This window comes from Vibrio sp. Hep-1b-8 (genome assembly GCF_006124995.1).
Lineage (GTDB): Bacteria > Pseudomonadota > Gammaproteobacteria > Enterobacterales > Vibrionaceae > Vibrio.
The window spans coordinates 1-57671 of record NZ_QEWN01000104.1; the positions used below are offsets into that span (position 1 = coordinate 1).

A 57671-nucleotide genomic window follows, 5' to 3' on the forward strand; every position below is an offset into this window, starting at 1 on the left:
GTACATCCTTGGTCATCATGAGTGGTTTAAACGTAATGGTATGTTTGTTAATGATATTCCTGCCGATGATACGATTGCTCGCATTATCTCTAAGATAGAACCAGAGCCCTTTCATACTTGCTTTATAAACTGGATGTCAGCAGTACATTCCCTTACTGAGGGGCAAGTCGTTGCGATTGATGGTAAAACACTTCGGGGCTCCTACAACCGAGATGACCGAGCTAGTACTATCCATATGATTAGCGCCTACGCTTCGTCCAATAAGCTCGTACTTGGACAGCTCAAAACAGAAGAAAAGAGCAACGAGATCACAGCAATACCTGAGCTCATCAAACTTCTTGATATCAAAGGCGCTCTAGTCACAATTGATGCGATGGCATGCCAAACGGAAATAGCCAAAACTATCATCGAACAAGATGCTAACTACTTACTTGCGGTTAAAAATAATCAAGGAAAGTTACGCAAAGCAATAGAGCAGGCTTTTGCAAAACAACGAGTATCAAAGCCCAAAAATATCAAAATCGAGCAGGGTCACGGCCGTATTGAAGTCCGTCAAAGCTATGTGTTAAGCAGTGAAACGCTCGAAGGTAACTTCTCTCGTTGGAAAGGATTAAAATCGGTCATTATGGTGGAAAACTTCCGTTACCATAAAGGCAAAGTAGCAGAGCTAGAGTATCGATACTACATCAGCTCAAAGCAATTGAGTGCGGAGCAAGCGGCAAGCGCAGTAAGGGAGCACTGGGGTATCGAGTCAATGCACTGGGTCTTAGATGTGACGATGGCTGAGGATGCCTGCCAAATCAATAAAGACCACGGAGCCGAAAACCTAGCTTGTCTGCGCCATATAGGGTTGAATATGTTGCGCACAGAGCCGACTAAACTCAGTATCGTTGGAAAACAGAAGCGTTGTATGATGAACACAGCGATGCTAGAGGCGGTCTTGAGTGAAGGCCTAAACGCGGTGGGTAAAAATCAAACACTCATGCGGTCGCTCTGCCGTAATCTATTTATGGGTTCAGCTTATTAATTATTATATTTGGCAAGTTCTGAAATATTGTTTTTTTGAATGAGTTCAATTTAATAAATGAAAGTACTTTTTGAGTTGCATTATAAATTTATTCAATAAATTTAATTTAATTTAATTTAATTTAATTTAATTTAATTTAATTTAATTAAGTTGGTGAGTCCATCACATTAAAGCCGAAAAAATAAAGAAAATCCCACAATAATTTCATTTGATTCTTGTTTGATATATTCGAATTTAAAATTAAAATAGCTGCAGCTAGGAGGCCAGAAATTATAACAGCATTACAAGATATTATTGTAAATCCAAAAAGGAAATATTAAATGAAAAAAAATGTTCTAATTAAAACTATTATTGCTAGCAGTTTGCTAATAGCTAGCGTTGGTTCTTACGCTGCCGATGGCACTATTACCTTCAATGGTCAAATCACGGCAGCTTCATGTACAGTCGGTAATGGTGGTGGTAGCACCGACCTCAACGTTACTATGCCAAGCGTTACTGCTTCAAGTATTGGTACTTCACCAGATGTTCTATCTGGTATGACGACATTTAGTATCGAATTAACAAACTGTCGAAGCCAAACAACTACAGCTGAAAAAATGCGAGTTACGTTCTCTGGGCAAGGCGATGAAAATAACCCATATGTCTTAAAGAATACAGCATCTTCAGGCGCGGCCACGAATGTTGGTATCCAACTACTTGAAGCAGACGCGGTTACCCGCATCGATATTAACGCTGGTAGTAACAAAGCTAGCGAAATAACTCTTCCGACCAGCTCCGAGAATCCAGAGTCTTACGTCCTTCATTTCAACGCAGCTTACGTCAATGTCGGTGGAGCAGTACCTACTGCGGGTGCCGTAACTGCAACAGCAAATTACACCATCGAATATAATTAGAATTTTTGTACTCACTGGAGTCAGTTCTGAATAGGAGCTGACTTCTTGATTTCCCTTGGTACAGCATGAAAAGTCATCAATTTATACTCGTTATCCCACTGTTGTTCTCGTATCAAGTGATCGGCTCGGAGTTTGACTTGAGCTTTCTGAATAGCGATATTTCAGGGAAAAAACTTGATACAAGCTGGTTTGAGCAGGCTATTGCACCCGGTGAGCACATGATTGACGTTGAGCTTAATGGGCTTACTACACAACGTATGCTTATCGACTTCAAGCAGTTTGATAACAGTGATGTTCAGCCTTGTCTATCTAAGAGTCAGCTACAAGACTTGAGTATCCGCGTGCCTGACATCGTCAAAAGCTGCTATACCGTTGCAGACATCAGTTCAATGGCAAATCAAGACTATGTTTCTGCCCGATCTTTGCTGTTACTCAGTGTGCCAGACATCCATATCGAAAAGAAATATGGGAAATTGAAAACCTCACCTTCTAAATGGGATCAAGGCGTTAATAGTGTAAAGCTAAATTATAATTCTTATATTAGTGGTACGAACACCTCATCCGATGTAAATGGATATCTTGGGATTCAAGCACTTACTACATTTGGTATGTGGCGTTTAAAAGGTGGAGGAAACCTATACAAAAATGGCAGCGTTTTTAACTCTAACTTGAGCGATTTCTTTGTCTACAAAGATGTCGACGCTATTACCTCTCGAGCACATTTCGGCGAAATACGCACCAGCGGGATTTCTGCCATTAACGGCTCACTACCGTTGGTTGGTCTTCGTCTCGCAAAAGCGACAAGTATGTACAAATCTGAATGGAATAACTATGTTCCTGTTTTAAAAGATATCGCCCTAAGTTCGGCCAAAGTTACCGTTCTTCAAAACGGATTGGTTCTGTACAGCAGAGTTGTGCCGCCAGGCGAGTTCGAAATTGATGATCTCGACGTATCGGGCACAGGCGCTGACTTAGAATTGGTCATAGAAGAAAGTAACGGGCAAATTCGACGCAGAATGATACCATTTACCAAGCTACCATCTTTGGTTCGCGAAGGTAATTTCAACTACTCTTTATCTGCAGGACAATATCGCAACTCAAACTCTGCTATTCAACCTGCGGTGCTTACTGGTGGCTTGGAATATGGACTTGGAGTTATTACACCTAAGTTTTCCTCTTTACTGTCCGAGCAATACTATTATGGTGAGTTAGGAATAGCTTATGATCTAGGCCAGTTTGGTGCGATGTCTTTTGAAGGCGGTGCCACTCGCTATTCTGGTTTTGATGATCAACAGCAGCAAAGTGGTTTTATTCTCAAAAGTTTGTATGCGAAACAGTTTTCTCACACAGCAACGAATTTGCAGTTAGTTGGTTATCAATATCGCTCCCCCGACTTTCTTAGCTTTGAAGAGCATATCTCTAGAGCAAATCAAGTATCCCCTGATAGAGCAGGGCTTGGTTTACGAAATCGATTTGAACTCTCATTGAATCAGCCGCTCAGCGAAGCAACACTGTATTTATCCTATAAACATGATACGTACCATAATTCATCGTTGAAAGGTACATCGCTCTACTCATCACTGCACTTTAACCTTGGACGTGTTTCCGTAGGTATGAACTACACGATAAGCGATACTGTTCTAGCCAACTATAGAGTACGTAGTGATAAAAGATTGGGTCTGTCTCTATCATTGCCATTTGGGAAGAGAAACGATTCTAGTGTTATGTTCTCATCCACCCATGAACAAAACACTGGTGCGTTTAACAATCAGCTTTCTTACAGTGGAACAACTGAAAATTACTATTACAACACGACCGTTAGCCAAATGCTGAATGATACAAATACGAGTAACGAGTCAGTTTCGGCTATGGTGAGAAACGAGACACCCTTTGGACATTTTTCTGCAAATATTGAGTCTAATGGAGAAACAACATCCGGAAGCTTAAGTGCCAATGGCGGACTCCTCATTTATGAGGGTGGCGTTGTTGCCACTCAGTACCTAGGGGAAACTGCTGCCATCGTTCAGGTGGATGATGCTGAAGAGCTGATTGTTAACCACAATCCGACACTAAGGACTAACAAGGATGGTGTTGTTGTTATTCCTTACGCAAATGATTATAGTTCCAACATAGTCTATATGAACGCTGAAGAAAACGCTGACGTTCAGCTCGTAGAGTTCAGCAAAAACTACGTTCCACGGCGAGGCTCTACAGTTTTAGTCAACTTAAAAGCTCGTGTAGGCAAACGCGTACTAGTGAAACTTAATACGGAAGAAAACTTATTTGGAGAGCCCGTTGTTTTACGAGACAACCCATCTGACGAGATGTCTTTTGTAGGTACTGACAATATTGTTTATCTATCAGGCATTAAACCTGGCCAATCCGCCACCTTCATTGTTGGTTCTGGTCATTGTGAATTTTCGATCAACATAAGTCCCGACTCTAAAAGTCTACAGGACATCGTAGAGAGAAGTTGTAATTAGGTACAAATATGTTATTTAGAATCTTATTAATTATTATTGTTAGTCTTTTACCAATTATTCAAGCGCATGCGGGAGTGCGCCCAATAAACACAAGGGAAATAATTACACCCTCAAAAGAACACCAAGTTGATATTATAAATGATTCTGGGGGGGAATATCTCGTTCAGTCTTGGATAGAAGATAGCGATGGAAACACTAGCGGCCTTCCGCTAGTGTTAACACCACCTATCTTCAAGCTAGGCGCTAACGAACAAGGTTTTGTCAGAATTCTACCAATCGAGAACAAACTGGCTAAAGACAGAGAGAGTATCTTTTTCCTTTCAGTACAAGAGATCCCAAGAAAATCTGAAACTGACCAAAACCAGTTAAACATTGCAGTAAGAACTCGAATTAAAGTCATTGTTCGTCCAGAACGGTTGGATTTACAAGGCTTACTTGATGCGGCTAAACAACTTTCTTGGAAAGTTATTAACGAGGATGGGGAAAGGTACTTTCAAGCAACAAACAATAGTCCTTATTACCTAAGCCTTGGCCACCTACAAGCAGTTAGTGGTAGCACATCAAAAATGCTTGATGACAGATTCAACATGACTCCGCCTTTCAGTCAGCAGAAGTATGCAGTGCCAAGAGGAATCAATGTAAAAAACATGTCTTTGGAGTTCGGCATTATTAACGACTATGGTGGTTTAAGTGAAATTCAAACTGTTAACTTTTAGTATTTGTATGACAATGTATTCGGGAGCTTGGTCAGCTCCCTATTCTGCAGATGACAACGCAAAGCGTAGCGACTATTTCGGTTTTTCAACAGGTTACCAACCAACACAAGACTACTTTTCTCCCAACGTTATTTATGGGTTAGATATTGGTCCATCATTGGTGATTGAATCTCAACTTGGTTATAACAGTAATACAAAGCTAGACAATAAAAACTTCCTAACACGACTCACTTTATATGGGCGCTCTTCATTTTCTTCTAACACTTCGCTACTGCACGGACCGTTTGTTCAGTATGAAGATGACATTAACCCATTTCGAGCAGGCTTTTCAAGTGTTGTCCAACATCGACTAGGAAGTGATGTCAAGCTGTTTGGTGGGCTTTCTGCCGTTGTCAAAAAAGAGTTTTCAGTAAGGGTCGTTCCAGAATTCAATTTAGGTATGACATGGGCGCTTCCTAGTTCAAAGACAACTCGTACTATTGCTTCAGAGCCTATGAGCTCCACAAGCCAAAAAGTTACTGAAGAAGTTGCTCAGCAGCCGACACTACCTCCTAAAGGACCAATTGTCGAAGCAGCACAACTGTTCAACGTAAACTCGAGTTATATTTCCAGTACGCAAGTACTAAAAGAAAGTATCCAATATCTTAACCAGCATCCTGATGTGCATGTTCGTATAATCAACAAGCACTCCAAAGGGGGATCTGTAGATTACAACAGATGGCTGGGACAGCGAAGAGTTGAAAGGCTACATGCTTTTTATAGTGGAAACGGAATTAATGCAGAAAGACTTGAGATCAACTCATCATTTGACGAGAGAGAAAATCTTGAGCAGCCACTGGTACAATTTTTATATTATACAAAATAATACTAATTATTCAAAAGCACACTCGGAGCATAAAATTGCTCACTTTGCTATCATACACTTACGTTAAGTTGAATAACATATTCAGCATAGCGACATGCTTATTATAAGCTAAAGGTTAATTTTATTATGAAATATGTCACTTTAACTTTGCTAGCGATATTCTCTACTTTTGTTCTGGGTGCTGCTCCAGTTGAACCCAAGCCAAATACTTGCTCTACAGGAAATCATGTATCTACCTTTATAGGTAAAGGTATACCTAATGGGAATGTAAATGCAGGTGATTCAATCGGTGAAATTTGGGAAACATTTGACTACAAATGTAATATAGCTTCAGGAGTTACTAAAAAATTTCATACAACTGAGATGATTTCTAGCTTCCAATCAGGAAACAGATTTTATTCAAACATTACCAATGTAGAACTTGTTACCCCCCTTCCCATTATGTCATGGGATGGTTCTAACTCATCAATCATACTCCATAGTATTACCAATAATACTCAAAGTCGTCAGACATTAGAAGGTACCGTAAGAGAGAAGATTTTTGTCGTAGAAAAAGTAGGAACTGTCAACAAAAACCCACAAGAAGGGTTTAATATAAGTACCAAAAGCCCAATTTCGATGAGAAGTACTATACAAGGTGGAATAACAACACTAAACAGAATAAATCTGATTCGCCCTACTACTACAATTTATGATTCGACTTGTAATCTTAGATATGATTCTATTCAGAATATTCCTGACCTTATGGCTGGTCAAGAGTTCAATCATAATTTTAATATCAACTTAGAATGCGCAAGTGCTCTGTCAATAAATGGTAACGTTGAGTGGACGTTCACCGTAAGTGGGCAACACACGCATACATTTGCTAACCTCGCTATTTTTGCCGGAGACAGTGCCGATCTGCCGACATTGACTATGGATTTAAATTACGTTGATAATAACACCATAACACCCATACAATTCGGTTTGGGCCAAAATATCAATCACGGTGGAGATGAACAAACAACAACTTTTATATTACCTCTCGAAGCTAATTTTGTTGTTCACTCTACTAGTAAAACAGGAAGATATAGTTTTAACCTCATCTTCGAGGTGGATTATAAATAAAGTCAGGTTGATTACCAAACCTCTCGATTGCGTTTATTTCAGTGTAACTGCTTCAGGTATACCGAGAACTTGCAAGGGTGAAAAAAACTATTTCTTTGCTCATGAACGTTTTTTCTCTTTTTGGCTGGCAAATTTTAATCTAGATGCGATTTTTGAATCGTGTGATGGTGAAATAGTAGTCCATTGATAACGGGGTAGATACCCTACATGCCAGTCGTCTATAGAACTCGAATAGTTTGCTTTAAAAAGCTGACATGTACTCAGTGGAAAAACAGAGTACATGTCAGTAACCAAATTAGAGGTAACGACTTTTTAAGTGCGCTTTAAAGTGTTCAGGATTTAACGTCTCACCAGTAGCGGAACTGACCAGTTCATTGGTCGTAAGTAAGCTACCTTTACTCCAGATGTTGTCATGTAACCATTTGAATATTGGTGATAAATCACCATCTCTAATAGCTTTGTCTACATCTACAGTATGCTTCATTGATGCCATAAACTGCGCTGCGTACATGGCTCCCAGTGTGTAGGATGGGAAGTAACCAAAGGCGCCATCTGTCCAGTGAATGTCCTGCATACAACCGTTCTTATAATTGTTCTCTGTTGAGAGACCAAGATACTGCTGCATCTTCTGATTCCATAGCTCAGGCACATCGGTATGTTTGATATTGCCGTTGATTAGGTCACGTTCAATTTCATATCGAAGAATTACGTGAGCAGGGTAGGTCAGTTCGTCAGCATCAACACGGATAAAGTCCTTTTTCACTCGCGTGTAAAGCTTATGGAAGTTCTCCTGAGTGAATAGCGAGGCATCATGGCCAAGGAAGTTTTTAGCGGCCAATTTCGACAAATGGGCGATAAAGGGTTCGCTTCGTCCAACCTGCATTTCAAAGAACAGAGATTGAGATTCATGAATACCCATTGAACGCGCTTCACCTGAAGGTAAACCAGCAAGCGCTTTTGGCAAACCTTGTTCATATCGAGCATGGCCAGTTTCATGAACAATTCCCATCAGTGATTGAACAAATTCACTTTGGTCATATCGAGTCGTAATGCGCACGTCGCTTGGAACACCACCACAGAATGGATGAACACTTTCATCAAGTCGACCATGGTTGAAGTCAAATTGCAGCAGTGACATCACTTCTAACCCCAACGCTTTCTGCTGATGGGGGTCAAAGCGTCCGTGCGGCTGGATGAACTGCTCCGTTGCCTGTTTATCGATGACTTGGTTGATTAGATCAGGTAGCCATGTTTTGACATCACTAAATAATTGGTCGAGAGAGGCGGAACTGGTGCCTGGTTCGTAGATATCTAGCATCGCATCGTAAGGAGAAAGACCGTTCGCCTCGGCGCGGATTTGAGCCTCTTCTTGAGACAGTTTTACGACTTCTGCCCAGTTTTTCTCAAAACCATTCCAATCGTTTTCACCTCTTTGGCTACGCCAAGCATGTTCACACTTTGAACCAGCTAATGACTTCGCTTGAACCAAGGCCTCCGGCAAGACGTTGGCTTGCTGCCACTGACGTTTAAGTTCACGTAAGGTAGCGGATTGCTGTGCATCTAATGCTTCATTTTCCGCTTCAGAGAACCACTCTTCGAGCTGTGGTTGAGTATGCAGGCCATGAATATGAACTGACAGCTCCGCCATGGCTTCAGAACGTGCTTGGTTACCCCCACTAGGCATCATTGCTGCCTGATCCCAGCCGCAGATAGCGGCTAAGTGGTTAAAATGAGAAATCTTTTTAGAATGTTGGACTAACTTATTGAATGCACTCATTGAAATGCCTTCCTTGACCTTGGAAATAGAACGTCAGTTTACCAACCATTAACAGTGATACCAAGCAGTGATCATGTCAGATGTTTTAGAGATCAATACTATTCTCTGGCAAATTAGGACGGAAATAGGTAGTTTGAAGACAAATAGTTAGGTGGATGGATCCTGTGTTTATTGAAAACTTTGAAGCGTTTGTCATCGCTATCACAATATTAACACTCACACCGGGTTTGGATACTGCTCTGGTTATCCGCAATACCTCGCGCGCGGGATTTGTGGATGGCTCGATAACCAGCGTTGGTATCTGTAGTGGTTTGTTTGTACACGCGTTATTTTCAGCGGTTGGGATCTCTGCGTTATTAGCTCAATCCGCGGAGTTGTTCGGCTTTATTAAAATGTTGGGTGCAGCATATTTAATATGGTTGGGGATCAGTAGTTTAAAGACGGTTCTGGGTAAACAGCAGGGTATGGAGTTTAAAGAGGGTAAGGATCACTCCCTCCGCATTCGTCGTTCACTGCGTGAAGGCTTTTTGTCCAATGTCCTTAACCCGAAAACGGCGGTTTTTTATCTGGCTTTTTTACCCCAGTTTATCGACCCACAAGGCTCACCATTGCTGCAATCACTATTCATGGCAAGCATCCACTTTGTCATCGCCATGTGCTGGCAATGTGGCTTAGCTGGGGCATTAACCAGTGCAAAAACGTTGTTAAAAAGTCCTTGTTTTATGAAGTGGATGGAAGGTACGACGGGGGCTGTGCTTATCCTATTAGGGGCAAAACTGATTGTTGAGGACACAACACTTTAGTTCTGTGATCACGTCTTCTATCGGCCAAGCCGGCTTGTAACAGCGTTTATGGGTTAATGCGTCAAAGACATCTGCAACAGCAATGATCCTTGCCTCTATGCTAATTTCATCGCCTGTTAACTAGGACGGTTCCTCTTATGGGTATAGGAAAGAAAGGAATCAAATACAAGTTGAGTTAGCGAGCACTGTATAGAGACAAGGATCTCGTCCAGATATTGACGAAGATTGAACTCTCTCAGTTCGACAGAGCTCTCAGAATAGGGTGAATTGGCATAAATCATAGGAGAAATGAGGTAGTGAGGCTTCAAGAGTAAAAGCATAGAACATCAGGCGAAAGTTTACGGGGCTGCCAATCTTTCTTGTCAATTTAGCAGTTACGGCAGTGGAATTCAGTGAGCGATGATAAAAAGGGCAAGCCGATTGGCGGCTTGCCCGATGTACAAAAGGTTAAACGACGTGTTGAGGCTTTTGAACGAGGTTGATTGCGGAGTCAAAGTAACGTTTGGTCTCTTCAATCACAACCTGACGCAGCGCGATCAGTCCGATCAAATTCGGAATCGCCATCAGGCCGTTGACGATGTCTGCGATTATCCAGATCATATCGAGTTGCAAGAATGCACCTGATGCCACTAAACAGACGAAAACAATCTTGTATGGCCATACTGCTTTGGTACCAAAGAGGTATACGACACAGCGCTCTCCGTAGTAGTTCCAGCCTAAAATGGTTGTGAAAGCGAAGAACATCAAGCCAATAGAAACCAGCATTGGGCCAAAAGTTTGTGAGTTCAGGCCGACGGCAAAAGCGTGTGTTGTCATCGCCGCACCAGCGAAGTCACTTTGCCATGCTCCCGTAAGAATCAACGCCAGACCTGTCATCGTACAGATGATGATTGTGTCGAAGAAGGTGCCTGTCATTGAGATAAGACCTTGCTTGACACAAGAGTCAGTTCTTGCCGCCGCTGCCGCCATGGGTGCACTACCAAGGCCGGACTCATTAGAGAACACACCACGAGCGATTCCAGATTGAATTGCCAGCATGATACTTGCGCCTAGGAAGCCTCCCGTTGCTGCCGTTGAAGTAAAGGCAGAAACGAGCACTAGTTCAATCGCATCAAGCAATTTATCTGCATTGGTGATAATCACACTTAAACAGGCAACAACGTAGAAAAGTGCCATCGCAGGGACGACTTTACCCGCGACGCTAGCGATAGATTTGATGCCGCCGATCGTCACAAATGCTACTAATAAAGTCAGTAGGCTCGCTGATATTTCGCGTGAAACGCCAAACGATAATTCACTTGCGTCAAGAATGGCATTGACTTGTGGGAAGGTGCCAATACCAAAACAGGCAACACCCAGTGCAAATACCGCGAACAAAACGGCCAGAGTTTTGGAACCAACGCCGTACTGTAAGTAGTACATTGGGCCACCAATCATCTGTCCCTTGTCGTCTGTTTGGCGGTATTTTACGGCGAGTAAACATTCTGCGTACTTGGTTGCCATACCAAACAGAGCCGCAAGCCACATCCAAAATAGCGCACCAGGTCCGCCAAGTTTGATTGCTGTCGCGACACCGACGATATTACCAGTGCCGATTGTTGCCGAAAGAGCTGTACACAAAGCAGCAAAACTAGAGACGTCGCCCTGTTTGCCAGAGTCACCTTTGCTAAAAACGAGTTTCAAAGCGGTTGGAAGGTGTCGAAACTGCAGTAAGCCGAGGCGAAAAGTGAAGTATATTCCAGTACCAACCAGCAAGATTAAAAGCGGTGGGCCCCAGACAAAATTGTCGATTGTTTTTAGTAAAGATTGCAGGTTATCCATGATTTCCCCTTAAGTGATAATGCTTATTTAAGGAGAAGAGGGAAAGCACAGAGATCAGGGATCTCTGATTAACTACAGGCAGAAAAGCGGTGTAGTAGGTTAGATCTTTCCACTCCTCTGTCCTTTTGCCTGAGAGTTTCACTTTACTTGCGTAAAGCTTGCTCCTTCGGCGACCGATTTAACGGTTCTCTCCAGAGGTTCCTCCAACTACAGTCCTCGCTACCTAAATAGCACCTGAAAGATTTACTTCTTCGGTAGGTTATTTTATGCAAATGTTAACATTTGGTAAATAACCGCTCTCCTGCAGTCTTCATCGGAACAATTGCTCAATTTAAGAGCAAAAGTTGGTCGATAGCACTGTTCGCTGTCGACGTGTGAACTTTATCATTATTTTGATGTAATTCAATAACAGAATTGCATGTTTTTGATCGATTTTATTATCGAGATAAGTGTGGTTTTTATTGATTTTATTGTGTCATATTGACTCTTGTTGGATGATGTCAATATGACTTTATTTCTGCCTTGTTAAAGGTAAGTTACGTGACACGCTGCTTAGCGCAGTACAATCTAGGAATGGAAGTGAGATAAGACCAATAAAAAAATAGCGCCGTTTAAGGCGCTATAATCGAGATTAGAAGTAGTTTGCGTCTACGAGTTTACTCACTTTCACCGCTTTCACTTCTTCACGTGCTTCTAACCATGCTAAAACTTGAGCTTGATGTTCTTCAGTCGCATCAGCATAGCGTTGGTTGCAGCATAGGAAACCTTCGAAGAGTTCTAAGCCGCCACCACCAAAGCAGAGACCTAGTCCATCGATGTAGTCGATGAAGTCATCAACAAATGCATCGTATCGATCAAAATCATTGATGTTTGTTTCGCAACTCAGTTCAAAACCTTTCATTGCAAACTCGCCTAGGAAAAGTTTCTTTTGAATACGGCGCTTTTTATTGTCTAGTTTGTATGGTTTCATCATTTTGGTCCCATGGTTTTATTACGGTTCTTTATACCTCATTCTAAGTGACACACCAAATAAAATGCTGATATACAAATAAAAGTGACGCCTTTTCATCCAGATTTGGTCACAACGTATTTAAAGTAACCAATTGAAATAATTTATTTAATACTGTGGGTGGCGAAAACAACCTGACTCTGACTATTTAGGCACAAAAAATGGTATAAAGTAATCAGTATAGGATCTGCCCAAGGAGAGGTTATGACAAGGTTACTTGCCATCGCGTTTTTGATTGTCATCGCGTTTGTACTGATCCGCTATCGTACGAGCGAGAAGTTGCAGAAGTACGTCGTAATAACGTTGGTTTCCAGCTTTATTATCTATACCGCAACAATCATGGTTACAGAACTAATTCGCTAGGCTTTAGGAGCAATAAGTGAACGAACAAAACGATATACAAGAGAATGATGACGTTGTTGTGATTGAGGAGAGAGACAAGCGTGCTCGCCTCTATATTGTCATCGCTGGTGCGTTAGGTCTTGCGTTAGGTGGTTTGGTGGGTTCGACACTCACGGCACAAAAGTGGGAATCGACTTACCAATCTCTTGAACAACAATATCAAACATTAGTGGCTGACAAACAACAAATGGCCACTCAAGTAGAGCAGAGAGTTGCCAAGGTTGATGATGAGGTTGAAGAGAAGCTGCAATTGGCGATGAATGCTCAGCAACAAGAGCATAAACTGGCTTTGGATGCGCTTCAGTCACAGGTCAACGAACTACAAACCGAAAATACGACCTTGAAAGAGCAGATTGCGCAGCAAAAACAGCAAATAACCACGGTGAATAGCCAGAATACTCAGCTCAACCGACAGGCCGATATGCAGGCAACAATGTTTGAGCGTTCACGTGAGTTGTTCCAGCAGGAACTGAAAGTCTCTCAGGAGCTAGAAGCCCTAGAGAAAGAACGTGAAGAACTTGCGCCCAAAATCGTTGAATTGAAAAAACAGTGTGATGTCTATTTGGAAGGCACCTCTTGGGACGCCAAATCAGATGCGTGTGATAAGCAAGACGAAGCACAATCAAGGTTGAGTCAAGTTGAACAAATGATTCGTGTTCATCAGATGGATTTAAAACAAATGAAGGCCTTATCGCAAGAGCTCGGTCTTTAGTCTGTTTCCGCCTTCGCCCTAAAAGCGCCTCTATCTTAGAGGCGTTTTTATTATCTGTCTCAGGATAGAGGCACTGATTTGGTAACGAGTAAAGCGATTTTCAGAAAATGCGCTACGTTTAAAGTAATTGCTTGGGAAATGAAGGCTCAGGATGCGGCTGTTTAAACTCAATGAAAGCGTGCAGGTTGTAAGCTATATCGCCTATATTGCTGCAGTGGGCGTCATGTCCCGTGCACTTTTATCTGATCCACATCCGTGGGAGATGCCGTTTTACCTATTTCCTGCATTACTTCTCTTTGCGTTATACACGCAAGTACTTGCATTCAAACACCTTTGTGCGTTTGCTGGTGTAGCGATATTTATTGCCGGAGGTTTAGTGCAGCACTTCGGTCTTGATGAGATCAAGGTATGCCTCTTTGCGCTTCCTTTATGCTATGTGGTGTTATTCCCCGGAACGTTATGGCCGATTGCTGTTTGTGCAGCGTTGATCAATGGCTACCTATATCAACTGTCACTCACTGAGTTTGATGCCTTTATCGATGTGTCGATTGAAATGATAGCGAGTAGTGTGTTCGCAACATTGATGACCTATTCATATATGAAGACCAAGCAGCAAGCCCTTGTCTTTAAAATAGAAAGTCAAACCGATTACCTCACAAAACTGCCGAATATCAATGCGTATCGGGAGGACATAAGCCGAATAAATGAGAGTAACGCCAAGAAATTTGGGCTGCTCCACATTGGGTTAGAAGGGTTTAAAAATGTCAATGACAGGCTTGGTTATCGCCATGGAGATGATCTTCTCGTCGCGTTTGCCAGGCATATGAAAGACTTGATCGGAGATGATGGTAAGGTTTACCGTTTTGGTGGTGACGAATTTCTCGTCGTTGTGGAGCAACAGGACATTGTAGAAAAGCTCAATGATCTGGTTGATAAACTGAGCCGCCATCAAAGAGTGATGTTCAATGTCGACAATACATCTCATCGGTTGTCTTACTGTATTGGCGTTGCGATGGCAGGAGATGCACTTGGCAGCACCGAAGTATGGGAAAAAAACGCAGATTTTGCATTGTATAAAGCACGCTCTGAAGGAGCGGGAGCGGTGTGCTGGTTTGATGATGAACTACTTGGCGAGACAATTAGGCAGCATCAGATTGAAACGGAGATTAAGTCGGCGTTATTAAGCGATCAATTTTTGTTGATGTACCAGCCCAAAGTGGAAATTGAAACCGCACGCATTGTTGGTGCTGAAGCGTTGTTGCGCTGGAACCATCCTCAGCTTGGGCCTATTTCCCCAGGTGAATTTATCCCTATTGCGGAAAAAACGATTCAGATCGTGCCTGTCGGCCAGTGGATAATCATAGAAGCATGCCGTCAAGCAAAACGTTACCATGATCAGGGGCTATCCATCTGTATTGCTGTCAATGTCTCAACGGTTCAGTTTGCTCATGCTGATCTGTTCGAAGTGGTATGCCACGCATTAAAAGAGACACAACTGCCATCGCATCTATTGCAGATGGAGATTACAGAGTCGACCTTAATGAGTGACCCAGAAAACATTACCGATATCTGTCGTCAGTTGAGAGCCATTGGCGTTTCGGTTGCGATTGATGATTTTGGTGTCGAATACTCTAGCCTTAAATATCTCAAACAGTTACCGACGGATGTGATCAAGATAGATAAATGTTTCGTCGATGATTGTGCCGTTAGCCACTCAGACCGAGTGCTTGTTCGAACCATCATTCAGATGGGACATAGTTTAGGCATTAAGCTGGTGGCTGAAGGGGTTGAGTATCAGGAGCAGCTTGATGTTTTACGTCAAGAAGGATGCGACCAATACCAAGGTTACTTGTTTTCTCAGCCACTGTCCTTTGAAGAGTTCGGTTCGATGATGAAACAAGAGGTACGCGAAGCGCGGCTGGTCAAATTAACCAGAGAATAAAAAAGCCGCGGTCGCGGCTTTTTTTACGGTTAGTGTGTAAGGTAGTGTTGAACAAACTCACTTACTTTGACCATATCGTCAACGGCGATAAACTCTTCTGTGGTATGTACTTTTGCCATACCTGTTGAGATATTTACGGTGGTTAATCCTTTCGCATTGAAGTTATTTGCATCACTACCACCCCCAGTTCCTTTGGTGTAAGGCTTAGCACCAATCGCCTCAAATGATGCTTTAACTGCTTCGATATGAGGGTGGTTATCAGCAATGACAAATGCGTTGTATGCGCGGGTTGAATCAATCTCTACTTGAGCACCATACTTATCGGCCGCTGCCTGAAACGTCTCAATCATATGCGATACTTGCTGGGAGAGTTTTTCATCATTTAGTGAGCGCGCTTCTGCGACCACTTTTAAAGAAGGCATAACGATGTTGGTCGCATTACCGCCTTGTACAATCCCGATATTAGCCGTTGTTTCGTGATCGATGCGCAGTAGCTTCATTTGAGTGATAGCATCTGCTGCGACTTGAATCGCGCTAATGCCTTCTTCTGGCGCCAAACCGGCGTGCGCAGGACGACCGATAAAGTTGGCGACGATTTTTTGCTGACCCGGAGCGGCATTGACTATGGTGCCAATCGGCCCCCCTGTATCGAGTACGATCGCTTTGTCTGACTGGATGTAAGACATGTCAAAGTGCTGAGAACCAAATAGTCCGCCTTCTTCATGAACAGTGAAAGCTATCTCGATGGTCTTGTGAGCTTGGTTAGCCGCTTGAATACAACGGACTGCTTCCATGATAGCTGCGATACCCGACTTGTCATCACCGCCAAGGATGGTATTCCCCTTAGAGCGGATAATGCCATTTTCGATGATAGGCTCAATACCAATTCCTGGGGTTACGGTATCCATGTGACAACTCAGTACGATGCTGTCGGCAAGTTCACCTTCCAAGCGAGCGTAGACGTTAAAGCCATTGGAGACATCTTGTGGGACAGCTAACTTATGTACGGTAAAGCCAAGCTCCCCGAGCTGCTCTGCTAGCGTTTCAGCAATTTGCTTTTCGTTGCGAGATTCACTGTCAATTTTGACAAGTTGAATAAAGTGTTCGACCAGACGTTCACGATTAATTTGAGTCATTGTTATACCTCGTTAGGAACAGAGGGGATTACCATATCTTGCTCAGCCGAGTCGCAAACTGCGCTACGTCAATCTATCGGTGACTCTGACAGGCTTTTTATCGTCAGGTATCTGTTGGGCTTATACATGTTCAGGTGATTATTTACTCGTTTTATCAAACACTAATGGCACGCACTCTTAGGTTCAGAACTCGATGTAGGCAAAGTTGAAAAATTCCTCATTCACGGTCGTTGATGCTTAAAATGTAAAATAAATGTTACTGCATGGTTTTATTTTAAGTTGTTGTTTTTAATCGTTAAAATAGGTTTTTAAATTCGCCGTTTACAGTTTTTGATTACATTTGCGTAACCTTGAAATTGCGCGTAAAGATTCATTTTTTGCTCGTGATAAGCCAAGTTATTGATAGATACATGGTAGTTACTAATACACGAGGGACATCAAATGAACGAAGCGTACAACCCATTAGGCACTGATGGTTTTGAGTTTGTCGAATACACAGCGGCAGATGAGAAGGGTATTCAAGACCTAAAGCAGTTGTTTAACTCACTTGGGTTTGCAGAAGTCGCAAAACACCGTTCTAAAGAGGCTTGGCTCTACCGTCAAGGTGACGTGAACTTTATCGTAAATGCTCAGCCACACAGTCAGGCTCATGCATTTGCTAAGGTACATGGTCCTTCAGTTTGTGGCATGGCCTTCCGAGTGAAAGACTCTTCAGTTGCGATGAGACAAGCACTAGACAATGGTGCGAACGAGTACATCACTGAGATAGGTCCAATGGAACTCAGTATTCCAGCGATCTATGGTATCGGTGAGAGTTTGCTTTACTTTGTTGATCGCTACCAAGATGGCAGTATTTACGAAGTCGATTTCCGCTTTTATGACGATGCCAAACAACGTTTAGAAAAGATGGATGTCGGCTTGTACGAGATTGACCACTTAACCCATAATGTTAAGCAAGGCAATATGGATCTGTGGTCTGGGTTTTACGAGCGTATCGGTAACTTCAGAGAAATCCGCTACTTCGATATCGAAGGCAAACTGACTGGCCTTGTCAGCCGTGCGATGACCGCGCCTTGTGGCAAGATCCGTATTCCAATCAATGAATCTTCTGACGACAAATCACAAATAGAAGAGTTTATCCGTGAATACAACGGTGAAGGTATTCAACATATCGCCCTAACGACGGATAACATCTATCAAACGGTACAGACACTTCGTGACCGTGGCATGGAGTTTATGCCGACACCTGACACCTACTATGAAAAGATCGATGGACGTGTGGAAGGTCACAGTGAAGACGTCGATAAGTTACGTGATCTGCAGATCCTTATCGATGGTGCGCCAATGAAGGATGGTATTTTACTTCAAATATTTACCCAGACGGTTATTGGTCCGGTGTTCTTTGAAATTATTCAGCGTAAAGGTAATGAGGGCTTTGGCGAAGGTAACTTCAAAGCCTTGTTTGAATCGATTGAAGAAGATCAAATTCGTCGTGGAGTACTAAACGATGCATAAATGGATAACATTCCCGCATCGGGAGGGAGTGTGCTCCAAGCAGGCACACGCTGACTTCCCGGAACAAGCGATTTATGAACGCGAAGCGGGGCGCAGTGGTTTCTTTGGCCCTGCCGCTCACTTCCATCACCAGCATGCCCCTACAGGTTGGAGTGATTGGCAGGGTGAGCTAAAACCTCGCGCGTTCAATTTCAACCAAGTGGAAGCCTCGATTCAGAACTCTCCATGGTCGGTACCTTACCTTCTGCATAACGCTAACTGTAAAGTTCGTATCTGGAAGCTCGATAGTGCGATGGAACACCTAGCACGCAACGCAGACGGCGATGAACTCTTATTCATTCATCAGGGCAAAGCCGATCTGTTTTGTGACTATGGACACCTTGAGGTGGTTGAAGGGGATTACGTGATGATCCCTCGCTCGACCACTTGGCGGCTTGAACCCCATGAGCCGATGTTCATCTTGATGATTGAAAACACGGATGCCGCTTATACCTTGCCGGAAAAAGGCATGGTTGGTAATCACGCTGTTTTTGACCCAGCAGTGCTCGACGTTCCGAAAATTGATCAGGCATTTAAAGATCAGTATTCAGAACAGTCGACACAAGTTTACATTAAACGTCATGAGCAGGTGAGCGTCGTCACTTATCCGTTTAATCCACTAGATGCGATTGGCTGGCATGGTGACCTTTCTGTGGTACGAGTTAACTGGCGTGATATCAGGCCACTTATGTCGCACCGTTATCATTTGCCGCCGTCAGCGCATACGACATTTGTGGGGCAAGGATTTGTTATTTGCACATTTGTGCCAAGGCCTATTGAAAGTGATCCTGGGGCGTTAAAGGTGCCGTTTTACCACAACAATGATGATTACGATGAAGTGCTGTTCTACCACGCAGGGGATTTCTTTAGTCGCGACAACATTGAGGCGGGAATGGTGACCTTTCATCCCGCTGGATTTGCTCACGGCCCTCATCCCAAGGCCTTTAAAGCAGGGCAGGAGGATAAGAAGAAATTCACCGATGAAGTGGCAGTGATGATCGATACCCGTCATGCACTCGAAATTAGTGAGCACGCACGTCAGGTTGAAAATGAGCAGTATATCGATAGCTGGAAAGAACAAAAATAAGGGCAAATAGAATGAAGTTAGCAAGCCTAAAAAATGGCAGCCGAGATGGCTTATTGGTTGTTGTGAACAAATCACTCACTCATTGTGTCGCGGTGCCAGAAATCGCACAGACAATGCAGCAAGCACTGGATGACTGGCAGCGTGTTGAGCCACAGTTAAATGAAATGTACACCGCATTGAATAACGGCGAATTGACCAACGAAATGGTTTTCTCGACTCTGCAGTGCGAATCACCGTTACCAAGAGCCTACCAGTGGGCAGATGGCTCAGCCTATGTCAATCATGTTGAATTGGTGCGTAAGGCGCGTGGCGCGGAAATGCCGCCAAGTTTCTGGACCGATCCTCTAATGTATCAGGGTGGGTCGGATGCCTTTATTGGCCCGTGTGATGATATTCCGGTCGTTGATGAAGCATGGGGCATCGATTTTGAAGGTGAGGTTGCCGTTATCACCGGTGATGTACCAATGGGAGTCAGTGTTGAAGAGGCTGCTCAGGCAATCAAACTTGTCATGCTCGTCAATGATGTTTCGTTACGCGGTTTGATTCCAAACGAGTTAGCAAAAGGATTTGGTTTCTTCCAATCTAAACCTTCGTCTGTTTTTTCTCCGGTTGCGGTCACACCTGATGAATTGGGCAGTGACTGGGATGGTGGCAAGGTCAATCTGCCACTATTAAGTTTTTACAACAATGAGCCGTTTGGATGCCCTAACGCCGGTATGGATATGACATTTGAGTTTCCACAGCTCATTGCGCATGCTGCTATGAGTCGTCCACTGTCTGCCGGTGCGATTATCGGTTCGGGGACGGTGTCAAACAAACAGGGGACAGAACATGGTACCGCCATTGCCGAAGGTGGTGTGGGTTACTCATGCATTGCAGAAGTGCGAATGATAGAGACGATTCGTGATGGTTCACCTTCTACTGGGTTCATGCAGTTTGGTGACCGGATCAAAATAGAAATGCTTGATAACGATGGGCACTCGATTTTTGGTGCAATTGACCAACAAGTGGTTAAGTATGGGTGATCGTATTTTATATGGTTACTGGCGCTCATCTGCGGCCTATCGAGCCCGAATTGCCCTCAATCTTAAGGGGCTCGACTATCAGCAGCGATCCATTCATTTGATTAAAAATGGTGGAGAACAGCACTCGACCGATTTTAAGCGTCTCAACCCCAATCAATTGGTACCCGTTTTGATCGATGGTGAGATGCGGCTTAATCAGTCCTTAGCGATTATCGACTATCTCGATGAGACCTATCCGGAAGTGTTGTTGACGCCAACTGACCGAGCATTACGTTATCAGGTTAAGGCGATGGCTCATGATATTGCGATTGATGTTCATCCGCTTAATAACTTGCGCGTTTTACAGTATCTTTCTCAAACACTCAACATCACGGACGAAGAGAAATCATCATGGTATGCCCATTGGATAATGAAAGGGTTTGATGCTCTAGAGCAGAGGCTAAAACTGACACGAGGGCGCTATTGTGTCGGAGACGATGTTAGCTTGGTTGATGTCTGTCTCGTTCCACAGGTTTACAATGCCAAGCGGTTTAAGGTTGATCTCTCCGCGTATCCGAACATTACTCAAGTGACGGCGTCACTTAATGAGCTTGCGGCGTTTGAACAAGCCGCTCCTGAGTCACAACCGGATGCAGGTTAGCCGCCAGTTACTGAGAGACTAAAAATACAAAAGCCACCGTCATTCGGTGGCTTATTTACATCGCTGGAGACACAATGCTGATTAGCGTAGAGCGCTAAGTTGTCGCTCTCTATGTTGTAACTCTTCAATGTTAAACTGACGAACATCAAAAGTCGCTAGGCCATTGCACTCTCTACATGAATGATGACATTTTCCGTCAACGTAATCATGTTTGGTTAGCATGTTTGGTTTCTTACACCAGTCGCACACGCCTTCAATAGTAAACATATACTCTCCCCACCTTAATTTTTTAGGTGCTATTTTCGCGCTGGAGTATGACACAAACTACGTGGCTTGGTTAAGCATTTGTTACGTGTATTGGGAAGGTGATCGATTGCGCAGCCTTGTGTTTTAAACGCTGAAAAGGTAAGTGAAATATTTATAAATTTAAATGTAACTATTTATTAACGCTTGAAAGAATTATTTTCAACGCTTGATTCAAACGCTTCATTTCTTCTTCACTGCCTTTGAGATCTGGGTGGTAGATTTTACACAGTTGCTTGTATCTTAATTTGATCTCTTTTTCGGCGGGTATCTTGCTTGGGTTAAAGCCAAAAAGGGCACATGCTAGCGTTAGGGGCTTCTCACTGTGACTCTCTGTGACTACCGGCTTGGTATTTTCTTGCTGCTTTTTGATATGGCGATACATGACCTCCATTTGTCGTTTTTGCTGCTTGAGAATATCTTCCTTGCGCTTGAGTTCTCGTTCAAGTTTGAGCTGTTGTCGTTGTGTGCCTGACTCGGTGGTATTGGCGGCTTTTTGGAGCGTTTGGTTCTTTCGCAGTAACCAGCCGACAAGAGTGAGACTCACCAGTAGCAATGCGGATAGAGCATATACCAGACTGTTTGCCGCCTGTTGGCTTTGCGATACAGACTTTGCTGTTGGACTCAATTCGATTTCTTGGTGATCAAATGCCACTTCAAGCTGATCAATAGCGGCGACTTGTTTCGCTCTTCGGGCATTAAATTGCTCTTCTAAAATACGAGCATAGGCGTTTTCTGCGTTGGGATCGTTCTTCGCCGCTTCGAGATACCAGATCTCAGCAAGGTCCAAATTATTGGGTGGCTGCTGCAAGTTTTCGTATAGCTCACCGATAAGACGAGGCGCTTGGGGATCTCCCTCAAACGCGGCTTTGTTTAACCAAAAAATCGCTTTTTCAACATCAGGGTTCGTTCCAATACCGTTGAGGTAAGCACGCCCTAGATAAATCGCCGAAGATGAGTTGCCACTTTCGGCCGCTTGCTGATACCAATAAAATGCCTCTGAGTCTGAGCGTTCGATACCATTGCCTTGGCTATACATCTCAGCCAGCTCAAGCTGAGCGTGGACATTGTTGTTTTGGGCACTTTTGATCAGCTCTTCTACCGTTTGGGCATAGCTAAAGGCGGATAACGCTAGCAGTAGAAGGGGAAGGATGCGCAAATTAACCTCTGGACATGATTGGCAAGCGGGCAGTATTTGCTAAGTATATCAATTACTCGGTAAAAATTGATAACAATTGAACATATTTGAGGTGATGGATATAAAATTGGCTTCCGGAGAAGCCAATAGAAATGGTCACGTTGAGAAATGCAGATTACTTAAGAGGTAGGATCTGGATTTCTACACGGCGGTTACAAGCTCGGCCTTCCACGGTGCTATTTGAACACAGAGGGTAGCGCTCACCATTACCACGTGCGACTGCACGACCTGCAGCAACACCTTGAGATACTAGGTAAGAGCGAACAGATTCAGCGCGGCGTTCAGATAGAACTTGGTTTGTGGTGTCACTACCTGTGCTGTCTGTATGGCCGTCAATGACTAAGCTTGTATCTGGGTATTCAACAAGAATTTGTGCAACGCCGCGTAGCGTGTTGTGGATGCTTGGGTCTAGTTGGTAAGAGCTCGACTGGAAGCCGATGCCGTTTTCAAGGCGAAGCAAAAGCTGGTTCTCACCAACACGTTCAACTTGAACACCAGAATTGAGAAGCTGTTTGCGTAGTGCGGCTTCTTGCTGGTCGAAGTAGTAGCCCACACCACCACCCACTGCTGCACCACCCGCAGCGCCAATGAGCGCATGTTTACGACGTTCTTTTGCATCATCGCCGGTCGCTAGACCAACTGCTGCGCCTGCGATGGCACCAATCAATGCCCCTTTGGTCGCAGAGTTAGTCTCTGATTCACCGGTAGTGGCATTTTGGCGTTGCGTTGCCTGACAGCCAGAAAGTGCGATTGCTACTGCTAGAGCAAGTGTGATTTTTTTCACGATAACATCTCCGTGTATCATTATATTTTAAGCCAGACCCATGTCCGGTTTTTGGATGACAGTGAATAAACCTGATGGCCTTTATTATGTCAATTTTATCTAGCTTATTTGACCAAAGATTAACGGTAGCTGAACGAAGATTGCACTATCTGAGCATTTTGGGCGCTTGTGCACCATCGATTGGGCGGTTTACAGAAACGGTGCGACCTTTCTTCAGACCAACTTCATAATCTTCAGTCAAGTTCTTCATCGCCTCTCTTAATTGCTGCTTAAACGTTTCGCGATCGATGTTTTTAAACTCTTTGTCGATGTAGTCGTCGATCTTCTTCGCTGATTCTTCATCTGGACTGATGATAGGCAGCTTTTCCAGAGCGCCTTCTACCCAGCCTGATAAGAATGAGTTGACACGGCGAGTAACTTCACCTGAAGGGGTACCAGAGCCAGCAAAACCATTACGGAAGCGGCCAGTTTGTTCGTTCATCTCTCGATAAATAATATCAAACGCGAAGGCTGCAAAGATAGCGCGGTCCGCTTCACCGATAAACTCTACACGTTTGAGGCCTTTATGGTTAAGTAGCACTGCTTCGACACCAAACTTAGTGTTGATGCCACGAATGATGCGTAACAAGTTTGAAGCGACACTGGCTGGTAGTAAGTGGGTCGATTGTGTTTTGCCCATTTTGATAAACTCGATATCGTCTTTATCGAGGCCATATTTGAGCATCAGACGATGAGCCATTTTGATCGCATTGGCTGCTTCGTTGACGTTGGCAGAGTTACCAAGCTCTAAACATTTGGCAATTTTTTTGAGGGCTTTTTGTTTATCCATCGACCGCTTTACGTTTCACTCATTTAGAAAAGTCGAACATTTTAACGTTTTCTGAGTAAAAACGGAAATACGTTGTAGTTATAAACGTTGTGGGGTGGGGGATGTGCAACCACGCCACCGGTATTCGGGGCGTGGTTGAGTTGGGTCAGAGTGACGTCGTGAAGTTAGATTCCTAGTTCATCGAGTAAGTCATTCGCATTGCTTGATTGATTAGAAGCCGCTTTGCTCTCTTGACTCGCTTTCATCTTAAGCTGTGTTTGTTCTAGGATCGTATCTGGACATTCATCCTCAGCGACGTCAAATTCCTCAAGCTGAATGAACTCAGTCTTGTCCATTGCTAGCTCTAAGTAAAAAATGTTGCCCTGCTCAGTTGAGAAGGTAACACGGCGTGCTTGTGGGCGATCGAGATTGGTATCGACAGACAAATTCACTTGCTTGTTTAAAGAGAGCATCTTTGGCTGGTTTTGAGTAATGTGTGTTTGCAGGTCTTTGCGTACTTGGTTGGTAAAGTGACCAACGAGTTGGTTCATCAATTCACCCAGAACATCTGCCACTTCATCTGAGGTATGCAGCACAGCAAGTTCTTCGTCGGGCATTCCCATGTTTCGCATATAGTTTGTGTAGACTTCGAGTGCCGCTTTTGCAGTGAAGTTAATCACGACTAACCCTGAGAACCCTCCGTCAAACAGTACAAAACAGCCAAAGTCAGGTTTAAGGCTGGTCTTGGTAATTTTCTGCACCATTGCAGAGTAGGTAACATTTGAGCTCGTTGCAGAAGTTAGAACACCTGAAACGGACTGACATAACTTTAATAGAATGTCTTCGGTGGTGACGATTTTATTTTTTTTCATGGATGATTCGCTCATAGAAACACTTTAAATTGGATCAATTATTTATAAGTGTGGGAAAAAAATGCGATAACTTCCATTCTGACACTGCATTTCTGTTTTGATCACTCTTTTAAATGTTGTAAAGTGACCTGATTCAAATAATAGTTTTTTACACTTTAGCGAACCCAGTGCTGATAGGATCGGCGTCGTAGGGGGCAGGAAGCAAATGTTACCAAGATTAGATTCTCAATCGGATGTGGATCCGATCGTACTCACCTTTCTCGAACAACTCAAAGCGAACGGTTTTAGTGGCGATATTGAAAGTCAGTATTCAAGTCGATTAGCCGTGTCTACCGATAACAGTGTTTATCAGCAGTTACCTCAGGCAGTTGTTCATCCTAAAACAACTCAAGACGTTGCGTTAATTGGTAAGTTAGCCATTCAGTCTCAATATGAACGAGTCACCTTTTCTCCGCGTGGTGGTGGTACAGGCACCAATGGTCAATCCTTGACGAAAGGGATTGTGGTGGATTTGTCTCGCCATATGAATAAGGTACTGGAGATTAACGAAGCGGAAGGCTGGGTTCGCGTACAAACAGGTGTTGTTAAAGACCAACTCAATGATGCTGTACGCCCTTATGGATACTTTTTCTCTCCAGACTTATCAACCAGTAACCGAGCTACACTAGGCGGTATGATTAACACCGATGCTTCAGGCCAGGGTTCTCTTAAATACGGCAAAACGTCTGATCATGTGTTGTCTGTGCAAGCCGTATTTGCAGACGGTTCATGTTTGGAGTCGGATCTGTCACATGGCATGCCTACAGAAGGTGAGTATGCTTATGAGGCTTACAACACGACGGAGCGAATTTGTCGTGAAAAACGCCAACAGATCGAGGAGAAGTTTCCACCACTCAACCGTTTTCTAACAGGTTATGACCTGAAAAATGCATTAGATACCGAGACGGATCAATTCAACTTTACACGAGTGTTATGTGGTGCAGAAGGTTCATTAGCCTTCATCACTGAAGCGAAGCTGAATTTAACGCCAATTCCTAAAGCACGCACTCTAGTTAACATCAAGTACAGCAGTTTTGATTCCGCGTTACGTAACGCACCGTTTATGGTGGAAGCCAAGGCGCTTTCGGTCGAAACGGTTGACTCGCGAGTTCTTAATCTGGCTAAACAAGATATTGTTTGGCATACCGTTAGTGATCTATTGACGGATGTTCCTGGCAAAGACATGCAGGGCATCAACATGGTTGAGTTCGCAGGGCAAGATGTTGAGGAAGTTGAGCAACAGGTGAAGGCCTTATGTCAACGACTCGATGACATGCTTGCGAATGAAGAAGCGGGCATTATTGGCTATCAAGTGTGTGATGATGTAGCGAGTATTGGCCGTATCTACAACATGCGTAAAAAAGCGGTTGGCCTACTTGGTGCGGCGAAAGGAAGAGCAAAACCAGTCGCCTTTGCTGAAGATACCTGTGTGCCACCAGAAAATCTTGCGGACTTTATCGGTGAGTTTCGCGAATTGCTCGATGCCAAGTCTATGAATTACGGCATGTTTGGTCACGTTGACGCTGGTGTGTTGCACGTTCGACCAGCGCTGGATTTGTGCGATCCGAAGCAAGAAGCATTGATGCATCAAGTCTCTGACGAAGTCGTCAAGCTGGTGGCTAAGTATGGTGGTTTGATGTGGGGGGAGCACGGTAAAGGCTATCGCTCTGAATACGGACCAGAATTCTTCGGCGAAGAATTGTTTGCTGAGCTGCGCCGTGTCAAAGCGGCTTGTGACCCACACAATAAGATGAACCCAGGCAAAATCTGTACGCCGATTGACAGCAATGAAGAGCTGGTTAAGGTGACGGATGTTAAGCGTGGTTACTTCGATCGCCAGATCGACGTAGAGGTACGAGATAGTTTCAAACAAGCGATGGAATGTAACGGGAACGGGTTATGCTTCAATTACGATACCTCATCGCCGATGTGTCCTTCTATGAAAGTGACCGCGGATCGTCGCCATTCACCTAAAGGTCGTGCGGGAATGGTGCGAGAGTGGTTGCGACAGCTAACAGAGCAAGGGGTTGATATTCTTGATCTCGAAAAGCAGACCCTAGAAGATAACTCAACCATCAAGACGATGATTGAAAGGGTGCGCAACACTCTCAATAAGCGTCATGAGTATGATTTCTCTCATGAAGTTTATGAAGCGATGAATGGATGTCTCGCGTGTAAAGCGTGTGCCAGTCAATGCCCAATCAAGGTTGATGTACCTAGCTTCCGCTCACGCTTCCTAAATATTTACTACTCTCGTTACCAGCGTCCAGTGAAGGATTACCTAGTTGCGAACATTGAAACCATGTTGCCCGTTTTGGCTAAAGCGCCAAAGCTGGTCAATGGCGCGCTGAAACAGCAGTGGGTTCAAGACCTAACCGCTAAATCAGTCGGCTATGTTGATTCGCCGCTCTTGTCTGTTCCTACTTTGGCTCAGCGCACATCGGCACTCAAAGCTTTTGACCTTCAACAACTTGCCGCGATGTCCAAAGAGGACAAAGCAAACCACGTTGTTATCGTTCAAGACCCATTTACCAGTTATTACGACGCGCAAGTGGTCGAAGATTTTGCTTCATTGGTCGCGAAACTTGGCAAGACACCAGTGCTATTGCCGTTTAAACCAAATGGTAAAGCACAGCACGTTAAAGGATTCCTTAAACGTTTTGCTAACAGTGCTGCTAATACTGCCGCCTTCTTGCAGCAAGTCGCAGATATTGGCGTTCCTCTGGTGGGCGTAGACCCTGCGTTAGTGCTTTGTTACCGCGATGAATATCAGGAAGTGTTGGGCGATAGACGCGGTGACTTCGAAGTACTAACCGTTCATGAGTGGTTAGAGCCTAAACTGGGTGAGTTTGAGCAACGTCCTGCTAGTGAAGAGCAACCTTGGTATCTATTTGCGCACTGTACTGAAAAAACCAAAATGCCAAACGCTGAAAAAGAGTGGGGGGCAATTTTCGCTCACTTTGGTGCTCGGTTAGACACCGTGCCGGTTGGCTGTTGTGGTATGGCAGGGACATTTGGTCATGAGGTCGACAAGCTGCAAATGTCGAAAGATATCTATGGCTTAAGTTGGAAACCCCGTTTGCAGGATTTGCCAAAAGATCGCTGTCTGATCACGGGTTACTCATGCCGCAGTCAGGTTAAGCGATTTGAACAGGTCAAAACGCAGCATCCTTTGCAAGCTCTGTTGCAGATTGTTTAAATCGAATAGCTCAGCGTCAAACGCTGAGCTATTTTTATTCTATACGATCCTATCTCTAGGGAGATTCCATGGACAAATTGGAACGTAAAATTCCACCTGTGGCATTGTTTGTACTGTTTATTGTCGCGAGTAACCAGTTGAGTCATGAATTTCTCACTTTTCAGGTAAACCTTCCCCTCGCTGGCTTGCTGTTTGCTCTCTGCTTTTTCGTGGCTGGGTTTGTTGGTTTAGCGGGAATTTACGAGTTTCGCCGCGCTCAGACAACTGTAAGCCCGATAAAGGTCGACGATGCATCGACGGTTGTGTACTCTGGTATTTATTCTTACACGCGTAACCCAATGTACTTAGGGTTGTTTGTACTGCTGTTTGGTTATGCATATTGGCAACAAAATCTGCTAGCGATTGTGTTTAGCTTCGGCTTTATTGTGTACATGAATCGCTTTCAAATCTTGCCCGAAGAGAGAGCGCTAGAAGCACTGTTTGGTTCACAGTATCTGGACTACAAGCAACGAGTAAGGCGTTGGATATAAAGGTTTGTTTGCCGTAAAAACGATAAAGCCCCTACTTATACAAGTAGGGGCTTTGTTTTTAACCCTTAGTCCTTAAGCAATACTTGGTAGAATCGCTTCTGGCATTAGGTGATTGTGAACCGCCATCATAAGCAGTGAGTTTGCCGCTTCAATATCTGGAGCGAAGTAGCGATCTTTATCGTAGAAGCTAACTTTCTCACGTAGGATCTGTTTCGCCTCCTCAATTCTCGCTGATGACTTGTTTGGTGCGCGGAAATCTAATCCTTGCGCAGCTGATAAGTATTCAACCGCTAAGATGCCACGTGTATTTTCGGCCATATCACGTAGGCGACGACCGGCAAAGGTTGCCATTGAAACATGGTCTTCCTGGTTGGCTGATGTCGGTAAGCTATCTACTGAAGCTGGGTGAGCTAAGGTCTTGTTTTCGCTTGCCAGAGCCGCAGAGGTTACCTGCGCAATCATAAAGCCAGAGTTAACACCGCCATTATCTACCAGGAATGGTGGTAGTTTACTCAAAGCGCTGTCGATGAGCAGCGCCATGCGACGCTCAGATAGGCTGCCGATCTCTGCAATCGCCAGAGCGAGGTTATCGGCTGCCATCGCGACAGGTTCTGCATGGAAGTTACCACCCGAGATAATGTCACCATCATCTGCGAATACCAACGGGTTATCCGATACAGAGTTCGCCTCAGTTTGAAGAATATCTGCTGAATTACGGATCTGCTGTAAACATGCGCCCATAACTTGTGGCTGACAACGTAATGAGTAGGGATCTTGTACCTTTTCGCAGCAAGTATGCGATTCACCTATCTCACTCGTGTTGTCAAGCAGATGGCGGTATGCCGTTGCTGCATCCATCTGGCCACGATGACCACGTACGCGGTGGATTCGTGGATCAAATGGACGACGACTTCCGAGTGCCGCTTCAACAGACATAGCCCCGCACACAGTGGCTGAGGCGAAAAGGTCTTCTGCCGCAAACAGACCTTCAAGAGCAAAGGCTGTTGATGCCTGGGTGCCGTTGAGCAGGGCAAGACCTTCTTTCGGTGCAAGAGTAATCGGCTCTAGACCTGCAATTTTCAATGCTTCGATACCAGAGATGATCTTGCCGTTGTGACGAGCTTGCCCTTCACCTAACAAGACGGTGCTCATGTGCGCAAGGGGAGCAAGGTCACCAGAAGCACCAACCGAGCCTTTTTGCGGTACACATGGATAGACTTGAGAGTTGACCAAATCAATCAATGCCTGAATGACTTTTAGGCGGATACCCGAGTAGCCACGTGAAAGGCTGTTGATCTTAAGAACCATCATCAAGCGAACGGCTTCGTCAGACATAAACTCACCGATGCCAGCGGCATGTGAAAGCACAATACTTTTTTGCAGTGTTTCCAAGTCTTCCGGAGCGATGCGTGTGTTCGCCAGTAGGCCAAAACCTGTATTGATACCGTAAACAGTGCGATCTTCCGCAATCACCTGTTCTACCACTTTGGTACTCTCGTCTATGGCAGGGATTGCCTCTGGGTCAAGAGTCAGATTGATTGGTGAACGGCTGATTTTACGTAGCACTGGTAGGCTAAGTTGTCCCGGCTTAAGCGTTAGATTCAACATCTTCATCATCCTTATTTAAGCTTCTTTAGTTCTTCGTTAAGCATTGGCAGATCCAGACCTTGGTCTGCAGCGCACTGTTTAGCGATCTCGTAACCCGCGTCTGCATGGCGCATTACGCCCGTTGCAGGGTCGTTGTGCAATACGCGTGCGATACGCTCTGATGCGTCCTGACTGCCGTCACAACAGATCACCATGCCTGAGTGTTGAGAGAAGCCCATACCAACCCCACCACCGTGATGAAGTGAAACCCAAGTGGCTCCCCCAGCAGTGTTTAGCAGAGCGTTAAGCAGTGGCCAATCCGACACCGCGTCTGAACCGTCCATCATGCCTTCTGTTTCACGGTTCGGACTCGCTACTGAACCAGAGTCTAGATGGTCGCGGCCAATGACGATAGGGGCTTTAAGTTCGCCATTCTTAACCATTTCATTGAATGCTTGCCCTAGACGCTCACGGTCTTTCAGACCCACCCAACAGATACGTGCCGGAAGACCCTGGAACTGAATACGCTCACGCGCCATATCCAGCCAGTTGTGTAGATGCGGATTGTCTGGGATCAGCTCTTTTACTTTCTGGTCTGTTTTGTAGATATCCTCTGGGTCTCCTGACAGAGCTGCCCAACGGAAAGGACCGATACCTTCACAGAACAACGGACGAATGTAAGCCGGAACGAAACCAGGGAAGTCGAAAGCGTTCTCAACACCTTTTTCCAATGCCATCTGACGAATGTTGTTGCCGTAGTCCAGTGTTGCCCCACCGCGTTCTTGAAGCGTCAACATCGCTTTAACTTGAATCGCCATTGATTCTTTAGCTGCATCAACAACGGCTGCTTCGTCTTTGAGACGCATTTCCGCTGCGTGCTCCATCGACCAGCCAATTGGCAGGTAACCATTCAGAGGGTCGTGCGCAGATGTTTGGTCAGTGACCACGTCAGGGGTAATGTTGCGCTCCACTAATTCAGGGAAGACGTCGGCAGCGTTGCCTAGCAGACCAACTGATACAGGTGTCTCTGATTCATAGATAATCGCCAAAGCTTCATCCAGACTTGTCGCTTTCTTATCAACGTAGCCAGTACGTAGACGGTAGTCGATACGTGACTCATCACATTCAACCGCAATCATTGAGAAGCCTGCCATAGTTGCTGCTAGAGGCTGAGCGCCACCCATGCCGCCAAGACCACCGGTCAGAACCCAGCGTCCTTTAGCGTTACCGTCAAAGTGTTTCTTCGCCACTGAAACGAAAGTCTCGTAAGTGCCCTGAACGATACCTTGTGATCCGATGTAGATCCAGCTGCCTGCTGTCATCTGACCGTACATCATCAGACCTTGCTTATCTAACTCGTTAAAGTGTTCCCAGTTAGCCCAGTGTGGCACCAGGTTTGAGTTGGCAATAAGTACGCGAGGTGCATTTTTATGAGTAGGGAACACACCAACAGGTTTGCCTGATTGCACGACCAGTGTTTGGTCGTCTTCCAGACGCTCCAGTACTTCAACAATCTTGTCGTAACACTCCCAGTTGCGCGCTGCGCGACCAATACCACCATACACGACCAAAGAATGCGGATGCTCAGCAACGTCAGGATCTAAGTTGTTCATCAGCATACGAAGCGGTGCTTCTGTTAGCCAAGATTTTGCTCTCAATGTCGTGCCGTGTGGCGCGCGAATGGTTCTGGACGTATCGAGACGCTTATCTTCTACTTGGCGTTCCGTCATGGTAAGACTCCTTGTGGTTCACGTTGTCCAGGCAAACAGGTGGCTAGGGCGCATAATGCACCTGCAGGCTAGCCTCCGCCTGATGGGTTATTATTTTTCGGAAAAAGCGTTTGCTATATCCCAACACAGTCGGGCGGCCAAACGTGCAGTCTGACTATCGATATCATAGGTCGGGTTGTATTCAGCAATATCCGCAATGACCAGTTTTTGCTTGTAATGCAGAATTCGTTCAATAAATGGTGCGAGCATATCGATACTGACTCCACGCGCTGCTGGCGCACTCACTCCAGGAGCCGTCGCCGCAGGGAAGACGTCCAGATCTATGGTCAGGTAGATGTAGTCACACTTATCGATAAAATGCTGTAACTGAGTTAGGTGATAGACGTGGTTCAAATGCGCGAGATCTTTATCCTCGACGTACCACACATCCAACTCATTTGCTCGATTAAATAGTGCTTCGGTGTTGCTCGCGCGGCTAACACCTAAGCATGCGTAATGAAACGGCCAATCGTGAGTCGCACAGTAACGCTGGATTTGATTAAACGGGGTTCCTGAACTCGGCTTAACTTCCGCGTGTTCACTCTCGAAAGCGCGAAGATCAAAGTGAGCGTCGAAGTTGATGATGCCGATTTTTGGTGGTTTGGCTGGGTTTAGAAATTCAAAGTACTTCGCCAGCCCCTGAAATGAAGCCCAAGCGACTTCGTGCCCCCCGCCTAAAGTGATCACAGGCGTTGATTTTAAAGCCGTGGCAATGATGTCAGCACATTGAGCCTGACTTTGCTCGAGTAAGTCGTCATCACAAATGACATTGCCTAAGTCGATTAAGGCACTCTGTTTGTGCCACGCCATATTTGCTAGGGCTCGACGAATGAGATCTGGAGCTTTACGTGCGCCAATACGCCCTTTGTTGCGAGCGACGCCAGCATCACTACAAAAGCCTAACAAGCTTACAGCATTGTGATACGGTTCGAGCTCATCAACTCTGAGCTGTTTAATCACATGATGAACACGCTTACCGAGTGCGCCATCTTCCGCATCGTGGCGGCCTTGCCAATGAAAATCTTGGTTGGTAACGACATGATTAGACATGATCTAACTCTCCGGCAACAAGACGCGCAGCCAATCTCGGAGCGCCTTGGAAATAGCTAAACTCGGCAGGATGTTCAACATCCCAGATCGCCAAATCCGCATCAAAACCTGGGGCAACTTGACCTCTGCTTTCACCGTAGCCCAGCGCTTGAGCAGCGTTCGCAGTGACGCCACGCAAGGTTTCTTCTGGTGTTAGGCCAAATAGTGTACAGCCCATATTCATCATCATAGTCAAATCTGCAAAAGGTGACGTACCTGGATTCAAATCCGTGGCAATCGCCATCGGCACGTTATGTTGACGAAGGAGCTCGATAGGCGGTAGTTGGGTCTCTTTTAGGAAGTAAAAAGCACCCGGCAGTAAGGTGGCGACCGTGTTTGATTGTGCCAGTGCGGCGACACCTTTCGAGTCGAGAAATTCAATGTGATCAGCAGACAGGCCGCCATACTTTGCAGTTAACTCTGTACCGCCAAGATTGGATAGCTGTTCGGTATGGCCTTTGATTTTTAGGCCATGTTCAATGGCTGTGACAAACACGCGTTCAGTCTGCTTTAGGTTGAACCCAATGGACTCACAAAATACGTCTACACTCGTCGCCAACTTTTCTTCGGCTACTTGAGGAATGATCTCTTGGCAGACGAACTCGATATAGTCGTCCGCACGTCCACTAAATTCAGGCGGCAAGGCATGTGCGGCAAGTAATGTGGTCGTAACACGAATTTTTCGGTGAGCTTCGAGAGCACGCGCAGCGCGCAACATTTTGATTTCATCTTCTATCGTCAATCCATAGCCTGACTTCACTTCGACAGACGTCACGCCGCTAGCAATCAGCCCGTCTAAACGGGGCAATGCCAGTTCCGTTAGTTGATCAACACTGGCTGCGCGGGTTGCACGCACAGTAGACAGAATACCGCCACCTTGTTGAGCGATTTCTTGGTATGGAACGCCTTTGAGGCGCTGTTCGAACTCGTCTGCACGGCTACCGGCAAAAACAAGATGAGTGTGACAGTCGATAAATCCCGGCGTGACCAGTTTCCCTTCACAATCAAATGTATTGATCTCAGAAGAGATAGCCGATTCGCTTAACGATAGGATTTGACCTTGTTTGATATGAATATTGCTCAGAGGCGAAATGGCATAGCCACGGCTCCCCTGAGTCATAGTGACTACTCTAGCGTTGGTTAAGATGATTTCATCAACAGAGGACTTCATAGTAATACTCATAATCAAATGTATATACAAATACTGATTCAAGTTTGCTAAATGATCAAGTGTAATGTTGCAAAAATGTGATCAGTCAAAAAGTATGAAATGCTCTAAGGAAGGAGAACTTTAGAGCTTAATTTGTATCTCGTGCCAGGATGATAGAGTAATGCAGTGCTGACGAGCTTTTCTTGGCTCCATGTTCTGCGGTTAAGCAGCAGACAAGGCTCATTAATCGCAAGGCGAAGCGCCGCACGCACGCTTTCGTCAGCAACGATAGCTTCAACCGTATGCTCTATTGCGCTGAGAGGACAGTTCTCTGATAAATATTGGTTGGGCGTGATCTGCGTAAAGTCTTGTACTAAATAGTTGGGAGCATAACTTGCGTTCACCCAGCGCAACTCCAGTTGTATGGGGGATTTATCTTCAAAGTGAATGATTTCACTGTAGAAAACGTCACTACCTAACATGACACCTAGCTTCATGGCGACCACATCATCGGCGGTTAATGCCAGTTGTTTAACCACTTTACTGCTGTATGCTCTACCACGCTGTTCAACTTCTTTAGCGATGTTACGAATATCGAGTAATGGTGATTCCGCTTTGTCGTCTGGGGCACAAACAAACGTACCGAGGCGAGGGCGTCTGACTAAACGTCCTTCTGATACAAGGTCTCGTATCGCTTTATTTACCGTCATACGACTGACGTCAAACTGTTTCGTCAGTTCAAGCTCGGTGGTAATACGATGACCGACAGGCCAATAACCTTGATCAATTTGCTCGACAATATACCGTTTGATCTGGAGATAAAGGGGAGAATTACTCATAATATTTAACTTTATAATTGACTATACAAATGGTTATACATTTGTGCCAAGATTGCAAGTATCGCTTGTTCGAACTCTGAAGAGCTAAAAATACCGTGTTTGGTATCGTTGTAATAAAGCGATGCTCCCACCGATAAACCGTGATGCTCTTGGGTAAACACCTGATACTGCAAATAACCAGTGATTGCATGACTGAGGGTTTCGCCGCGAAAATCTTCCAGTTCGACACCATACTCAGGCATGTTGATAACAAAGCGGTTGTTATTGACCTCTTCTCTACCGTTCTGTTCCAGTGAAAACCAGTCATGAAAAGCGATGGTTAGGCCGTCAAGGTGATTGTTCCCAGCATAATTCCATCGGTAATGTAGGTCGAGTTGCCAGAGAGGATTGAGTTGCCACTTAGCACCAAACGCGAGTTGATTTTGATAGTGATCGAGTTCGTAGCTTGCGGTAACGGCCCAAATACTGGAAATGGTACCGGAAGTGTAGATCTCGCTTTGATCGTCTTGCAGTGAGAAACCAGAGCGTAACTGAGGCGAAAGGCTGTTGGTATGAAATGGAGACTGGGTATAGCTTTGTAAAGGGCCATAGCCATCATGACTGTAGGAAAGAATGCTGGTAAACAGGCTGAAAACAAGAGTGAATTGCCAGACAGGAAACCGCATACTAAGCCTCCACCTATTATTGTTATGTTTATGATAACAATATAGTTTAAAACATGAGGCTTTGCTAAATAACGCAAAAAACTTGCCCCACACGGGACAAGTTTTTCGTTATTAAGCGGCTCTTAGATGAGTCGTGATGTAGGGTTGCCACGCATTTTGGTAGAGCTCTTTGGATTGGTGGCGCATGGTACGAATTTGTGCCTGTTCAATTTCGTTGATTTGGCGAGATTCAACAGCCGCTAATCGTTCTATCTTTTGGATTTGTTCGTAAAATTTATGTTCAGGACCATTCTTTACATCGGCGATAGCTTTAAGATGGAGTTGCACCTCTGCAATTAGGTTCGTTTTTGGTAGTTTGACTAAAAGGTTGAGGTCTCGGTAACCCGAAGCCGCGGGTTTCTTAAAACGGTTTTTCACCTTAACCACGGTCGTTTCACGATTCAGTACTTCATAAGCCGCCATAAGGCTTTCAATATCGTCTGCGACGATGGTTGCACGTGCGAGGTCGGTAATGCGCTGTGGCTGTCCATCAAGCTCATAGGCGATCTTCTCTTTTGCTCTTTGCGCAGATTTTACTCCCGCGAAATAAGATTCAGTGGACGTTAATAGAGCGGTGCTTTTAACTAGAGTTTCGAGTTCAGCCTGAGCTTGATGGGCTTTGCTGTAAAGCACGTCGAAATCAGAATAGGGTTGAAGTGGCGTTGCTGACATTGACTGAATGCCGTAAAGGCCACTCAGGTTATGTCTAAATGCCTTAGAACACACTTCGTTCTGGTTGGTAGAACGATTTTCCTCGTTAGCTGGTGCGGTTGGAATAGCGGCAAATGCTGGGGCACGGCTGAGCATTAAAAGCATCAGGGCCGTCGTTCGCAAAAATCGGCTCATTCACTCTCCTTAGATGTGTCGGCTTAGCTAAAAGGTGTCGAAAAAGATTCAATCACTAAGTCCACTCATCTCTACATAGTAATGGGGGTAGATTTCGCGTTTCCAATCGCTTGCTGAACCATAATGACAAAAGTTTGAACAGCATCTCATATCCTATGTCACTGTTTAGAGTACCTCGGTTTTTAAAAGGTTCAGCGCAACTATGTAACCAAGTATAAACAGACCATATGAACTTAATCTGAATGAACTTTTCAGCTAAGCGCATTTGGCTATACCACTTCTTGATGCTTTCAGATAGGCTATGCGCTAGTAAGTAAGCAATAGAGAATGACAATGAGAGATCCCGAGTTTTGGCATGGCAAATGGGCCGCAAATCAGATTGGTTTTCATCTTGAAGATGTGAACCCATTACTTATTGAGTATTGGCAGCACACGAAACCAAACCATGAGGATACGGTGCTAGTGCCTTTATGCGGAAAGTCCGAAGATTTGGTGTGGCTAGCGACGAAACATGCCGATGTGCAGGGCGTGGAGTTGAGCAATATTGCGGTGCGAGCTTTCTTCGCTGAACATTTCTATACGCCGATGGTAGTGCCTATCAACGGTCAGCACGAACTGTTCCTGTTTGATGAGTTGTCCATTTACACCGGAGACTTCTTTACTGCTCCCCTTAAGCCTGTCGATATCGTCTACGATCGTGCTTCACTGGTGGCGCTGCCAGAAGAGATGCGGGTGGAATATGTTGCAAGGATTAAGTCGCTGCTCAAACCTGGCGGCAGAATTTTACTGGTGAGTCTTGATTATCGACAGGATGAGATGGCTGGCCCTCCGTTCTCGGTGGCTGAACAGGAGATTCGTACGTTATTTTCTGAATTCAAAGTAACGCGACTCTACCGAGATGAAGCGGACGAAGAACACCCTAAGATTGCCAAGAAGGGGTTAACTCGTTTTGCCGAGGAAGTCTATTTAATCGAAAGTGAATAGATGAAAAAGGCTTGGTGCAACCAAGCCTTTTTCTGTTATGCGGTGTTAGTAAAGTATGTTTACTTTGCTCGCACTCTCTACGGCGTCTTTAATCGCAGTTTCAATATCTTCGCGACGAGTGATCGAGACACCAAGACGGCGACGGCCATCGATGTCTGGTTTGCCAAACAAACGAACTTGCGTTAAAGGCTGCGCTAAAGCATCCGCAACGCCTTCAAAACGAATGTTTGTCGATGTTCCTTGACCTAAGATCACCGCTGAAGCTGCTGGGCCATATTGAGTAATGGCAGATATTGGCAACCCTGTAAATGCACGAACATGTAGAGCAAACTCAGAGCTATCTTGTGACATAAGAGTCACTAAGCCGGTATCGTGTGGGCGAGGGGAGACCTCATTAAAGATCACTGTATCACCTTTGATAAACAGTTCGACACCAAAGATCCCAAAGCCACCAAGTGCGTTGACGACTTTACCCGCGGCATCTTGAGCGGCTTCAAGTGCGGCATCTGACATCACTTGGGGCTGCCAAGATTCACGGTAGTCTCCATCTTCCTGGCGGTGACCGATCGGAGCGCAGAAATGAGTACCATCGACAGCGCGAACGGTTAATAGAGTGATTTCGTAGTCAAAGTCAATAAAGCCCTCTACGATGACGCGTCCAGCTCCGGTTCGACCACCTTCCTGAGCGTAGTTCCAAGCTTTTTCCACATCGTCGGCGTTTTTAATTACGCTCTGGCCTTTGCCTGAAGAACTCATTACGGGCTTACAAACACACGGAATACCTACTGCATCAACCGCTGACTTAAACTCTTGATAGGTATCAGCGAAGTGATAAGGTGAAGTGGTCAGTTGTAGCTCTTCAGCTGCAAGACGGCGGATACCTTCACGGTTCATCGTCAGCTTGGTTGCCTTTGCGGTAGGGACAACATTAAGCCCTTTTGCCTCAAGTGCGACTAAAGTGTCAGTCGCAATGGCTTGAATTTCAGGTACAACGTAGTCAGGTTGTTCTTTATCGATAATTGCCTGAAGGGCATCACCATCAAGCATGTCTAATGTATAGCTGCGGTGAGCGACTTGCATCGCAGGCGCATTTTCGTAGCGATCACACGCAATCACTTCAAGCCCTAGTCGCTGACATTCAATCGCGACCTCTTTGCCGAGTTCACCTGAACCAAGAAGCATCACACGGGTTGCATTTTTTGCTGTTGCTGTACCAAACATAATTAACCTTAAACTCTACGAGGATTAGCTGAATGGAGGCAATCATACTGATTGTGAAACAAAAAGCAAACGTTTGCGTAGGGTTTGTTGTAGTAAAATGGTCGTAAAGAACCGCAACAGCCACTCGCGACGAAAAGAGGGTGCATAAGCAATAGCTGATGGAGAAAACACGCGAGAGCGCAATGGTTCTTGAAGCGAATAGCAGGATTAAAAAAGGCGCTAGATTAGCGCCTTAGAGATGCATTAAAGTTCCAAATAACTCATTGGAATATCAGGGTTAATTGCTTCCAGAGTGGATTGCGTATTGGCCAGATGGCTAATTGTACCACCTTCAGCTTCTACTAGTGCTGCCGAATCAATCTCTGCGAGATCTTGGCGGTCCAGTAACAGTTGTACTAGGGCAACTTGAAGTGGCGGTAGGCTAGGGTTAAATGCCGCGTTTTCAGCGTAAGCCCCTTGGTAAACTTTGCCATTGTTCATCTTGATCGCCACACCACTCAAGTTATGAGTGTATGGAGCATGGCTGCGGTTGAGAGCGTCAATCGCTGCCTGAACCAGCTCATCTTGCTCATCACATCTCTTGCCGTGATCGACGTTGGTCATCAGTGCTGATTTGATACCAAGGTCTGCTGGGCCAAACGACTCAGGGAGATATTCTTGTAGTGATTTACTTTCGCGCTCTGGTAACTGAATTTTCAGTTTATCTGCGGTCGAAAGTTCGTTCATAAATTGGCGACAATGGCCACATGGGCTGAAGTTGATGGTGATATCAGCAACACCTTGTTCACCTTTCATCCATGCGTGGCTGATTGCGGATTGCTCAGCGTGTACCGTTTGGCCTAACTGTACGCCTGAAAACTCAACGTTTGCGCCAAAGTAAAGCTTACCAGAAAGACCACGGACAATAGCACCAACATAAAAGTTTGAAAGGGGGGCATAAGAGTAGGCCGCAGCGAATGGCAGCAGTGCTACGCGTAGGTCAGCATCTTTCATTCCGGAAATAGTCAGTAACTGTTCAAACTGCTCGGCAGTGAGTGTCGCGTCAAAATCGTCAGCGAGAAGAATAGGCGATAAGAAATCTGCTACGTTTTTTGGCGCTGCTGACAGCGCTTGTTCAATGCGGCTTCTCATAGTGAATCCTTGTTTCAGCGTAATTGATATCTTTGAGCTTAGTCTTCAAAAGAGAAGAATAAACTCTGATATTGGTATTACATTTTATGTGAGACTCAAAAATATTCAGAGATCTAAATCACAATATTTTTTGTAATGGCATTTGTCGTTACATAATTAGAGTGAGCTCACACATGATAACGATTGCACGATTAAATTTTATGAAGTGTGTCGTAGCACGAAACAGACCTAGGGCAAACGAGACGTCATCATCTTAAATCCTAGTGGTCATTTGGTTGCTGTGCATCTGTACCTTGCCAGAAAGTATCGATTTTTCTCTTAAGCTGACAACCAAACCGCTAGGGTAAAGAAGGAAGGCGCCAGTATCGAAGTAATCACTCCGCATACGACTAGGGCAAGAGAACTAAACGCAGCGTCTCGCGGGTCTTTCTCCGCGCAGGTAGCAGTGCCGAGTGCGTGTGAGACGGTTCCCATCGTCAAGCCTTTTGCTATCGGGTGAGTGATATTCAGCAGGTTGTAGATTGGGTAGGCCATGATGGCGCCAAACAAACCAACAATCAGCACTAAGATAGCGGCAATTGCGGGTTCACCGCCTAAGTGGCTAGAGACCTCCATAGCGATTGGTGTGGTTACCGATTTACCCAGTAAGCTCGCAATCAAGGAGATATCTGCTTTTAGGTAGACGGCAATAATACTGGCTGTAAACATCGACATGACACTGCCGACACCACAGGCAAGCATGATGATTCGCCAGTTAGCTCGGATTTGAGGTAATTGTTCGTATAGTGGGTAGGCGAGGGCCACAACAGCGGGTTGCAGCAGATAGTTGATCCAATGGTTGTCTGCATAATAAGTCTCAAATGGGACTTTTAGATACGTGAGTAAAGGGATCAATACCGCAAGGCTGACCAACAGCGGGTTCATTAACGGGCTATTGAATTTTTGACATAACCAACGTGCTGAGAAGAAGACCGCAATAGTAACAAGTAACCACATTACTTTTGTCCTCCCTTAAGCATTCGGTCTAGCATCAAGCCAAGCAGCACCAAGACGATAAAAGTACCACCAACAGCACTCGCTAAAATCGGCAGTGCATTGGCTATCAGCATATCGAAATGTTCCATTAATCCCACACTGATGGGGACGAACAGTAACACCATATAACGGATAAACACAGTTGCGCCAGGACGAACCCAGTGCGCAGGCACGAGCCCGCTGGCAAGCAGACTAAATAAAATCAGCATTCCGATAATGCTACCGGGGATAGAAGTGTCGATTAGGTGCTGAATGTTAATGCCGGCAACTAGGCACAAGAAGATCAGCCCCATAGACACAACAAAATGAAGCAAAGTTTTCGCCATAATCTAGTATTGTCCAACTGAAGAGCCATAAACTGGGGTATAAGGCTCAATAAATTTTTATTTACGCCCAATCCCAACGTCTATTGGTTATTTTGGTGATTGAGCGATCTTGTAGGGTGCAGGACTTGGTCACTATTATAATTTTTGACTACTAGGATACTCGCTTTTGCACGTATTGGTAGATGGATTTTAAGATTGCAATTTTCTTTTGGTCACTTTCATGCTCGTGAACCAAATTTTCGAGATTTAGCATGTACTCTTCAATACGACTTTCAAAGTAATCTCGGCAGTGTGAAGCCCAGCGTTGTTGTTCTAGTTCATCCAATGTCCACGGATAGTTTCTAGCGCGGTAACGGAATAGCAGCGGCACAATGCGTTGGTCGCTGAAGGCAATATCGAGTGCGGCGAGATTATTGGGATCGGTTTCTCGAATAATATCCATCGCAGCTTTGTCAGCAGGAGAGAAGAAACCATCGTAAAGCATGTTGTCTACGTCCGAGCTTTTTTCGTACTCTCGCTCAATCGCGTAAATACCAATTAGCTTTTCTCGCACTTCAGGGTGCTGTCGCAATAGTGCAAGGTTTTCTAGGCATTTTTCGCGGTTGATACCGATTTTTTCTGCGTTATCTGCTGTCAATGTTTTCGCGGGTGCTAGGATCGGGCATTTGTTGAGATGAACCAGTTTAACTGGCACTGGCAACTCATCTGGCGCTAATTCCATATGTTTAGTGTAAAGACGTTGGTTGAGTTGTTCGGTATCCAGATCGAGCAACACCTGTGGGTCTTTGGCCAAATCAACGCAGATGACCGCGTTCTGATTAGTTGGATGCCAAGCGACAGGCACGATCCAGCTAGTGTAATGACACTCTTTACCTAACATGCCTGATACGTGCATCAAGGGCGTCATGTTAACGATATCGATAAGTTCATTGAGTTTACGCTTGTGGCGCATACTTAAAAAGTAATCGAACAGCTTTGGTTGAGCCGCTTTGACTTTCTTTGCCATCTCGATTGTTGCGATCACGTCTGCCATCGCATCATGCGCGTTTTCGTGTTCGATGCCGTTCGCTTTAGATAAGTGTTCAAGCTTAAAGCTAATAAATCCCTCTTCATTCTCAGGCCATTGAATACCTTCAGGTCGTAGGGCATAACACGCTCGCATCACATCAAGTAAATCCCAGCGAGAGTTGCCGTTCTGCCAGCTCCACGCATAAGGGTCGATGAAGTTACGGTAGCAGGTGTAACGAGTCACTTCGTCGTCAAAGCGGATACTGTTGTAGCCGAGGCTTGTGGTATTTGGTGTTGCTAACTGTTGGTGAATCTTGGCAATGAATTCAGGTTCACTCAGCCCGTTAGTTTCAGCTGTTTGAGGGGTGATGCCCGTTATCAGCGCGGCTTCTGGGGACGGCAGGTAATCAGCGGGTGGTTGGCAATAGATAACCAGTGGTTCACCGATGATATTGAAGTCCATATCGGTGCGAATGCCTGCAAACTGACACGGACGATCTTTAGCAGGGCTGGTTCCCCACGTTTCGTAGTCGAAGAAGAAAAACGTAGGTTGATGCTCTTGTTGCATTATCTGATTACCAAGTGTTTAAAATTCACTTTGGTATTAGACCATTGCAACAAGGTCAAGGCAATCGGGTTGAGTCGATATCAGGTTGAGTGGTAGAAAAATGGTCGATCTTTGCAAACGGGTCACTGATATTGATGGATCAGTCTACGCATGTCGGCGCTGTCGAGTATCTCCAACGTTTTGTTTGAATGCGCAAAAAGTTGGTACTGCATCGCTTGGGCGACTTGAGCCGCATCGATTGGAATGAGCTTGGCCAACGGGCCGAGCATGAGTGGCTTTAGAAAGGTCATCATGGTTTGAATCACCACCTCGTCTTTACGTGGGATCTCACGTAAGCCTTTTAATGGTCCTGGTCGCACAAATACTACCCGTTCAAATCCCATTCGTTCTATGGCGAGCTCCATTCGTCCCTTGCAGCGCAGATAGTGAGAAAATGAACGTACCGAAGCACCATAGCTAGAGACGACCGCAAGTTGCTTCACGCCGAGCAGTTTCATCTCCTGAGCAACATCACAAACCAACTCATAATCGACTTTTTCTAGCGCTTGCTTTGAGCCTGCCTGCTTTAGGGTTGTACCTAAGCAAATAAAACCAAATTCAGGCTGCGGCTTTTCGTCATCCCAGTGTTGGATACGAAGTTCGGGGTGCTGGATCACTTCGAGTTTGGGATGGAAAAAAGGAAGCTCTCGTCGACTTAGGGCGTAGATGTGATTGAAAGGAGCCTGATCTAACATCTGCTTAATGAGTTCGTTGCCAATCAAGCCAGTAGAACCGGCAATTATGGTGGTGAGGGAGTTAGCTTGTTCCAAAGCCTACGTACCTTGTCCGTTGATATGATTTACCACGCGTCGTCGCATAGCTTGAGACAAGCAAGCTTCTAACAAAGTGGTAATAAATTCTGTGATCGGATCTTGAGATTGGCCAATAGTCTCGAGAGTGGGAGGGGTGTAGGGCTGAAATGGGAGTAACTTGGCATATTGGGCATTATCGACCTCGCCCGAATGGCGAGGTCTGGTCGTAACGTCAGGTTAATGACAAAGGTACTTTCTTTTGGCTACGTTGTTGTGGCTTGTTCTGTTTCTGTTTTTTTGACTTTTGATTGGCAAACATACAACCTCCTTGCACATTAAGTGGGAGAAAACAGTGATACGGCTAGATAAACGCATACTTTGTGCCGTTATAAAATGCACTCCCTAAACTAAAAGATAGGACTTTTGGGTGAAAAATTGCAGTTTTGGATGCAATCTCAGAATCTTTTTGACAGTTCATCGAGTTTTTGGGAGTCGGTTAGGGGTGTTAACTGTATGATTTCACGTTACACTCAGCGCAAAGGATTTGGCACTCAAGGAAAATCGATGAATATTGAGCTAAGCACTCTAGCACCTACCCAAATTTACCACTTAATGACTCAAACCATTATCCCAAGGCCGATCGCTTGGGTATTAACTGACTCCGACCAAGGTTGTTACAATCTAGCGCCATTTTCCTATTTTACGCCGGTATCCAGTAATCCACCGCTGCTGATGTTTTCTGTGGGTAAGAAGCCAACTGGTGAAGTGAAGGACACGACGCGAAATGTGTTGGAAACGGGGCGTCTTGTTGTCCACATAGCGCAGCAATCACAGGCCGAAGAGGTGACTCAAACTGCGGCAACCTTACCCCATGGTGAATCAGAAATTGAAGCGACTGGACTAGACTTGGTTGATTTCGACGGCTTTGAATTGCCGCGTGTCAAAGGTTGTCCTATTGCGTTTGCTTGCAAGTTAGTTGAAGTGAAAGAGATCGGTGAGACACCACAAAGTCTGATTTTTGCAGAGATCGAAAAGGTGTATGTGGACCCGCAAGTCATCGGTGAGCGCAGTGATCGCTTGGTTGTTGATGCTCTTAAAGTCAATCCACTTTCCCGTCTTGGTGGTAGTCAGTATGCCACTATTGATAACGTGTTTTCAGTCGCGAGGCCAGAATAAGCATTATGTTAGACCACAGTTATTCAGAATCTATTTGGCAGCGCATTAATCAGAAAACAAAACCGCTTGGTGCTTTAGGACAATTAGAGACATTGGCGCACCAACTGGCGCTGATCCAAAGCAATATAAAGGGTGACGTTGTCACTGATATTAAAATTAGCCAACCGACAGCGGTTGTGTTTGCTGGCGACCATGGAATAGCAGACGAAGGTGTAAGTATTGCGCCCAGCGCGGTTACTCAGCAGATGGTGTTGAACTTTCTTGCAGGTGGGGCGGCGATTAACTGTTTTTGTCGCACCAATCAGGTGGCGTTAAAAGTGGTCGATTGTGGCATCTTAATACCTGTCGATCATGATTCAGATGCCTTTATTGTCCAACGCCTTGGTGAGAGAACGAATAACTTGGCGCGTCAGGCGACCATGACGCCAGAACAAGCAAAAAAGGGTATAGAACTCGGTAAACAGATGGTCAGTAAGATCATTGATTCAGGTTCGAACCTAGTGATGTTTGGTGAAATGGGAATAGGTAACACCAGTAGTGCCGCTGCGATTCTTTCTGCACTTAGTCGCCTGCCTGTCACCCAATGCGTCGGTCGTGGAACGGGTATTACGGATCAACAGTGGCAAAAGAAAGTCGACTTGGTGAGTCAAGGTGTCAATCGTTGTGAAGGGCTTGAAGTCATTGATGTCTTGTCAGAAGTTGGAGGCTTTGAAATCGTTCAGATGGTGGGTGGATTCTTAGCCGCGGCAGAAAGCAAAACGCCGGTATTGGTTGATGGCTTTATTGTCTCGGCAGCAGCCTATGCGGCTAGTATGCTCAACCCAGATTGTCGAGAAATCATGATTTTCGCGCACCAGTCTCATGAGGCTGGACATCAGTACTTATTGCAACAGCTAGACGCACAACCCTTATTAGATCTTTCTCTCCGACTGGGAGAAGGCACAGGTGCTGTGCTGGCGATGCCATTGCTGCGTGCAGCTGCCGAGTTTTATAACCATATGGCGAGTTTTGAGCAAGCAGGAGTGGTCGTCGACTAATGTCTACAATCAAGTATCAGTATCAGCTGGTTATGCTCGCATTAGGCTTCTTTTCTCGGATCCCCGTCCCTGCATCTATTCCATATAGCCCTGAACGAATGAATCAGGCTGGGCGGTATTTCGCCCTTGTTGGATTAATGCTAGGGGCGTTATGTGCTCTGGTGCTTTACGCTTCGCAGTTGTTGTTTCCGTCTCCTGTCGCCATTGTGCTGATGATGGTGTTTAGCTTGCTTCTAACGGGTGCTTTTCATGAAGATGGCTTGACGGATATGGCCGATGGTATCGGTGGTGGTATGACGGTTGAGCGCCGGCTTGAGATCATGAAAGACAGCCGTATTGGTACTTATGGTGCTAGCGCGTTAATCATGACCTTGCTGGCGAAATACGTTCTGCTATCAGAGTTGATTCAGGCGCAGCAAATCTTATTAATCATTGTCGTTAGCTATGGTTTAAGTCGGGCTGTCGCCGCTTCACTGATCTACGATATGCCTTATGTCACAGGCACGGATACGAGTAAAAGTAAGCCCTTAGCTGAACGACAATCTCGTCGAGAGTTAGTGATATTGTTACTCACGGGCGTGTTACCGTGCTGGTTACTTGGCTTGGGTCAAACACTCATTTTGATTGCTGTCCTTGCCTTGTTTCGAGTGCTGTTCAAGCGTTGGTTGATGGCAAGAATTGGTGGATTTACAGGTGATTGCTTAGGCGCAGCGCAACAACTGAGTGAAATGCTGATCTATCTCTCCTTGATTGCCGTACAGGGAGTCAACTTATGACTATCCATTTAGTACTTGGAGGCGCACGCTCGGGTAAGTCGCGTTATGCAGAGTCGCAAGTTACTTCCATCGCAAGCAAAAAAGTGAAGCACTACGTCGCAACAGCGATAGCCTTTGATGAGGAGATGGCCAAGCGTATTGTTCATCATCAGCAATCGCGAGGCAATGACTGGGTTGAGCATGAGTGCCCCATTGAGCTAGCGTCACTGCTCGCTCGTTTTGAGTTCGGGGATGTGGTGTTGATAGATTGTCTAACGTTGTGGTTGAACAACATCATTTACAATCATGGTCAAACCTTGAGTGAAGAGCAGATAAAGCGGCACGTCTCAGAGTTACACCAAGCGATTGTCTCCTGTAAGGCAGACGTGATTTTGGTTTCAAATGAAGTCGGCCTCGGCATTGTGCCTTTGGGCGAAGTCTCGCGTTTATTTGTCGATCACGCTGGCTGGATGAATCAGGCTTTGGCTCAGGTCGCTCATCGCGTAACACTTATCGCGGCGGGATTGCCAATGACACTCAAACAAGTGGATGGAGCCTAGTGTGAGTCAAATCAAAAGCATCAATGTTTACTTGCTTAGACATGGCAAAACACTTGGTGAGCCTGCTCTGTATGGTCACACCGATGTGTCGGTTGCAGCAGAACATCAGCAGGACATTTATCAAAGCCTTATGAGTGAGCGGCTTGGTTTCGATACTTTGATTACTTCACCCTTAAAACGATGTAAAGAGTTAGCCGAGTTGATATACGACAACGCCAAACATCTCGATTATGTTGTCGCCCATGAATGGCGCGAAATATCATTTGGTGATTTGGATGGAGTTCCTTTTGCAACAGTACCAGAATCATGGCCAGTTTTTGAGACGTTTTGGCAAGATCCAGCGAACAGCCGCTTGCCCAATGCTGAGTCCTTGGACCTTTTTTACCAACGGATCTCGACAGCGTGGGATAAATTTATGCAAACTGTCGAAAAAGACACTCTCATCGTTTGCCATGGTGGCACGATCAGAATGATTTTAGCTAAGGTACTCAAGCTAGACTGGAGCAATCCAGCCCTTTATTCGAGCTTGAATATCGCCCACCATTCTTTAACTCATATACAAATCACCAAGGCTGAACAGAGCTATCCTCGGGTTTGTATGATAGGTAAACCGCTAAACGGATAGCTAAGGAAGTATCATGACCGCACCAAGCTGGGACTTGTCCATCGCTTATCAAGATTTGAACGACACGAAAATCGAACAAGACATCGATTTGATCAGGCAGTGTATCCAGGCGCTCGCTATCCATGTTGATCATCGTGAGTCACCGTCAGTGACACAGAATGCTATTCAAACCAGCGAAGCTGCTGGAAAACTGTTGGCGACAATCAATACCTTCGCTCTCTGCCACGCATCTATTGATGCATCAAACGATGATGCCAAAAGCCTGATAGGCCGTGTTGCCAAGCTCAACTCTGAGTTGTCGCAGGCTTTTGCACCGTACGAAAATACCTTAACCCTAGCACCAGAGAGCTTTATTAGTGACGTGCTCACTCACCCAAGTGGCGATGTTTATGGACAAGCTTTCCAGATAGAGTGTGCGCGTAAACAAGCGGCGATTAAGCTATCGGTAGCTGAAGAGCAACTGCTGACAGCAATGCAAGTGGACGGTCGTGATGCCTGGGGGCGCCTGTATGACAACATCACAGGATCTCTACAGGTGACGTTAGAGGATGGGCAAGGTAGTAAAGTCGGTTTTTCTCATGCCGCGAGTTTGCTGTATGGGACAGACTTTGCGAGCCAAGAGCCCGCGTGGCGTGGTATACAGGCCGCGATGAAAGCCAACCAAGAATCATTTGCTGCGATCCTTAATGCCTTGGCGGGTTGGCGTTTAACGGAATATCAAAAACGTTCTAAGTTAACGGATGTCCATTTTTTAGATGCCAGTTTACATGAAAGCCGCATAGAGAGTTCGACCCTAGACGCTATGATGATGACGGCGAAAGCCAATCGAAGCATAGGTCAAAAAGCTGGCCTGTTAATGGCTCGAGTTCATGGCTTACAAGAGATGCGCCCGTGGAATCATCTCGCGGGAATGCCGAGTATTACTAACGCAGAACCTAAAGTGTATGCGTTTGATGAAGCGATTGAGATTATCCGCACCGCGTTTGCTCAAGTGGATAGTGAAATGGCCGAATTTGTCGATGTGATGGTTGAAAATGGTTGGATTGATGCGCAACCGACTGAAAATCGTCGTTTAGGTGCTTACTGCACCAAGTTTGCCGCCACACGTTCGCCTCTGGTATTCATGACTTGGGGAGGAAGTCGCTCCGATCTGCTCACTTTAGCGCACGAGTTGGGGCATGCGTTCCACAACTGGGTGATGGGTGATATGCCTTTATGTCAAACTCGCTACCCAATGACTCTCGCAGAGACTGCCTCAATTTTCGCTGAAAACATCGTTCGAGACTATTTGCTTGCTCAAGTGAGTAGCCGTGAAGAAAAACTGGAAATGTTGTGGGAAGAACTTACATCCTGCTACGCACTAATGATCAATATCCCTGTGCGGTTTGAGTTTGAAAAAGCCTTCTACAGTCAACGTAGCCAAGGTGAACTGAGCCCGACTCAACTGTGTGATCTGATGAGCGAAACTTGGCAAGAGTGGTACGGCGATTCGATGTCAGAGCCAGATCCTTACTTTTGGGCAAGTAAACTTCACTTTTCTATTTCTGAAGTGAGCTTCTATAACTACCCATATCTATTTGGTTATTTGTTCAGTATTGGTGTTTATGCCCAGCGTGAGCGCAAAGGCGATCAGTTCTATCGCGATTACGTGAGTCTATTACGCGACACGGGTTCAATGATGGCGGAAGAAGTCGTTGAGAAACATCTCGGAATGGACTTATCACAAGCAGATTTCTGGCAACAGAGCATAGATCGAGTGAAAACTAAGATAGATGAGTTTGAATCCTTGTTAGATCAAAAATAATCATATCAAAATCATGATATTATCGGTTGGCCAAGCCAATACTTGGCCAATTTGTACAGTGGAAGACCTATTTGCCACATCTGTTAGTGGCAATTGGATAAATTGCAATGAGGCACATGATTGGTGTCAATAAGTGGGATCGCACCTACAAAATTTATCCGAACAATTCATTAACATACCCGCTGTGCAATAAAGGAGTAGCGCATGACGAAAAACCTCTTTCGCCAATCATTTCTTTTAGACAGTCTAAATTTAGAACAAGAAATGCCAGCCAACGAAGTCACGGTTGCTGGTGGAACTGTCTTTAAAATTCATCAACGTGGTGTGTTGGAGGTCATTCCAGCGAAGCTGTCTGAAGATAGTAAGCACATCATTATTTCCTGTGGTATTCACGGCGATGAGACCGCGCCGATGGAGATCACGGATAAGATCATCACTGATATTCAGTCTGGTTTCCAAACGGTGACTAACCGGCTGCTTTTCATTAATGCTCATCCAGAAGCGACTAACGCGCATACGAGATTCATTGAAATGAACCTCAACCGTCTGTTTGATGAGAAAGAGTATCAACCGTCTAAAGAGCTTGAGATCGCGAAGAACTTGAAGAAGGTTGTGAGTGATTTTTATCTTGGGACAGAGCAAGAGCAGCGTTGGCATCTCGATTTACATTGTGCGATTCGTCTATCGAAACATTACTCGTTTGTCGTTAGCCCTAAGGTTCGTCATCCTGTCCGCAGTCAGGCTTTGATGGAGTTTGTATCCAGTGCTCATCTTGAAGCCGTAATGTTCTCTAACGCACCTTCGAGTACCTTTAGTTGGTTTAGTGCGGAAAACTTTGGTGCTCAAGCGCTGACCGTTGAACTTGGTCGCGTGGCTAAAATCGGTGAGAATGAACTCGATAAGCTAGTCGCATTTGATCTGGCATTACGTGACCTAGTGTCAGACAGTCAGGCGGAGCATCTGCCACGCAAACCGACCATGTACCGTGTGAGTCGTACGATTGTTCGTCTTCACGATGATTTTGATTTCCTATTTGATGACAACGTCGAAAACTTTACGGCATTTAAACATGGTGAAGTGTTCGGACATGATGGCGATAAACCATTGATGGCAAAAAATGAGGGTGAAGCGATTGTTTTCCCTAACCGTTATGTCGCTGTCGGTCAACGTGCTGCGCTAATGGTATGCCCAGTGAAAACTCGTTATGAACAAGGTCAGGTCGTTTACGATTAAGACCATATTTTGTGACTAACTAGGTTAGTACGCTTTCTATTTTAATGGCTTAACGGTATCGTTAAGCCATTATTGTTTACGGCTTTGCCAAATAGATAACGACAACATGGAATTCTCTCAGCTACTTAACCGTAGACAACGTAGATGGACGCACTTTGGTGTACTTTTCTTGATCACTCTACTTGTTATCAGTGCCGTTTATCTCATGGTCGGTGAAGTATTCATTTCGCCTTTCGAGACACTTTCATCATTGCAAGAACAGTTAATTATGCAGCTACGTTTGCCACGCTTATTGGCGGCCGTCGCGGTAGGAGCGGCGTTAGCCGTTTCTGGGGCCGTGCTACAGGTATTACTGGGCAATGTGCTTGCAGAACCTGGAGTACTCGGTATCTCAGGTGGCGCTAGCGTCATGATGGTGCTGGTACTGTTCTTTTTTCCGCTGTTGGCAACGCCCATTGGCTTTATGCTGGCTGCGGTGTTAGGGGCGCTAGCCTTTACTCTGCTATTGGTGTTTGTTGCAAAGTCTCTGCGTTTGACTACCACTCGGTTATTACTGGTAGGGGTCGCCCTTGGCATTCTATCTGGTGCGATTGTCACTTGGGCGTTTTACTTCAGTGATGATCTAAGCCTGCGTCAGTTGATGTATTGGTTGATGGGCAGCATAGGCGCGGCAAGTTGGTATCATCATATGTTGACCTTGTTGTTAGTGCCCGTGTTGGTCTGGCTATGTTGCAAAGGGCGTTTGCTAGATAAGTTGATGATGGGTGAACAGCATGCGAAGCAACTAGGCGTCGATGTTGATAGTGCTCGTTGGAAGTTGATCCTTGCCGTATCGATTCTTGTTGGTGGTGCGGTGGCATTAGGGGGAGTCATCGGTTTTGTCGGTCTCGTAGTCCCTCATCTTCTGCGACTCGCTTTTGGCAGTGAAAATAGATACTTACTGCCTATTTCCGCTCTGGCAGGTGCGACACTCGTGGTCTTTGCGGACTTGATCGCCAGAACCGCGCTTGATTCGGCGGAGTTGCCGTTAGGGGTCGTCACCACGTCAATCGGTGCACCAATCTTTATTTGGATGTTGGTAAGTAATCATGATTCACGTTAACAGTTTATCCGTCGGCGCTAGATTGTTGCCACTATCCTTCGCCGTAGAGCGCGGTGAGATCCTTCATATTATTGGTCCGAATGGCAGTGGTAAGAGTACCTTACTATCTGCGGTCGCGGGATTACTCAATTTTGAAGGTCAAGCAACCATCTATGATTTTGATGTTGCACAAAGTTCAATCTCTACTTTGGCTGAACGTCGTGCGTATCTTACACAAAGTGACCGTCCAGCGTTCAACCTCGATGTTGTTCACTATGTGTCACTCTCTTTGCCAGCCTTTATTAACTCTGCAACCAGTGAAATTGAAAGCGTTATTCAGGAATTGGCTCAACTTTTAGAGATTGACGACAAACTGCACCGTTCCATTCATCACCTTTCTGGAGGGGAGTGGCAAAGGGTACGTCTGTGCGCGATCTGTTTGCAAATATGGCCAACTTTAAACCCACATGCTCGTTTACTAATCCTAGATGAGCCCGCAGCTCCGCTCGATATCGGTCAGGAAAGCCTACTGTATAAACTTATTCGCCGTGTGGCTGAGATGGGAATTAGCGTGATTATGTCCAATCATGATCTCAACCGGACCCTCAAGCATGCAGACAAAGCATTGCTGCTCGATAAAGGAGTACTGCAAAGCTTCGGCGACGTGACGCAAGTGCTGAACGCAAGCGAACTGTCACGAGTGTTTAAAACCCAAGTTAAGCACGTCATGTTGGATGGAGAACCCATCCTGCTGTTTGAGTAATTATTTACCCCTAAAGGATTAGTTTGGTGCGTCTTGCACTGGTTTAGATCGCGGGTCAATGACTCGTGTCGCTGCTTTTTTGTAAATCCATTAAAAATCAATGAGTTAAATTTTATTCAAGATTGGCACGCTATTGGCAACAGTGATAGCGATACATTCTCGTTCTTGTTAGGCGGATTTAACTAGAAGGGAGTTCTACGAGAGTGGTAACAAACCAAATGTTAATGAAGTCAGTTTTTGACTATGGCAGCTTACGCCACCTAAGGGAAACCGAAGGTGGCGTCTTTTTATCTAGCGTCGACCTATTGAGTCAGAGGCGCAAGATCCGCAGGACGGTAGTAAACCGACTTCAGTACTTTGCCTTGACGGATCGTCTTACCTTCAGCGACGAAATCTTCAGCACATTTAGCGATAATGTAATCGCCTTTTTGTACTGCCATCAGCTTGATACCTTGCTCTGCATAGTGTGCTTCAGTATCAGCGTACTCTTGCTCGTTACGACATACTTTACTCATATTGCTTGAGTGCACTTCATCCCAACATGGAACAAAGTCAATGCCACGGTTAACCGCAACATTAAGTAGCAGGTCGATAAGGTAGTTGATGGCTAGGTTGTCTTCAATTTTGTCGTGGCCTAGATGCACCAAGCGACCCATCAAAACGTAAACACTGTCGATGATCGCGTCCGCTTGTTCTGTTTTATTGTCAGCTTCTGCTAACTCAGTTAACTCTTCGATTGCAAGAGAAGTGTGTAGAGTGTCAGCCTTGTCATCTAGGCTCTCAGGAGAAGCGACAGGTAAATCGAAGGTGCTACGGAACTCAGAAATATCACGGTAAAGGTGATTGAAAATATCAGTGGTCAGTTTTGAAAGGTGCATATCCATTAATCCGGATGTCATTGTGGTGGAGCAATACTACCAAAGCGGGTTAAATCCTGCTATCGGCGCTATAAAATAAATCAGTCGAGCGACAAACAATTGAACAGAGCGGGATCAAGTGCCCAATAAGGTCAGCTTGTCGTTTGTCGCTTCAACTCGTTAGCGGAATAGGTATGGGAAGAGTTTTCGACGTTCTTCAGCCGTTAAGGACTCAACGCGAGCAATGTTGGTATCTGGAATCGCCTCAGGATTTGGGTAATGTTTAAGGACTTTTTCCATGCTCTCTTCGCGGATCAGGTGAAATACGGGTACCGGAGAACGGTTGGTGAGGTTCTCATCGTCTTCAGGCTCTGCGCCCCCAAAACAGTAGTTTGGGTGGAAGGTGGCTAATTGGAAAATACCTTCCCAATCTTGCTGGCGTATAAGCGCTTCGATCCAGTCGATAAACAGGTTGTAGTCGTAGAAGTCACTGAGCATATTGGGAACCGCAACCAGTGTGGTTTCAAGTTGCTCCGGCTCAGTAGAGTCCAATTCAAACAACTGAGTCAGAATATCTTCCAGCAGCGCTTCTTCTGTTTCGGCTTCGCTAACGAAAATTTTAATCTGTTTGTTGCGTTGTGGCTTGGCGGCAAATGGACAAAGGTTAAGGCCGATCACCACATCGTTTAGCCATTGTTCTACAGCGCTTGCCACTTGCTGTTTGTTCATCTGTGTTGAGCTTTGGTTAGTCATTTTGCTTCCAAATTAGAATTTGGCGCAAGAATAGCAGATTCTACTGGTGCTGGCTTGTCTATTGGGCCATTAGCCTCGGCTCTCGACAGCTTATGGCAGAGGATAAACACCAAAGCATAAAGCATTGAGCCTCCCGCCATGACATACGCCCAGCCCCCTTGTTGCCAGCAGTAGATAAGGAAGAACCCACCAATACTACCGCCGATGTAGTAATGAACGAGATAAAGCGCTGTCGCAGTTGCTTTAGCGTGTGTCGCCTTTTGACTGACCCAAGCATACGCGAGTGTATGAGTGAAGAACGCGCCAAAACTGATCAGGAGTAGGCCTAAAATCATAAAGGTCAGTGAATCTACATAAGCGATCAGCATACCAATTAGGCTAATCGTGGTCCCCGTAACCATTCCCGACACGCTTTGGTGACGCTTACGCCAAACCGAAGTTAATCTTGAACTCAACGTACCTGACAGATAGCAAAGGAAGATTAACGAAGCAAGACCGATTGGCAGGTTGTGCGGAGCCGCGACCAAGCGAAATCCCATCACTGAGTACAGATTGACGAACAGGGCAAAATTAACCCCACCAAGTACCATCGCAATCCAAATCGTTTTGTTTTTAATGTGCTTTACCACAGCACGATTATGGTAGCGCAACATGCCTCGTTGAGGCGTGAAGTTCACCTGCTTTGGTAGGGTAAAGAACACTACTGATGCACCGAACAGTGACACCAGTGCGACGATGATGACGGCTTGCTGCCAGCCAAGTGCATCTGTCAGAGTACCACCAATGATTCTTCCGGCAATACCGCCCAGAGAATTGGCAGCAATGTATCCGCCGATCGCTTGGGCGAAGGCCTGTTCAGACAACTCTTCAACCATATAGGCAACCGCTACGGAGGCGAATGCAGCCAGCGCCATACCCATGAGCGCACGCAGTATAACGAGAACAACAAGTGAATCACTGACCAACATCGACAGGCCAATCACCGGCATAGCCAGCAGACCTACGAGCATTATCTTGCGCCGCCCGTATGATTCGGACGCGACTGCCCAAGGAACGAGACAAACGGACAAGGCAAGCGTACTGGCGGCAAACACCCAGTTAATTTGGGTTTCGGAAACGGAGAAATGAGTCGCCATAAACGGAAGCATCGGCTGGAACAGGTACAGGTTACAAAAAACCAGAAATGAGCCTAAGGCTAAACTAAAAGTGACGTTCCGGTACTGCTTGGTTTTAAGCTCAATCATAGTGGCGCTTCAAATAAGGAGATATGTGAGCAAAATATCAGTCAAAATGTGATAAATAAAATATATTAAAAATATTATCCTGATATGAAAATTATATAGAGATAAGCATGGACTCGAAGCATCTCAAGCACTTTGTTGCTGTCGCACAACATGGGCATTTCACTCGAGCAGCCAAAGCACTGCATATCGCACAGCCGGCTTTGAGCATTTCGATAAAAAAGCTGGAACAAAGTCTGGGAGTCGAACTGTTTCGACGTGAAGATCGGCAAATATCGCTCACCGATGAAGGCGAGGTTCTGTATGAGCACGCCAAACGTATCTTACAGCAATTGGAAGATGCTCAACTTGCGATTGATGAGCTCAAAGGGCTTGAAAAAGGTGAAGTTCGGCTTGGTGCACCAAGTATGATGGGATCCTATTTCTTTCCACAGGTACTGATGGCATTTAACAGCCGTTATCCCAATCTGAAATTAACTTTGGTCGATGCGGGCACTCGAGATATTCGCAAGATGCTACTTAACGGCGAGCTCGATATTGGTGTGATTGATGATGAAAATGTGCCTGAAGACCTAGAAACCGACCATCTTTTGCAAGTGGAAATGTTGGCCGTTGTTGCCAAAGAGCATGCATTCGCAAAACAGAAATCGGTTGGCTTCGAGGATTTTTTTGACCATGAGCTGGTGATGTTTAAACAAGGTTATTTTCACCGTAACTTTCTCGAAGAAAAGGCATTGCAGTGCAGCAAAGAGATGCGCTTCTCTTTTGAAACCAATCTGTTGCCAATGATTCTAAGCATTGTAAAACACGAGTTTGCGATTACGGCACTACTTGAATTAGTGACCCAAAATGAGAAAGAGGTGGTTGGAGTACCGTTTGAACCAAGAGTCAAAATCGATCTATTACTGGCGTGGCGAAAGGATGGATACTTATCTATGGCGGACAGAACGTTTATTGATTTTGTTAAGCAATACGCCTAATGCTCTAATCTCGTTGTGAATATCACACTTTGCTATTTCCCTATCGCACTAAGCCTAGGTTTGAAGTAATTTGAGGCTATCAATCTATGTTTTGAAGGGTAGGGAAACCATTCTATGCAAATAATTATCAACCAGCTCGCTTTAGAAACAGGTACCAATCGACTCGAAATCGACGAGTGGACGATTAACCATGGACAATCATGGGGCGTGTTCAGTACCGAAGGCGATATTGGGTCCGTATTAGGATGTCTACTTACGGGCGAATATACAGTATCGGAATCTATGCTTTCAGCAAGCGAAGGAGGCATTGCTCAAGTTTCGCTGGTTGAACAGCAACGATTACTGGAAGAGGAAATCGCCAATGATGAGACAGATTTTTTAGATAGAATTGATACAGGCACATCGGTTTACACATTGATTTATCGTCAGTGTCATTCTGAGTCGGTGACTAAAAACCTGCTTGAAAAACTGGATCTTTGCCACTTAGAAAAAAGCGGTTTCCGCGTGCTGTCGACGGGAGAAACTCGTCGTGTAATGCTTGCCCGTGCATTGGCAACACAGCCACAACTGATTGTGCTTGATAACCCCTTTACTGGCCTCGATGTCGCCCACAGAGCATCGCTAGCCGACTATCTGTATGAGTTATCGAAATCTATCCAGATGATTGTTACTTTCAATCGTGAAGAGGATATACCAGCATGGGTTGAGCAGATTGCGATGTTCAATCACGGCAAACTTGAAAGTGTTATGCCAAAGAGTGAATGGGAGTCGCATCCTGTCATTCGTCAGATTAAGGCACAGTCTCAACAGCAGAGCGAACAGATGCTGGCATTAATCCACCGCTACCAACATAGCCACCATTTCGATAACCCGGTATTTGAAATCACACAAGGTCAAGTCGCGTACACGGATAAAACCATCTTTACGGGCTTGAACTGGCGAATTGATAATGGACAACATTGGCAAATCAAAGGGCCAAACGGCTGTGGAAAAAGTACATTGCTTGGGCTCATTTTTGGCGACCAT

Annotated in this window: 52 protein-coding genes, 2 pseudogenes and 2 riboswitches (1 of these 56 running past the window's edge); of the genes and pseudogenes, 28 read left to right on the forward strand and 26 right to left on the reverse strand. The window is 45.3% G+C overall.

The features are described from left to right. From DA100_RS11325 to DA100_RS11350, 6 genes are all read left to right on the forward strand, one after another. A partial coding sequence (locus tag DA100_RS11325) for an ISAs1 family transposase (RefSeq protein WP_138972225.1) occupies window positions 1-1027 on the forward strand: 1027 nt, incomplete at its 5' end. Between the two features lie 320 nt (window positions 1028-1347). Then, window positions 1348-1920, forward strand: coding sequence for a fimbrial protein (locus DA100_RS11330; protein WP_138972226.1), 573 nt, complete (start codon window positions 1348-1350; stop codon window positions 1918-1920). Window positions 1921-1985: 65 nt separating this feature from the next. Beyond that, window positions 1986-4403, forward strand: a complete 2418-nt coding sequence (locus tag DA100_RS11335) for a fimbria/pilus outer membrane usher protein (protein WP_138972227.1) — start codon at window positions 1986-1988, stop codon at window positions 4401-4403. An 8-nt stretch (window positions 4404-4411) separates the two neighbouring features. Further along, window positions 4412-5119: a molecular chaperone gene (locus tag DA100_RS11340; protein WP_138972228.1), complete on the forward strand. Its 708-nt coding sequence runs from the start codon at window positions 4412-4414 to the stop codon at window positions 5117-5119. Further along, entirely contained in the window at window positions 5094-5984 is an 891-nt protein-coding gene (locus DA100_RS11345; RefSeq protein ID WP_240800911.1) for a hypothetical protein, read from the forward strand. Before DA100_RS11340 ends, DA100_RS11345 begins: the two co-directional genes overlap by 26 nt. A 126-nt stretch (window positions 5985-6110) precedes the next feature. Then, window positions 6111-7091 carry a hypothetical protein gene (locus DA100_RS11350; protein ID WP_138972229.1) on the forward strand — a complete coding sequence of 327 codons (981 nt, stop codon included), beginning with the start codon at window positions 6111-6113 and terminating at the stop codon, window positions 7089-7091. Window positions 7092-7386: 295 nt separating this feature from the next. Here DA100_RS11350 and DA100_RS11355 read toward each other — a convergent pair whose 3' ends face one another. Then, a complete protein-coding gene (locus DA100_RS11355) occupies window positions 7387-8868 on the reverse strand; it encodes a carboxypeptidase M32 (RefSeq protein ID WP_138972230.1) in 1482 nt (493 codons plus the stop codon). A gap of 164 nt (window positions 8869-9032) precedes the next feature. Here DA100_RS11355 and DA100_RS11360 point away from each other — a divergent pair, with 164 nt between their 5' ends. Next, window positions 9033-9671 (forward strand): LysE family translocator, encoded by a 639-nt coding sequence (locus tag DA100_RS11360; protein WP_138972231.1) that lies wholly within the window; start codon window positions 9033-9035, stop codon window positions 9669-9671. A 3-nt stretch (window positions 9672-9674) separates the two neighbouring features. On the opposite strand, the pseudogene DA100_RS21620 reads toward DA100_RS11360, so the two are convergent. The 3 genes and pseudogenes from DA100_RS21620 to DA100_RS11370 all read right to left on the reverse strand — a co-directional run. Beyond that, window positions 9675-9800, reverse strand: a pseudogene (locus DA100_RS21620) (HD domain-containing phosphohydrolase); the annotation flags it as partial. Between the two features lie 318 nt (window positions 9801-10118). After that, window positions 10119-11492 (reverse strand): sodium:alanine symporter family protein, encoded by a 1374-nt coding sequence (locus DA100_RS11365; protein ID WP_138972232.1) that lies wholly within the window; start codon window positions 11490-11492, stop codon window positions 10119-10121. A 114-nt stretch (window positions 11493-11606) separates the two neighbouring features. Then, window positions 11607-11690: riboswitch (glycine riboswitch) on the reverse strand. A 2-nt stretch (window positions 11691-11692) separates the two neighbouring features. Continuing rightward, a riboswitch (glycine riboswitch) is annotated at window positions 11693-11806 on the reverse strand. A gap of 317 nt (window positions 11807-12123) precedes the next feature. Continuing rightward, on the reverse strand, window positions 12124-12462 hold the full coding sequence (locus DA100_RS11370; RefSeq protein WP_138972277.1) for a 50S ribosome-binding protein YggL: 339 nt from the start codon (window positions 12460-12462) through the stop codon (window positions 12124-12126). A 243-nt stretch (window positions 12463-12705) separates the two neighbouring features. Here DA100_RS11370 and DA100_RS20985 point away from each other — a divergent pair, with 243 nt between their 5' ends. From DA100_RS20985 to DA100_RS11380, 3 genes are all read left to right on the forward strand, one after another. After that, complete coding sequence (locus DA100_RS20985; protein ID WP_171052208.1) at window positions 12706-12864, forward strand: hypothetical protein; 159 nt, start codon at window positions 12706-12708, stop codon at window positions 12862-12864. A gap of 16 nt (window positions 12865-12880) precedes the next feature. Continuing rightward, window positions 12881-13615: a chromosome partitioning protein ParA gene (locus tag DA100_RS11375; protein WP_138972233.1), complete on the forward strand. Its 735-nt coding sequence runs from the start codon at window positions 12881-12883 to the stop codon at window positions 13613-13615. Between the two features lie 151 nt (window positions 13616-13766). Continuing rightward, a complete protein-coding gene (locus tag DA100_RS11380) occupies window positions 13767-15557 on the forward strand; it encodes a GGDEF domain-containing phosphodiesterase (RefSeq protein ID WP_138972234.1) in 1791 nt (596 codons plus the stop codon). A 29-nt stretch (window positions 15558-15586) separates the two neighbouring features. Here the strand turns inward: DA100_RS11380 and DA100_RS11385 are convergent, their stop codons facing one another. Beyond that, on the reverse strand, window positions 15587-16693 hold the full coding sequence (locus DA100_RS11385) for a M20/M25/M40 family metallo-hydrolase (RefSeq protein WP_138972235.1): 1107 nt from the start codon (window positions 16691-16693) through the stop codon (window positions 15587-15589). Between the two features lie 441 nt (window positions 16694-17134). Between DA100_RS11385 and hppD the strand changes: the two genes are divergently transcribed. The 4 genes from hppD to maiA are packed head-to-tail and all read left to right on the forward strand — an operon-like array spanning window position 17135 to window position 20999. Further along, complete coding sequence (gene hppD / locus DA100_RS11390) at window positions 17135-18208, forward strand: 4-hydroxyphenylpyruvate dioxygenase (RefSeq protein ID WP_138972236.1); 1074 nt, start codon at window positions 17135-17137, stop codon at window positions 18206-18208. After that, window positions 18201-19334, forward strand: coding sequence for a homogentisate 1,2-dioxygenase (locus DA100_RS11395; protein WP_138972237.1), 1134 nt, complete (start codon window positions 18201-18203; stop codon window positions 19332-19334). The genes hppD and DA100_RS11395 overlap by 8 nt, the downstream gene beginning before the upstream one ends. 11 nt (window positions 19335-19345) lie before the next feature. Next, window positions 19346-20359, forward strand: coding sequence for a fumarylacetoacetate hydrolase family protein (locus tag DA100_RS11400; protein ID WP_138972238.1), 1014 nt, complete (start codon window positions 19346-19348; stop codon window positions 20357-20359). Then, window positions 20352-20999: a maleylacetoacetate isomerase gene (maiA, locus tag DA100_RS11405; protein ID WP_138972239.1), complete on the forward strand. Its 648-nt coding sequence runs from the start codon at window positions 20352-20354 to the stop codon at window positions 20997-20999. The genes DA100_RS11400 and maiA overlap by 8 nt, the downstream gene beginning before the upstream one ends. Window positions 21000-21080: 81 nt before the next feature. Here maiA and DA100_RS11410 read toward each other — a convergent pair whose 3' ends face one another. The 5 genes from DA100_RS11410 to DA100_RS11430 all read right to left on the reverse strand — a co-directional run bounded on the left by DA100_RS11410 (window position 21081) and on the right by DA100_RS11430 (window position 24964). Then, entirely contained in the window at window positions 21081-21266 is a 186-nt protein-coding gene (locus DA100_RS11410) for a hypothetical protein (protein ID WP_138972240.1), read from the reverse strand. A gap of 169 nt (window positions 21267-21435) precedes the next feature. Next, window positions 21436-22461 carry a tetratricopeptide repeat protein gene (locus tag DA100_RS11415; protein ID WP_138972241.1) on the reverse strand — a complete coding sequence of 342 codons (1026 nt, stop codon included), beginning with the start codon at window positions 22459-22461 and terminating at the stop codon, window positions 21436-21438. A gap of 154 nt (window positions 22462-22615) precedes the next feature. Then, a complete protein-coding gene (locus tag DA100_RS11420; protein ID WP_138972242.1) occupies window positions 22616-23284 on the reverse strand; it encodes an OmpA family protein in 669 nt (222 codons plus the stop codon). Between the two features lie 145 nt (window positions 23285-23429). Beyond that, complete coding sequence (locus tag DA100_RS11425; RefSeq protein WP_138972243.1) at window positions 23430-24113, reverse strand: DUF2786 domain-containing protein; 684 nt, start codon at window positions 24111-24113, stop codon at window positions 23430-23432. Between the two features lie 164 nt (window positions 24114-24277). Continuing rightward, a complete protein-coding gene (locus DA100_RS11430; RefSeq protein ID WP_138972244.1) occupies window positions 24278-24964 on the reverse strand; it encodes a DUF3334 family protein in 687 nt (228 codons plus the stop codon). Between the two features lie 205 nt (window positions 24965-25169). Here DA100_RS11430 and DA100_RS11435 point away from each other — a divergent pair, with 205 nt between their 5' ends. Both DA100_RS11435 and DA100_RS11440 read left to right on the forward strand, forming a co-directional pair. Beyond that, entirely contained in the window at window positions 25170-28202 is a 3033-nt protein-coding gene (locus tag DA100_RS11435) for an FAD-binding and (Fe-S)-binding domain-containing protein (protein ID WP_138972245.1), read from the forward strand. A gap of 68 nt (window positions 28203-28270) precedes the next feature. Next, complete coding sequence (locus tag DA100_RS11440; protein WP_138972246.1) at window positions 28271-28732, forward strand: isoprenylcysteine carboxylmethyltransferase family protein; 462 nt, start codon at window positions 28271-28273, stop codon at window positions 28730-28732. A 72-nt stretch (window positions 28733-28804) separates the two neighbouring features. Here DA100_RS11440 and hutH read toward each other — a convergent pair whose 3' ends face one another. The 7 genes and pseudogenes from hutH to DA100_RS11475 form a co-directional block, all read right to left on the reverse strand. After that, a complete protein-coding gene (gene hutH / locus DA100_RS11445; protein ID WP_138972247.1) occupies window positions 28805-30340 on the reverse strand; it encodes a histidine ammonia-lyase in 1536 nt (511 codons plus the stop codon). Window positions 30341-30351: 11 nt separating this feature from the next. After that, window positions 30352-32049 (reverse strand): urocanate hydratase, encoded by a 1698-nt coding sequence (gene hutU / locus DA100_RS11450; protein WP_138972248.1) that lies wholly within the window; start codon window positions 32047-32049, stop codon window positions 30352-30354. Window positions 32050-32139: 90 nt separating this feature from the next. After that, window positions 32140-33138, reverse strand: coding sequence for a formimidoylglutamase (gene hutG, locus DA100_RS11455; protein WP_138972249.1), 999 nt, complete (start codon window positions 33136-33138; stop codon window positions 32140-32142). After that, a complete protein-coding gene (gene hutI / locus DA100_RS11460) occupies window positions 33131-34348 on the reverse strand; it encodes an imidazolonepropionase (RefSeq protein WP_138972250.1) in 1218 nt (405 codons plus the stop codon). The genes hutG and hutI overlap by 8 nt, the downstream gene beginning before the upstream one ends. 104 nt (window positions 34349-34452) lie before the next feature. Continuing rightward, on the reverse strand, window positions 34453-35166 hold the full coding sequence (gene hutC, locus DA100_RS11465) for a histidine utilization repressor (protein WP_138972251.1): 714 nt from the start codon (window positions 35164-35166) through the stop codon (window positions 34453-34455). A 62-nt stretch (window positions 35167-35228) separates the two neighbouring features. Beyond that, window positions 35229-35831 (reverse strand): annotated as a pseudogene (locus DA100_RS11470) (DUF3187 family protein); the annotation flags it as partial. Between the two features lie 111 nt (window positions 35832-35942). Beyond that, a complete protein-coding gene (locus DA100_RS11475) occupies window positions 35943-36716 on the reverse strand; it encodes a RelA/SpoT domain-containing protein (protein WP_138972253.1) in 774 nt (257 codons plus the stop codon). Window positions 36717-37049: 333 nt separating this feature from the next. On the opposite strand from DA100_RS11475, the gene DA100_RS11480 reads away from it, so the two are divergent. Continuing rightward, window positions 37050-37700 (forward strand): thiopurine S-methyltransferase, encoded by a 651-nt coding sequence (locus DA100_RS11480; RefSeq protein WP_138972254.1) that lies wholly within the window; start codon window positions 37050-37052, stop codon window positions 37698-37700. Window positions 37701-37745: 45 nt separating this feature from the next. Here the strand turns inward: DA100_RS11480 and purT are convergent, their stop codons facing one another. From purT to DA100_RS11510, 6 genes are all read right to left on the reverse strand, one after another. Continuing rightward, a complete protein-coding gene (gene purT, locus DA100_RS11485; RefSeq protein ID WP_138972255.1) occupies window positions 37746-38921 on the reverse strand; it encodes a formate-dependent phosphoribosylglycinamide formyltransferase in 1176 nt (391 codons plus the stop codon). A 243-nt stretch (window positions 38922-39164) separates the two neighbouring features. Beyond that, a complete protein-coding gene (cdd, locus tag DA100_RS11490) occupies window positions 39165-40052 on the reverse strand; it encodes a cytidine deaminase (protein ID WP_138972256.1) in 888 nt (295 codons plus the stop codon). A 318-nt stretch (window positions 40053-40370) separates the two neighbouring features. Continuing rightward, window positions 40371-41048 (reverse strand): CidB/LrgB family autolysis modulator, encoded by a 678-nt coding sequence (locus tag DA100_RS11495; RefSeq protein WP_138972257.1) that lies wholly within the window; start codon window positions 41046-41048, stop codon window positions 40371-40373. After that, window positions 41048-41413: a CidA/LrgA family protein gene (locus tag DA100_RS11500; protein ID WP_138972258.1), complete on the reverse strand. Its 366-nt coding sequence runs from the start codon at window positions 41411-41413 to the stop codon at window positions 41048-41050. Before DA100_RS11500 ends, DA100_RS11495 begins: the two co-directional genes overlap by 1 nt. Before the next feature lie 151 nt (window positions 41414-41564). After that, on the reverse strand, window positions 41565-42989 hold the full coding sequence (gene sbcB, locus DA100_RS11505) for an exodeoxyribonuclease I (RefSeq protein WP_138972259.1): 1425 nt from the start codon (window positions 42987-42989) through the stop codon (window positions 41565-41567). 122 nt (window positions 42990-43111) lie between these two features. Further along, window positions 43112-43723, reverse strand: a complete 612-nt coding sequence (locus DA100_RS11510) for an oxidoreductase (protein WP_171052209.1) — start codon at window positions 43721-43723, stop codon at window positions 43112-43114. A 621-nt stretch (window positions 43724-44344) separates the two neighbouring features. Here DA100_RS11510 and DA100_RS11515 point away from each other — a divergent pair. The 9 genes from DA100_RS11515 to btuD all read left to right on the forward strand — a co-directional run bounded on the left by DA100_RS11515 (window position 44345) and on the right by btuD (window position 52814). Next, a complete protein-coding gene (locus DA100_RS11515; RefSeq protein ID WP_138972278.1) occupies window positions 44345-44956 on the forward strand; it encodes a flavin reductase family protein in 612 nt (203 codons plus the stop codon). Between the two features lie 5 nt (window positions 44957-44961). Then, window positions 44962-45993 (forward strand): nicotinate-nucleotide--dimethylbenzimidazole phosphoribosyltransferase, encoded by a 1032-nt coding sequence (cobT, locus tag DA100_RS11520; protein ID WP_138972261.1) that lies wholly within the window; start codon window positions 44962-44964, stop codon window positions 45991-45993. Beyond that, the gene (locus DA100_RS11525) at window positions 45993-46769 is read left to right on the forward strand and encodes an adenosylcobinamide-GDP ribazoletransferase (RefSeq protein WP_138972262.1); all 777 of its coding nucleotides are present in this window, start codon (window positions 45993-45995) and stop codon (window positions 46767-46769) included. The genes cobT and DA100_RS11525 overlap by 1 nt, the downstream gene beginning before the upstream one ends. After that, complete coding sequence (cobU, locus tag DA100_RS11530; RefSeq protein ID WP_138972263.1) at window positions 46766-47308, forward strand: bifunctional adenosylcobinamide kinase/adenosylcobinamide-phosphate guanylyltransferase; 543 nt, start codon at window positions 46766-46768, stop codon at window positions 47306-47308. The genes DA100_RS11525 and cobU overlap by 4 nt, the downstream gene beginning before the upstream one ends. 10 nt (window positions 47309-47318) lie before the next feature. After that, on the forward strand, window positions 47319-47933 hold the full coding sequence (locus DA100_RS11535; RefSeq protein WP_240800912.1) for a histidine phosphatase family protein: 615 nt from the start codon (window positions 47319-47321) through the stop codon (window positions 47931-47933). A gap of 13 nt (window positions 47934-47946) precedes the next feature. After that, window positions 47947-49737: a M3 family oligoendopeptidase gene (locus DA100_RS11540; protein WP_138972265.1), complete on the forward strand. Its 1791-nt coding sequence runs from the start codon at window positions 47947-47949 to the stop codon at window positions 49735-49737. A gap of 204 nt (window positions 49738-49941) precedes the next feature. Further along, a complete protein-coding gene (locus DA100_RS11545) occupies window positions 49942-50970 on the forward strand; it encodes a succinylglutamate desuccinylase (protein ID WP_138972266.1) in 1029 nt (342 codons plus the stop codon). Window positions 50971-51076: 106 nt separating this feature from the next. Next, entirely contained in the window at window positions 51077-52072 is a 996-nt protein-coding gene (gene btuC / locus DA100_RS11550; RefSeq protein ID WP_138972267.1) for a vitamin B12 ABC transporter permease BtuC, read from the forward strand. Continuing rightward, complete coding sequence (gene btuD, locus DA100_RS11555; protein ID WP_138972268.1) at window positions 52059-52814, forward strand: vitamin B12 ABC transporter ATP-binding protein BtuD; 756 nt, start codon at window positions 52059-52061, stop codon at window positions 52812-52814. The genes btuC and btuD overlap by 14 nt, the downstream gene beginning before the upstream one ends. Window positions 52815-53116: 302 nt before the next feature. Here btuD and DA100_RS11560 read toward each other — a convergent pair whose 3' ends face one another. The 3 genes from DA100_RS11560 to DA100_RS11570 form a co-directional block, all read right to left on the reverse strand. After that, the gene (locus tag DA100_RS11560; RefSeq protein WP_138972279.1) at window positions 53117-53692 is read right to left on the reverse strand and encodes a nucleoside triphosphate pyrophosphohydrolase family protein; all 576 of its coding nucleotides are present in this window, start codon (window positions 53690-53692) and stop codon (window positions 53117-53119) included. A 159-nt stretch (window positions 53693-53851) separates the two neighbouring features. After that, window positions 53852-54424: a DUF1415 family protein gene (locus DA100_RS11565; protein ID WP_138972269.1), complete on the reverse strand. Its 573-nt coding sequence runs from the start codon at window positions 54422-54424 to the stop codon at window positions 53852-53854. After that, a complete protein-coding gene (locus DA100_RS11570) occupies window positions 54421-55668 on the reverse strand; it encodes an MFS transporter (RefSeq protein WP_138972270.1) in 1248 nt (415 codons plus the stop codon). The genes DA100_RS11565 and DA100_RS11570 overlap by 4 nt, the downstream gene beginning before the upstream one ends. Before the next feature lie 107 nt (window positions 55669-55775). Here DA100_RS11570 and DA100_RS11575 point away from each other — a divergent pair, with 107 nt between their 5' ends. Both DA100_RS11575 and modF read left to right on the forward strand, forming a co-directional pair. After that, window positions 55776-56645, forward strand: coding sequence for a LysR family transcriptional regulator (locus DA100_RS11575; RefSeq protein ID WP_138972271.1), 870 nt, complete (start codon window positions 55776-55778; stop codon window positions 56643-56645). Window positions 56646-56759: 114 nt separating this feature from the next. Then, window positions 56760-57671, forward strand: partial view of a molybdate ABC transporter ATP-binding protein ModF gene (modF, locus tag DA100_RS11580; protein ID WP_138972272.1) — the 5' portion only. Its footprint extends 552 nt past the window's final position; the window shows 912 of its 1464 coding nt (coding positions 1-912); it begins with the start codon at window positions 56760-56762; its stop codon lies off the right edge, out of view.

Bases quoted from the DNA above. Each gene is read 5' to 3' on its own strand.
- DA100_RS11330 (WP_138972226.1), top strand. From the start codon at position 1,348: ATGAAAAAAAATGTTCTAATTAAAACTATTATTGCTAGCAGTTTGCTA.
- DA100_RS11335 (WP_138972227.1), top strand. From the start codon at position 1,986: ATGAAAAGTCATCAATTTATACTCGTTATCCCACTGTTGTTCTCGTAT.
- DA100_RS11340 (WP_138972228.1), top strand. From the start codon at position 4,412: ATGTTATTTAGAATCTTATTAATTATTATTGTTAGTCTTTTACCAATT.
- DA100_RS11350 (WP_138972229.1), top strand. From the start codon at position 6,111: ATGAAATATGTCACTTTAACTTTGCTAGCGATATTCTCTACTTTTGTT.
- DA100_RS11355 (WP_138972230.1), bottom strand. From the start codon at position 8,868: ATGAGTGCATTCAATAAGTTAGTCCAACATTCTAAAAAGATTTCTCAT.
- DA100_RS11365 (WP_138972232.1), bottom strand. From the start codon at position 11,492: ATGGATAACCTGCAATCTTTACTAAAAACAATCGACAATTTTGTCTGG.
- DA100_RS11370 (WP_138972277.1), bottom strand. From the start codon at position 12,462: ATGAAACCATACAAACTAGACAATAAAAAGCGCCGTATTCAAAAGAAA.
- DA100_RS20985 (WP_171052208.1), top strand. From the start codon at position 12,706: ATGACAAGGTTACTTGCCATCGCGTTTTTGATTGTCATCGCGTTTGTA.
- DA100_RS11380 (WP_138972234.1), top strand. From the start codon at position 13,767: ATGCGGCTGTTTAAACTCAATGAAAGCGTGCAGGTTGTAAGCTATATC.
- DA100_RS11385 (WP_138972235.1), bottom strand. From the start codon at position 16,693: ATGACTCAAATTAATCGTGAACGTCTGGTCGAACACTTTATTCAACTT.
- hppD (WP_138972236.1), top strand. From the start codon at position 17,135: ATGAACGAAGCGTACAACCCATTAGGCACTGATGGTTTTGAGTTTGTC.
- DA100_RS11395 (WP_138972237.1), top strand. From the start codon at position 18,201: ATGCATAAATGGATAACATTCCCGCATCGGGAGGGAGTGTGCTCCAAG.
- DA100_RS11400 (WP_138972238.1), top strand. From the start codon at position 19,346: ATGAAGTTAGCAAGCCTAAAAAATGGCAGCCGAGATGGCTTATTGGTT.
- maiA (WP_138972239.1), top strand. From the start codon at position 20,352: ATGGGTGATCGTATTTTATATGGTTACTGGCGCTCATCTGCGGCCTAT.
- DA100_RS11410 (WP_138972240.1), bottom strand. From the start codon at position 21,266: ATGTTTACTATTGAAGGCGTGTGCGACTGGTGTAAGAAACCAAACATG.
- DA100_RS11425 (WP_138972243.1), bottom strand. From the start codon at position 24,113: ATGGATAAACAAAAAGCCCTCAAAAAAATTGCCAAATGTTTAGAGCTT.
- DA100_RS11430 (WP_138972244.1), bottom strand. From the start codon at position 24,964: ATGAAAAAAAATAAAATCGTCACCACCGAAGACATTCTATTAAAGTTA.
- DA100_RS11435 (WP_138972245.1), top strand. From the start codon at position 25,170: ATGTTACCAAGATTAGATTCTCAATCGGATGTGGATCCGATCGTACTC.
- DA100_RS11440 (WP_138972246.1), top strand. From the start codon at position 28,271: ATGGACAAATTGGAACGTAAAATTCCACCTGTGGCATTGTTTGTACTG.
- hutH (WP_138972247.1), bottom strand. From the start codon at position 30,340: ATGTTGAATCTAACGCTTAAGCCGGGACAACTTAGCCTACCAGTGCTA.
- hutU (WP_138972248.1), bottom strand. From the start codon at position 32,049: ATGACGGAACGCCAAGTAGAAGATAAGCGTCTCGATACGTCCAGAACC.
- hutG (WP_138972249.1), bottom strand. From the start codon at position 33,138: ATGTCTAATCATGTCGTTACCAACCAAGATTTTCATTGGCAAGGCCGC.
- hutI (WP_138972250.1), bottom strand. From the start codon at position 34,348: ATGAAGTCCTCTGTTGATGAAATCATCTTAACCAACGCTAGAGTAGTC.
- hutC (WP_138972251.1), bottom strand. From the start codon at position 35,166: ATGAGTAATTCTCCCCTTTATCTCCAGATCAAACGGTATATTGTCGAG.
- DA100_RS11475 (WP_138972253.1), bottom strand. From the start codon at position 36,716: ATGAGCCGATTTTTGCGAACGACGGCCCTGATGCTTTTAATGCTCAGC.
- DA100_RS11480 (WP_138972254.1), top strand. From the start codon at position 37,050: ATGAGAGATCCCGAGTTTTGGCATGGCAAATGGGCCGCAAATCAGATT.
- purT (WP_138972255.1), bottom strand. From the start codon at position 38,921: ATGTTTGGTACAGCAACAGCAAAAAATGCAACCCGTGTGATGCTTCTT.
- cdd (WP_138972256.1), bottom strand. From the start codon at position 40,052: ATGAGAAGCCGCATTGAACAAGCGCTGTCAGCAGCGCCAAAAAACGTA.
- DA100_RS11495 (WP_138972257.1), bottom strand. From the start codon at position 41,048: ATGTGGTTACTTGTTACTATTGCGGTCTTCTTCTCAGCACGTTGGTTA.
- DA100_RS11500 (WP_138972258.1), bottom strand. From the start codon at position 41,413: ATGGCGAAAACTTTGCTTCATTTTGTTGTGTCTATGGGGCTGATCTTC.
- sbcB (WP_138972259.1), bottom strand. From the start codon at position 42,989: ATGCAACAAGAGCATCAACCTACGTTTTTCTTCTTCGACTACGAAACG.
- DA100_RS11510 (WP_171052209.1), bottom strand. From the start codon at position 43,723: ATGTTAGATCAGGCTCCTTTCAATCACATCTACGCCCTAAGTCGACGA.
- DA100_RS11515 (WP_138972278.1), top strand. From the start codon at position 44,345: ATGAATATTGAGCTAAGCACTCTAGCACCTACCCAAATTTACCACTTA.
- cobT (WP_138972261.1), top strand. From the start codon at position 44,962: ATGTTAGACCACAGTTATTCAGAATCTATTTGGCAGCGCATTAATCAG.
- DA100_RS11525 (WP_138972262.1), top strand. From the start codon at position 45,993: ATGTCTACAATCAAGTATCAGTATCAGCTGGTTATGCTCGCATTAGGC.
- cobU (WP_138972263.1), top strand. From the start codon at position 46,766: ATGACTATCCATTTAGTACTTGGAGGCGCACGCTCGGGTAAGTCGCGT.
- DA100_RS11540 (WP_138972265.1), top strand. From the start codon at position 47,947: ATGACCGCACCAAGCTGGGACTTGTCCATCGCTTATCAAGATTTGAAC.
- DA100_RS11545 (WP_138972266.1), top strand. From the start codon at position 49,942: ATGACGAAAAACCTCTTTCGCCAATCATTTCTTTTAGACAGTCTAAAT.
- btuC (WP_138972267.1), top strand. From the start codon at position 51,077: ATGGAATTCTCTCAGCTACTTAACCGTAGACAACGTAGATGGACGCAC.
- btuD (WP_138972268.1), top strand. From the start codon at position 52,059: ATGATTCACGTTAACAGTTTATCCGTCGGCGCTAGATTGTTGCCACTA.
- DA100_RS11560 (WP_138972279.1), bottom strand. From the start codon at position 53,692: ATGCACCTTTCAAAACTGACCACTGATATTTTCAATCACCTTTACCGT.
- DA100_RS11565 (WP_138972269.1), bottom strand. From the start codon at position 54,424: ATGACTAACCAAAGCTCAACACAGATGAACAAACAGCAAGTGGCAAGC.
- DA100_RS11570 (WP_138972270.1), bottom strand. From the start codon at position 55,668: ATGATTGAGCTTAAAACCAAGCAGTACCGGAACGTCACTTTTAGTTTA.
- DA100_RS11575 (WP_138972271.1), top strand. From the start codon at position 55,776: ATGGACTCGAAGCATCTCAAGCACTTTGTTGCTGTCGCACAACATGGG.